Genomic DNA, 42343 nt, shown 5'->3' on the forward strand with positions numbered 1-42343 from the left:
GTTGGGGGATCTCCCCCTGTGAGAGTAGGACGTCGCCAAGCAAGCAGAAGACCAGCCGATTAGGCTGGTCTTTTTTTGCGCTTCCGAAGTTTCGCTTAAATCGACCGGGTTTTTGAGTGAATCAGCAATACTTTCGCTTAAATGGACGTGACTTTCGTTTAAATCAGAGAAATTATCGTTCAAATCAAACGAAGGCCTCCTGAATTGTAAAATCATCTTTACAGTTTAGCTGCCCATTTAGATGAAATATTTCTTCCTATGATATACTACAGGTATAATCAGCCAATTTTGGCTTGCGCGGGAGGATTTTACATGGGATTGACTGATCGTGAAGTACAGGTGTGGAACGAGATTAGCGAGTGGGAACAAAAGCTGTTTGAATATGAACCGACAGATTTTGTTTCGCTTTATGATAAGTGGCTGGAGCAGGGAGTTTCCTTGCTTCCTGAAGAGACACAAAAGGAATTTTTCGAAAAGCTGGATAACTTGTTATTTCATTTGCATGCAATGGTGCAAAGCTCTCAGATACAAATGGATGCTCGCGAGCGGATTTTAGGAACCGCGCGTGTTTTTCATCAGGATATTTCCGCCATTTCCGATCTGAAAGCATTGACGATTGATCAGTTGAATTATGTAGCCGAGCAACATATTGCGAGGCACAGGCTATATTCTTTTGCACAAGGAGGCGCGACCGGGTCAGGCGGTTATCTTCTGCTTGGCAGTGACCTCCCGGCAATTGCTGTTATTAATGTTAGAGTGGTACAGCTCATTGCGATGTCTTACGGTTATGAAGTGAATACCCCGTTCGAAATGATGATTGCTCTTAAGGTATTTAATATTGGCATGATGCCGAAACGACTGCAAGGAGCTGCGTGGGAAGAACTGATTAACGAAACAAAAAATGCGGAGGATGATTATTTTTACGAAGGAAGTGACGAACTGGTGAATATATCTTCGCTCGACCTGCCGCTAAAACAACTTTTAAAAGCTATGGCGATTACGGTTTTTCGTGAAAAACGTATTCAAGGTGTCCCGTTGATTTCTATGATCATTGGTGCCGGATCGAATTATCAATTGACAAGAAAAGTGAGCGAGTTTGCACAAAAATATTATCAATATCGATATTTGCATGACAAAAGAGAGGGACAGGAATGAGTGTAGCAGAGCATAAAAGAGAAGCGCCGAAGCGAATTCGCTGTATGGTTATTACCGTAAGTGATACACGAACAAAGCATACAGACAAAAGTGGAAAGCAAATGATGGATCTCTTAAGTAGTAACGGGCATGAATTGATTGAATATGAGATTGTAAAAGATGAACGTGAAGTAATCGAAAAGGCTATCCTTAAAGGAACTGAAAATCCTGAGGTTGATGTCATTTTGACCAATGGCGGAACGGGGATTGCCAAGCGAGATGTGACGATTGAGACGGTTAAAGGTCTTCTGGATAAAGAAATTTCTGGCTTCGGTGAGCTATTCCGCATGCTGAGCTATCAGGAGGATATCGGTTCAGCGGCGATTTTATCAAGGGCAATAGCAGGAGTGGTAAATAATAAAGCCATATTCTCCACCCCCGGGTCTACGGGTGCGGTACGGCTTGCAATGGACAAACTGATCTTGCCGGAAATAGGACATGTTGTAAGAGAACTGAATAAGGATGCATAACTAAAAGGCTTGGACATTTCCAAGCCTTTTAATTATGTATCTTCTCACTCATATTCTGATTAACGCGGTACCAGAGCCACAGGTCATTGATTGTGGATGCAAGTTCGGCGATTTCTGAATTGAGCAGGCAGGAAATTGAGAAATCATATTCATCGGAAAGCTGTGCCTGCTTTCTATTTATGAGTTGCTCCAATTCTTTAATCCGGTCCGGGATGCCGCCGCGAATGTTTTCCCATAACAGCAGCACGTCCTGTTGTTCAGACTCGCTGTATTCCTTCCATTCTTTCGTGAATAGCGGAACAGAGATTCCGAGCCGTTTATCGAATGAAAAAATGTTCTTCATAACGTTTCTCCTCACACTTACATAATAATGTTAATGTGCTCTATCTTTTTCTAGTACATTATTCATTATAGCAAACTTAAAAAAACATTAAAAATACCTTGCATTTCCATAGAAAAGCTGATAAAGTTTATAAATAATTAATTGAATAAAAATAATATAAGATGAATTTTTATTCATACAGAGAGGACGAACTAACATGGCAAATCAAAAGGTTGTTTTAGCTTATTCTGGAGGGTTAGATACTTCCGTTGCGATAAAGTGGTTGCAGGAAAAAGGGTATGATGTGGTAGCATGCTGCCTTGATGTGGGCGAAGGAAAGGATCTAGATTTTATTAAGGAAAAGGCTTTGAAGGTAGGCGCAATTAAATCCTATGTAATAGATGCAAAAGAAGAGTTCGCCAATGAATTTGCTTTGGCGGCCTTGCAAGCTCATGCGTTATATGAAGGAAAATATCCGCTTGTCTCTGCGCTATCCCGCCCGCTGATCGCTAAAAAGCTGGTTGAAGTAGCTGAGATGGAAAACGCGGTTGCCGTTGCTCACGGTTGTACGGGTAAAGGGAATGATCAGGTTCGTTTTGAAGTATCCATCCAGGCTCTAAACCCAGACTTAAAAGTGCTGGCCCCAGTCCGTGAGTGGAGCTGGTCGCGTGAGGATGAAATTCAATATGCGCTGGATAATGAAATTCCCATTCCTATTAATTTAGACAGCCCATATTCGATTGACCAGAACCTATGGGGACGTTCCAACGAATGCGGTATTCTGGAAGACCCATGGGCAGCACCGCCGGAGGAAGCTTATGAGCTAACTGTCAGTTTGGAAAAAACGCCGGATACACCAGATATCATTGAAATTGGCTTTGAAAATGGTGTTCCAGTGTCATTGAATAATACTTCTTATACACTATCTAACTTGATCCTTGAACTAAATCTGCTGGCTGGCAAGCATGGTGTAGGCCGGATTGACCATGTCGAAAACAGATTGGTCGGAATCAAATCCCGTGAGGTGTATGAGTGCCCGGGAGCGATAACGCTAATAAAAGCGCATAAAGAGCTTGAAGATATTACGCTAGTAAAAGAAGTTGCCCACTTCAAACCGGTCATTGAAAAGAAATTAACGGAACTCATTTATGAAGGGCTTTGGTTCTCCCCATTAAAGGGTGCATTACTTGCTTTCTTAAAGCAGACACAGCAGACTGTTACCGGAACAGTGCGAGTGAAGTTGTTCAAAGGCCACGCAATCGTGGAAGGAAGAAAATCGGAGTATTCTTTATATGATGAAAAGCTAGCCACATATACCGCTAGTGATGAATTTGATCATAGCGCTGCCGTCGGTTTCATTTCTCTTTGGGGACTACCGACGAAGGTATCCAGCATTGTAAATCAAAAGAAGGTGACTGTGTGAGCAAACTGTGGGGTGGTAGATTTACAAAGTCTGCCGAAGAGTGGGTAGATGAATTTGGAGCTTCCATATCTTTCGATCAGGAGCTTGTTATGGAGGATATCCAAGGAAGCCTCGCGCATGTAACGATGCTAAAGAAATGTGGAATCTTGCCGGCAAGTGATGCAGAACAAATTATCGAAGGATTGAACGTTTTAAAGGAAAAAGCATTAAATGGCGAGCTGTCTTTTTCGGTTGAGATGGAGGACATCCATCTCAACCTAGAGAGCATGCTGATTGCCGAAATCGGACCGGTGGGCGGAAAGCTGCATACCGGACGCAGCCGAAATGATCAGGTTGCAACCGATATGCATTTGTATTTACGTAGCCAAACGGAGGATGTGCTCCAATTAATAAATAATCTGCAGGAATCCATTCTGAATCAAGCGGAAAAACATGTAGAAACGCTTATTCCAGGGTATACTCATCTGCAACGGGCCCAGCCTATTTCGTTTGCGCATCATGTGATGGCCTATTTCTGGATGCTTGAGCGGGATAAAGAGCGATTTACGGAAGGCCTAAAAAGAATTAATATCTCCCCGCTTGGCGCAGGTGCGCTTGCCGGTACGACATTTCCCATTAACCGAGAGTATACGGCCGGACTGCTGGGCTTTGAAGGGATTTATGAAAATAGCCTTGATGCTGTAAGCGATCGGGATTTTATCCTTGAATTTTTAAGCAACAGCTCCACGCTCATGATGCATTTGTCGCGTTTCAGTGAAGAAATCATTCTTTGGTCAAGCCAGGAATTTCAATTCATCGAACTCGATGATGCATTCTCGACGGGAAGCAGCATTATGCCGCAAAAGAAAAATCCGGATATGGCCGAATTGATCCGCGGGAAAACAGGCCGCGTATATGGAAACCTAACTGGCATGCTAACCGTATTGAAGGGATTGCCGCTCGCCTATAATAAAGACATGCAAGAGGACAAGGAAGGCATGTTCGATACGGTAAAAACGGTGATAGGATCCTTGAAAATATTCGAAGGCATGATTTCGACCATGAAAGTTAGGACTGAAGTGATGGAAAGGGCTACAAAATCCGATTTTTCCAATGCGACGGAGCTTGCGGATTATCTTGCCGGCAAAGGCATGCCATTTAGAGAAGCTCATGAAGTAGTCGGGAAGCTTGTGCTCAATTGTGTACAGAAAAATTGTTATTTAGCTGATTTGCCGATGGAGCATTTTCAAGCCGCTTCGCACTTATTCGAGGATGATATTTATACAGCTTTAGATCCGTATCAAGCAGTGAAGCGGAGAAACAGCGCAGGCGGAACTGGTTTTGACCAGATTAAGCTAGCGATTGCGAAAGGGAAAAAACTTGTCGCAGAATACAAACAGCCCGCTCACCAATAAGGTGAATGGGCTGTTTTTTATTTCGGTTATTTTTCTGATCGGATGACCAATACGTCGCAGGCTGCGTGTCGTGTCACGTAATCGGACACGCTTCCGAGCATAAGGCGTTCAATTGCGTTAAGACCGGTAGCCCCACAGATGATTAAGTCTGTTTCGTGTTTTTTTGGCAAGTCTTTTGCAATTTTAACTTTGGGGTTTCCAAGTTCAATCTCCACTTTTAGATCTTCGAGGCCGGCTTCTGCTGCTTCCGCTTTGTACTTGTCCATCAACTCACCTGCAAAGCTTTCAGTCCGATCTCTTATTGTTAAGTCATACGCTTCGATGGTAGGAAAGTTTCGTGTATCAATCACATGTGCTAACACTATCTGCGAATCATTTCTTTTGGAGATTTCAAGAGCTTTTTTAAAAGCCCGATCCGCTTCTTGGGAGCCATCCACAGCTACAAGGATTTTTTTATAGGTTAGTGTCATCATACATCTCCTCCTTCTATAATAATTATACATTATTTTCTTGTTGAATTTTCGGGATACTTATAACAATTTAGTGAAGGTTAAAATTATATACCGGTTTATATGCACAAAAGATTGGAGATAGCATAATAGTAGGAGAAGCAAATATCGTGGAGCGGATTCGGAGGTAAAGGTGATGAGAATTGGAATTCCGAGAGAAATCAAAAACAATGAGAATCGAGTATCTTTGGCCCCGTCTGGAGTAGTGAATCTTGTTAATTCAGGGCATAAGGTCTTTATCGAAACTGGTGCCGGTTTAGGCTCGGGATTCACGGATCAGGACTATTCGGCAGCAGGGGCGGAAATGGTCGAGTCTGCCAAAGAGGCATGGTCACAGGATATGGTAATGAAGGTGAAGGAACCTGTACCAGAGGAATACGGTTATTTTGCGGATTGGCAAATTCTTTTTACTTATCTTCATCTTGCTCCTGAAGCCGCTTTGACAAGAGCGCTTGTCGAGAATAAAGTAACCGCTATTGCCTATGAAACGGTCCAGCTTCCGAACCGATCTCTACCGCTGTTGACACCAATGAGCGAAGTTGCTGGAAGGATGTCCCCACAAATCGGCGCCCAGTTTCTTGAAAAAGTTTATGGTGGAAAAGGCATTCTCCTTTCAGGGGTACCAGGTGTCCGCAGAGGGAAGGTTTCGATAATCGGCGGCGGAATCGCGGGAACGAATGCTGCCAAAATTGCAGTCGGCCTTGGGGCGGATGTGACGATACTCGATGTCAATCCAGACAGGCTGCGTCAGCTTGATGATATTTTCGGAAATGATCTTACGGTGATGATGTCCAATCCATATAATATTGCTGAATCTGTAAGAAACTCGGATTTGGTGATCGGCGCGGTTCTAATCCCCGGTGCCAAGGCGCCCAAGCTTGTAACTGAACAAATGATCAAGGACATGTCTCCAGGATCTGTCGTCGTTGATATTGCGATCGACCAGGGGGGTATTTTCGAAACGACTGATAAAATCACGACACATGATAACCCGACATATGAGAAACACGACGTCATTCATTATGCGGTGGCCAATATGCCAGGAGCTGTACCGAGAACGTCAACCATTGCCTTGACGAATGTTACTGTCCCTTATGCCCTTCAGATTGCAAATAAAGGAGTAAAACGGGCGTGCCTGGAAAACGAAGCTCTTTTACTGGGGTGCAATACGGCGGCCGGACATGTGACTTATAAAGCGGTTGCCGAAGCGCATGGCATGGAATATAAGGATGCGAGGCAAATAATTGAAGAAATGAGCGGGTAAAGCTGAAGGCAGCCACAGGGGTAGCTGCCTTTTTATTTAACTTATGATTTGAAGTGTTTTTGGATATTTCGTCAGCACTTCATAGCCATTTTCAGTGATGAATAAATCATCCTCAATCCGAACACCGGCAACATCAGGCACATAGATGCCGGGTTCGATCGTGAAAACCATCCCTGGCTGTAAAAGTAACGGATTTGTTTCAGTCAATGATGGATATTCATGGACACTGATTCCTAGTCCATGGCCAAGACGGTGAGGGAAATATTGACCATAGCCTTTATCAGTAATGATTTTCCTCGCAGTCAAATCGATGCTTGCGCAAGCGGTGCCGACAACACTTGCAGAAACTGCGGCTTCCTGTGCTTTTAACACCGTTTCATAAATATCATGCTGCTTTTCAGTGATATCTCCATAAGCTATCGTTCGTGTAATATCTGAGCAATAGCCTTCATAGACCACACCAAGGTCAAATAAAACCAAATCTCCGCGCTGTATCCTCGTCATCCCGGGTGTTCCATGGGGAGAAGCGGCGTTCTTCCCTGTCAGAACCATCGTCGAAAAAGACATTTGACTAATACCCGCTTTTTTTAATTCAAATTCAATGGCGGCGAGAATCTCCATTTCTGTTTTTCCTTCGCTGATTTCATTTGCGCCTACTTCGATGGCGAAATCAGCGAGACGGCAAGCTTCCCGAATCTTCGTCATTTCTTCATCTGTTTTGACCATGCGTAGCTGTCGCAGCTTTTCTTCCGCTGAAACAAATTCTGGGACTGAAAAAGTTTCATTCACTTTTTCATATCGTTCGACATTCATATGTTCTTTCTCAATAGCGATTCTTTTTATGGAGATGCCCCGGTTTGCCACCGAGCTCTTTATTTGTTCCCATGGGTCTTCGATGTCACTATAGCCTATGATTTCAGGATCCCAACCGGTTTTCTTCACTTCCTCAACCTCCATTTTCGGGACGACAAGGAATGGCTCGGCATCAGGGAAGACTGCCAACGCAAGCAATCTTTCATGGGGATCGCTTAAAAAACCGCTAAGATAGAACACATTTTCAGGAGCTGTGATCAGTGCGGCGTCAATCGTATTTAGTCTTAACCAATCTTTTAGTGTTTCGATTCGTTGATTCATATAGATACCTCCGCTTTTCAACTTCTAATTTGACGATAACAATAAGAAAATGGATTGTAAACTGTTAGATATTTTTGAAAAAGGGTAAACAAGAAGGTGAATCTGTTTTTTCAAAAGAATTACTGGCATTTACCTGGAAAAGATATATGGATACAAAATCGAAAGGAGAATGAATATGAAGGTTTCCTATCACGGACATGCCGTTATCAAGATTGAGACAAATGGCAAAACGATTTTATTTGATCCGTTTATTAATGGAAATGAATTAACCGATTTAAAGGTGGAAGATGTGAAGGCGGATGTCATTATTCTGACCCATGGACATGGTGATCATCTCGGTGACACATTGGAAATTGCAAAAAAGAATCATTCATTGGTAATCGGCACAGCTGAGATGGCAGCATACATAGGCTTTCAAGGTATAGAAAATACACATGGCATGCATATTGGGGGTTCGTATGAATTTGACTTCGGCAAGGTGAAGCTTACACCCGCCTTCCATGGCAGCGGGTTTATTACGGATGATAAGCAAATCATTTATTTAGGAATGCCTGCAGGTGTCCTCTTCACGGCAGAAGGAAAAACGGTTTATCACGCGGGTGATACCGCCCTTTATTCCGATATGAAGCTAATCGGGGAAAGGCATCCGATTGATCTTGCCTTTTTGCCAATCGGCGATAATTTTACAATGGGTCCTGAAGATGCGGCGCTCGCGGCAAAATTTTTGAACCCGAAACAGGTCGTCCCCATACACTATAATACCTTCCCGCCAATCAAGCAGGATCCTCATAAGTATGTCGAAATGCTTGGACGCGGCATCGGGAAAGTCTTGCAAGCAGGAGAATCCATTGATTTATAAAGAAAACGGACAGCCAGGTTCCTACAACTGGCTGTTTTTTTATTGTTTAGGAAATTATAAATTGATTTTTTGTGTGGATAACTAATTTAGATGATCTATATCCAGCTCCAGCGCCTAGCCCCTCTCTGGTCTAGCCAATCAACAGATGGGGAGACGACTACACCCCATACTGATGGTCGTCTTATGCTTGTCGGGGGCCCACAGGATGTGGGTCAGAACGACGAAGACATAACGATGTGGCGGTCTTAGTCGTTCTTCCTTACGTATAAGGCGCTTGCGCTTTTGTTCTGAAAAGCTTAATGACTGAGCGTGTCTTTTTTTCCCAAGACAAGCATAAAATATACCGCAGGATTATTAGTGATTGGGGGGACGATCATTGAAACAAAGGCTATTGCTTTGTTTGCTATTAATAGGCGTCATGCTTTATTACGCGGTGCCAAGGTTTACGCTAACAGGCTCAGGAATGGAAAGTATTTTTGCTGCAAGCTGGTTGCTTTTTGCCTTGTTTGCGGTTGCAGGCAACCTGACAGGAATGCTTTACGCTCCTAAAAAACGAAAGAGGGCTGAAACAGGAAAAGTGCAGCAAATACGCCAAAGAATGCGTGATTATCAATAGTTGATTTGAATAGCATCATCTTTCACTCTATAATGAAGAAAAAGGTAATCCGTGAAAAGGGTGAAGAGATTGGAAACGAAGCATGAACAAATTTTAAAATATATAGATGGGCTGCCAGTTGGCGAAAAAATATCCGTACGACAGATTGCAAAGGCCTTAACTGTGAGTGAAGGAACAGCATACCGCGCGATTAAGGATGCGGAGAATAAAGGATACGTTTCAACCATTGAAAGGGTAGGAACGATCAGGATTGAACAGAAGAAAAAAGAAAATATCGAAAAGCTCACGTTTGCCGAGGTTGTTAATATAGTGGACGGTCAGGTGTTAGGAGGACGTGCTGGCCTTCATAAAACGTTAAATAAATTTGTCATCGGAGCCATGAAGCTTGAGGCCATGATGAGATACACAGGGCCGGGAAATTTGTTGATAGTCGGGAACCGGACACAGGCCCATGAACAGGCATTAAAAGCCGGAGCCGCTGTTTTAATCACCGGCGGTTTCGATACGGAGGAGCAGGTAAAGAAGCTGGCCGATGAGCTTCAAATGCCGGTCATTTCCACCAGCTACGATACGTTTACCGTAGCAACCATGATCAACCGCGCAATTTACGATCAGTTGATTAAAAAAGAAATTTTGCTCGTGGAGGATATCCTGACACCGATACATGAAACGACCTTCCTGAAAACAACGGATCCTATCTCGGTCTATCTTGAATACAATAAGGAAACGAAACACAGCCGTTTCCCTGTCGTCGATGAGAACATGAAGATACAGGGGATGGTCACTTCCAAGGACATTATGGGACAGGATGAAAATATTCTCGTGGAAAAAGTGATGACAAAAAGCCCGATGACGGTAGGCGCTAAGACGAGTGTGGCATCAAGCGCGCATATGATGGTATGGGAGGGCATTGAGTTGATCCCGGTTGTTAATGACAATCATATGCTGCAAGGCATAATTAGCCGTCAGGATGTCTTAAAGGCGATGCAAATGAGCCAAAGACAGCCGCAGGTCGGGGAAACGATTGATGACATTATTACAGGCCAGCTTTCCAAGACTGAAGGCAATCCTAAAGGAGAAGAAACATACCGGTACGAAGTGACCCCACAGATGACCAATCATCTTGGTACCATCTCCTACGGTGTTTTCACGACGATTGTCACCGAAGCCGCTAATAGAGTGCTCAGAGGCTTCAAGCGCGGCGATCTCGTGGTTGAGAACACGACGATCTACTTTATTAAACCCGTACAGATCGATAGCATGCTTCAAATCGTTCCAAAGGTATTGGAAGTCGGCAGAAAGTTCGGAAAGGTCGATGTTGAGGTTTACAATCAAGGAAAGCTTGTCGGAAAAGCGATGATGACCTGTCAGCTCCTTGATCGCCCATAATAAGTAAAAAAGGATAATCATTCAGGAGCATTTCCTGAGTGATTATCCTTTTTGTTTTTTATTAGCTGTGTTAAACGTTGTTATTATGAGCCAAAAATCAACAGAAACATTTAGTAGGAGTTCTTTGCAACCTGGTCCGCTTCTTCAATGGCATGAGGCAGGTAGAACTTGTACGCTCTATAACCGCCATAAATGCTCAATCCACCGATTAAGAGAAAGATCACGGCAACAAAGTAAGTCATTTTAGACTGATATAAAAAAAGCTGGTTCACTCCGAATAGAGCCACAAAAAGACCTAAGGCAATGGAAGATTTCGCGGAGAGCCACTTTTTTTCCATCGGAAGACGGGTCCTGAAAAATCGCACTTTATAAAAAATATAGAACATCAACGAAATGACAATTAAAATAGTAAGGATTAACATGATGAATAGCCCCCATTATACGATAATACTATTTTATTGTAACGGGAATTTTGGCAGAAAGCCACCATTAAAGAAGGCAACCACTTTCCATTCTTTTCTTTTTTTGTTTAAATAGACTTATAAGATAGGTTGCGAAGGAGATAATTTGATGAAAGCTGAAATATTAAAAGAAATAGAGCGTTATGAAACGATTATTATCCATCGACACGTCCGTCCTGATCCGGATGCTTATGGCTCCCAATGCGGGCTCGGGGAAATCCTGAGAACCTCGTTTCCAGAGAAGAGCATTTATTTGGTTGGAAAAGAAGAGGAATCACTCAACTATTTAAAAAGGCTTGATACCATTTCGGATGATACATACAAAGGTGCATTGGTTATCGTTTGTGATACAGCCAATACAGAACGCGTTTGTGACCAGCGCTACAATTCAGGCGACAAATTGATTAAAATTGATCATCATCCAAATGAAGATCGATACGGAGATATGCTATGGGTGGATACGGATGCAAGTTCCACCAGCGAAATGATTTACGAATTTTACTTATTCGGAAAAGATAAGGGCTTGAAGTTGAGCGACGAAGCGGCGAGGTTATTGTTTGCAGGGATTGTCGGGGACACGGGGCGGTTTTTATTTGCGAGCACAACCGAAAAGACGTTCAGTTACGCCGGCGAGTTGATTCACTATAATTTCTCGCGGACGGAATTGTTTAATGATATGTATGACGTGAATGAAAACGTAACTCGTTTAAACGGATACGTTCTGCAAAATTTTGAAATACTCGAAAACGGTACAGGGAAAATGGTAATGACCAAGGACATTTTGCGTGAATTCGATACGACGCCAGCAGAGGCTTCTTTGCTTGTGAGCTCTTTGGGCGCGGTAAAAGGATTGAAAGCTTGGGCTTTCTTTATCGAGGAAGAAAAGGAAATCCGTGTCCGTCTCCGTTCGAAAGGCCCTGTCATTAACGGGATTGCCAGAAAGTATAATGGCGGCGGTCATCCGATGGCTGCCGGCGCGTCCATCCATTCATGGGAAACCGTGGATGAGGTATTAAAGGATTTAGCGGATGTGTGCCGTTAATAAAGAAAGGGTCTTGCGCTCCTGCGTCAGACCCTGATTTTTTAAACTGGACGGAAAATGTTTTTCTGTGAAATCTGAAATCGGCAAATCAAACGGATATTTCGCAACAAGAAATGAAACCGACCAAGGCGGCAACCAAGTAGGAATTTCTGCAACAAAAATGGAATTTCGGCAACAATAGTTCCTAATCCGGCAACAAAACCGGTCAAAGTGGCAACAAAATAGAAATTTTCCGCAACAAAACGAGTCAAACCGGCTGCAAAATGAATCGGGAACCCGCTGCGAAACTATAACCGGACTAGCCGGACTTCGATATACATGTTCGTATAGAAAAGGATTTCCGCGACCTCTAATTTGTAGCGTTTTTTATTGATTTCGACAATTTTATTTTCGATCGATTTCTTCAACAAGGATCTACCGTTATATATCGTTTCTACATCTTTAGTAAGCAGAGAAGCTAAATCATCATGGATGGCGTCCTCAGCTTCTGCTATGCTTAAATGGTCCAATTTAAACGTTTTTCCGTTTAAAATGGTAACTTCGATTTCCTGAATTTTCAGCTTTTTTTTCACTTCTTCGTTTAACTTCTGATAGTCTTTTTCCCAAATTGCATTCCTGTCCGTAAGATTTCCGATCAATTTCTGCTGGGCATTCATCCTTTCAAACTGGTTTTCCTGCTGTACCCCAAACATGTATAGAAAAATAACCCAGCTGATGATACAACCAATTGCGACTCCGGCAAAAAAACGCTGCCATCCGGGTTTTTGATGATAAGGAGGGACTCTCATTGGGAAATATGCTCCTGGGTCAGCCAATAAATCAGCAGTGCTCCGGTTTTAGCGCCTCCCAATGCCGCGAGAATCCACAAAAATTGCTTAATAATATCCTTGGTCTCTCCATTAAAGAGGCCGCGTTCAAACGAATAGACCGTGTCAAATGTACCGCCAATCGCAGCGATAATCGCCCATATTCTTAAGCTGTCTGATAATCTGTACATGATGGTAAGCGGTGCCTGTCCGGTAAAGAAGGCACCAAGCCCGCCTATAAGTGAACCGCCAAGCAGCACCCCGAGTGAAATGAAATAGGTGTTTATAAAAGCAGGGAAAAATGCTTCCTTCATTTCTATCATCCTTTTGTCTCCCAGAATAATTAGTCTATGGTTATGTATATGGACAATCCTCTGCTCATATGAGTATCAGAGAAAAATAGCCGGGGTTCTCAGGATGAGAACATATTTTCCTTTTTGGGGATAAGGCTCTATAATGAAAGCAAGAAAGCCTTGTAAAGGTGTGAAAAAAAGATGTTTACTCATTTACATATACAAAGCGCGTATAGCTTATTATCAAGTACCGTTAAAATAGACGAGCTGGTATCGCAAGCGAAGGCTGACGGGTTCTCCAGTCTTGCCTTAACCGACAGGAATGTCATGTATGGTTCAGTTTACTTTTATAAAGAATGTTTGAAGCAGGGGATCAAGCCGATTATCGGCTTGATTGCCGACGTACTGGATCATCAGGAAAATCCCTATCCGCTTATCTTATTGGCCAAGAATAATAAAGGCTATCAGAACCTTTTGAAAATCAGTAGCGCGATTCAGACAAAGTCCCGTACCGGGCTTCCTGTAAAGTGGCTTAAAGCTTATTCCGAAGGACTCATTTGCATTTCACCAGGGGCAGACGGCAGAATTGAAACATATCTGTCAGAAGGCCTTTTTGAGCAGGCCCAAGAAACGGCTCTTTTCTATCAAAGCATATTCGGAAAAGAATCTTTTTATCTATCGATGCAGAGCCTTGAAAAAGAAACAACAGAACTTGTAGGACAACTCTCCGAAGCAACGGGAATCCCTGCAGTCGCTACGAATCCTGTTTATTACTTAAACAAAGACGATGCGCTCGCCAGGGACGTGCTCACAGCAGTAAAACATGGGGAAAAATTAACCGATGAAAACCAAGTTAAGCCTTCTTCAGGTGAACATTACTTGAAAAGCGGCAAAGAAATGGGCGCAGCGTTTAGAGACTTGCCGGATCTTCTGGAAAACACGTTGAAAATAGCAGCGCAATGTGAAGTAGTGATTCCGTTTAATCAATCATTGCTGCCGAGGTATCCTGTTGAAGACAGCATGACAGCCGATGAAATGCTGACGGAAGTTTGCATGGAAGGGCTGAAAAAAAGATATCAGAATCCACCCAAGTCCCATGAGGAAAGACTGCATTACGAACTATCCATCATTAAGAAAATGAAGTTCAGTGATTATTTCCTTATCGTTTGGGATTTTATGAAATTTGCAAGGCAAAATCAAATCCTGACCGGACCGGGCCGGGGTTCCGCCGCGGGTTCCATGGTTGCATATGTCCTGCAGATTACGGATGTCGACCCGATTAAGCATCATCTGCTGTTTGAGCGATTTTTGAACCCTGAACGTATCAGCATGCCTGATATCGATATTGACTTCCCTGATAACCGCAGAGAGGAAGTCATTTCATATGTTGCCTCGAAATACGGGGAGCTTCATGTCGCCCAAATCATTACGTTCGGTACCTTCGCTGCCAAAGCAGCAATAAGGGATACCGGGCGGGTGTTTGGTTTAACCCCGTCGGAACAGGAAAGACTGTCAAAAATGATCCCATCGAAGCTGGGGACTACATTAAAAGATGCATACAAAGAATCGAAACCATTCAGAGATTTTATGAATGAAAGCGAAACGAATCAATTGCTGTTCGAAGTCGCATTGAAAATCGAAGGGCTGCCCCGGCATACATCGACGCATGCTGCCGGAGTCGTTATTAGCGATATGCCGCTGACGGATATCATCGCGATCCAGGAAGGGCATGAAGGGATTCATCTTACCCAATTTCCAATGGATCTTCTTGAAGAGCTCGGACTGCTGAAGATGGACTTTCTCGGTCTCCGAAACTTGACGCTATTAGACAATATGATCACAGCTATCCAAAAGAGCACCGGCCAAAAAATCGATATTACACGCATCCCTTACGACGATGAAAAAACGTTCAAGCTCTTAAGTAAAGGGGATACAACGGGAATATTCCAGCTGGAATCAGAGGGCATCAGGAAAGTGATTATGAAACTTACCCCAACTCGTTTTGAAGACATTGTCGCGGTCAATGCGTTATACCGTCCCGGTCCGATGGAAAACATCCCTCTTTTTATTGAACGTAAGCACGGAATTAAACCGATTGACTACGTGCACCCCGCGCTGCAGCCCATTCTTGAAGATACGTACGGGGTCATTGTCTATCAGGAGCAAATTATGCAAATCGCCTCCAAAATGGCAGGCTTCACGCTCGGTGAAGCGGACTTGCTTCGCCGCGCTGTTTCCAAGAAAAAGAAAGAAATCCTTGATGAGGAGAGAGCGCACTTCGTCGAGGGGGCAGTGAAGCAGGGATATGAAACGGAAATAGCACATGTTGTCTACGACAGCATCGTCCGTTTCGCAAATTATGGATTTAACCGCAGCCATGCGGTCGCATATAGTTTTATCGCCTACCAACTGGCCTATTTAAAAGCCCATTTTCCGAAGTCTTTCATGGCCGCTCTCATGACTTCTGTTATTGGAAATGAAGATAAGATTTCGCAGTATGTGAGGGAAGCAAAGACTAAGGGAATTCCTGTCCTGGCGCCCTCAATAAATAAAAGCGTATATTCGTTCCATGTTGAAAGTGAAGGCATCCGGTTCAGCCTTGGTGCGATAAAAGGGGTTGGCGGTACAGTCCTAAGAGAAATTTTTCAGGCAAGAAGGCAAAAGAAATTTGAGGATTTATTTGATTTCTGCCTGCGGGTTTCAGGAAAGATTGTAAACAGGAAAATTTTAGAGGTGCTTATTCATGCAGGAGCCTTTGATGATTTTGGCGAGGATCGGGCAACACTCGTTGCAAGTATTGATGTAGCCTTAAGCCACGCTGAACTGGTTAAGCCGGATGGCGAGAATCAATTTGATCTATTTGAAAGCAATGAATTTTCACTCAAACCTAAATATATGAAAGTAAAGCCGATGGATATGGAGAATAAGCTCTCCCAGGAGAAAAGTGTACTCGGCCTCTATTTATCGAATCATCCGGTTACTTCTTATCTGTCTATATTTCAGCATTTCGGTGCGGTTTCAATAGACAGCGCGCTTCTGACCAGTGAAAAAAAGGTCCTTTTGGGAGTGTATATCACTGCTTTTAAGAGCATCCGTACGAAGAAGGGCGAATTGATGGCTTTTATGGCAATCAGTGATGAAGGCGGTGATCTTGAGGCGGTCGTTTTTCCGAATGTCTATAAAAATCAGATGTCGCTCTTCCAAAAAGGAATGATCTTAATGCTTAAAGGCACCTTGGAGGAACGCGAAGGCAAAAAGCAATTGATTGTTCAGGAAGCATTTCCACCCGATGATCTAAAGAGAAGGATGGAAGAAGAGGGTTCTCCCCTGTTTATAAGAATAGAAAAGGAGAAGCAGACGGCTGCTGCTTTGCAAAGCATTAAACAGGTGCTGTCGCAGCATAATGGGACAACAAAAGTCATGCTTTATTATGAAAGTGAGGACCGGTATGTACAGCTTTCCATGTGGGACTGGATAACACCGTCAACTGCGCTTTTGCAAAAACTGAAGAAAATCGCGGGAGAGGAAAACGTCGTGTTAAAAGAAGAATAGCTGTTTACAACATGGGAGTTATGTTATATTGTAAGAAGGTCTTTGTGGTCTGACCACTTTTTTCGCTATATAATTTTATACACGAACCTTTTGCCATAAAGTTTAGGGAGTGAAGGAATTGTCATTAAGGGAAGAAGCATTACATATGCACCGAATGAATAGTGGAAAACTTGAGACTGTTTCGAAGGTTCCTGTCCGGAATGCGGAAGATTTAAGCTTGGCCTATTCACCGGGAGTGGCTGAGCCTTGTAAGGAAATCTATGATAAACCGGAAACGGTTTATGATTATACAATGAAGGGCAATACTGTTGCGGTGGTTTCCGACGGAACAGCTGTACTCGGACTCGGAAACATAGGTCCTGAAGCGGCGCTGCCGGTTATGGAAGGAAAAGCTGTCCTATTTAAAAGCTTTGCGGGTGTAGATGCTTTCCCAATCTGCCTGAAGACGACGGATGTCGAAAAGATTATTGAAACAGTTAAGCTGCTGGAACCTACATTCGGCGGGATAAACCTGGAGGACATTGCGGCTCCGAACTGCTTCGTTATTGAAGAACGGTTAAAAAAGGAAACCAATATCCCTGTTTTCCATGATGATCAGCATGGGACAGCGATCGTTACGGTTGCAGGTCTTGTTAATGCCCTGCGGATCGTCGGCAAGTCGATGTCCGAAATCAAAGTGGTTGCCAGCGGTGCAGGCGCTGCAGGTATTGCGATCATTAAGCTTCTCTACAATTACGGAGTAAGAGATATTATTATGTGCGATTCTAAGGGGGCAATCTTTGAAGGGCGCACATATGGCATGAATGAAATTAAAGACCAAATCGCAAAGGTTACGAACAGGGACAATCTGGAAGGAAGCCTTAAGGATGTCATTAAGAGAGCGGATGTGTTTGTCGGTGTATCGGTCGCCGGAGCATTGACAAAAGAAATGGTAGCATCGATGAATGTCGATCCAATTATTTTCGCAATGGCCAATCCCGATCCGGAAATCATGCCGGAGGATGCAAAGGCTGCAGGCGCGAAAGTAGTTGGAACAGGTCGATCCGACTTCCCGAATCAGGTGAACAATGTGCTTGCCTTTCCCGGGATTTTCCGGGGCGCGCTGGATGTGCGTGCGACTCATATCAATGAAAAGATGAAGGTGGCCGCAGTCAAAGCGATTGCACGCTTAATAACAGAGGATGAGCTTCACGCGGACTATGTCATTCCTGCTCCATTCGATGAAAGAGTGGCCCCTGAGGTTGCGGCTGCAGTAGCCAAGGCAGCAATGGAAACCGGCGTTGCGAGATTGAAGGTCGATCCTGAAGATGTAAAAGAGAAGACAAGAAAGCTAGCGATTATCGGGAAAAGCGAGTGATGGATATTTGAACAGTGCGAATCCATCATCCAAAATTTATTTAGATATTGTCGAGAAACTCCGGAAAATGATTGAAGAAGACGGCCTTCTCCCCGGAGATAAAATATCGTCCGAACGGGAATTGTCGGAACGTCTGAACGTCGGGCGTTCTTCTGTCCGGGAAGCGCTGCGTGCCTTGGAACTGTTGGGCCTTATTGAAACCCGCAGAGGTGAAGGTACATTTATCAAAGACTTTCAAGAGCATAGGCTTGTGGAACTGCTGGGAACTTTTTTTCTGCAAAATCCGAAAATAATAGCCGATCTTAATGAAACGAAGCAGCTTATTGAAATAGATTGCTTGAAGATTATCATTCAGTCTTCACCGCAAGCTCACTTGGAGGAACTGTTGCATTGGGCAGAGCAGAACAAGTTCGATGATGATCTACTCTTCGAAAAAATCGCGGAATTGAACCGCAACAAGCTGATTGAAAGAATTTGGCGCATTGTCAATAGTTATTCAAGAGCCTCACTCAATGACAGGCAGGAAGCTGGACGTGAAACATACATTCATTTAATCAAGTCGATACTTGAGCGGAATGAACCAAAAACAATCCAAATCTATTTACAGGATATTAGAAGAATGTCGAAAGAAAATTGACAGAGTTTTACACGATTTTTATCAGCTTTCTGTTACAGTCAAGGACAAGCGTTAACAGAAATGAGAATGAGCGGCAAAGGGAGGACCCATCTTGCTTAAAGAGCTGTTTACAAAGTCGAAAAAGAAAAAATACGCAACCATTCCGACAGATCGGGATAAACAAGATGTACCCGAAGGAATCATGACCAAATGTCCGAATTGCAAAAAGATCATGTTTACAAAGGAATTGGTGAAGAATGAAAAAGTCTGCTTGCATTGCGGCCATCATCTCACCATGACTGCTTATGAAAGAATAGAGAGCCTTTTTGAACTTGGAAGCTTTACCGAATTAGACAAAGATCTTCTTACTGCAAATCCGCTCGATTTTCCAGAATACATGGACAAAATCGAAAAGGACCGGGAAAAATCCGATCTAAATGAAGCGGTAGTGACCGGTGTGGGGAAGATAAACGAGCATGAAGTGGCAGCTGCCATCATGGATTCCCGTTTCCGGATGGGAAGCATGGGCTCAGTAGTCGGTGAGAAAATAACCCGAGCCATTGAGAAGGCAGGAGAATTAGGGATTCCGTTTCTTATTTTTACCGCCTCTGGAGGTGCCCGGATGCAGGAAGGTGTCTTAAGCCTCATGCAGATGGCCAAGACCAGTGCTGCCCTGAAAATGTTCAGTGATGACGGAGGTCTGATTATTTCGATTATGACTCATCCTACCACAGGCGGAGTATCAGCGAGCTTTGCGTCATTGGGTGACATTAACTTAGCCGAGCCGGGGGCGTTAATTGGTTTTGCCGGAAGAAGAATTATTGAACAAACGATAAGGGAAGAGCTGCCAGATGATTTTCAAACAGCTGAATTCCTAATGAAGCACGGCCAATTGGATGCGGTTGTCTCCAGATTGGAAATGAAAGAAAAACTGGAAAATATATTATCGATTCATGCTCCGGGTGGTGAATGGAAATGATCGGAGAATTAGAATTTGAACGTCCGATTACAGATCTTCGTAAAAAAATCGATGAATTACGAGAAATCACGGAAGAGGCTGATGTCGATTTATCAGCTGAAATAGAAAAACTCGAAAAGCGCTTAGGAAAGCTTGAACGGGACATCTATGAAAATATGAAGCCGTGGGACCGAGTACAGGTAGCAAGACACCCGGCGCGTCCGACCACCCTTGACTATATCTCAAATCTATTCACTGATTTCTTCGAGCTGCACGGTGATCGGTATTATGGAGATGACGAGGCCATTGTTGGCGGCATTGCAAAGTTTGAAGGCTATCCGGTAACAATTATCGGCCATCAAAGAGGCAAGGATACAAAAGAAAATCTGCGGCGGAACTTTGGAATGCCTCATCCTGAAGGATATAGAAAAGCATTGCGCTTGATGAAGCAGGCGGAAAAATTTCATCGCCCGATTATTTGTTTTATTGACACAAAAGGGGCCTATCCCGGAAAAGCCGCAGAAGAGCGTGGACAAAGTGAAGCAATCGCGAAAAACTTATTCGAAATGGCGGGGCTTAAGGTACCGGTTATTTGCATTGTCATTGGTGAAGGCGGTAGCGGGGGTGCCCTCGCGCTTGGAGTCGGCGACCGGATCCATATGCTTGAGAACTCCACGTATTCAGTCATTTCACCTGAAGGGGCTGCTGCTTTACTATGGAAAGATGCCTCACAGGCGAAGCGTGCTGCGGAAACGATGAAAATCACAGCCCCTGATTTAAAAGAACTCGGCGTAGTCGATGAAATCATTCCTGAGGAAAAGGGCGGAGCTCATCGGAATGTGAAAAAACAGGCTGACGCCATACGTGCCGTTCTTAAACAGTCCATGACCGAGCTGCTTTCCCTGGACGAAGTGGAGCTTATCAATAAAAGGTATTTAAAATACAAACAAATCGGGAAATACTCGTTAAATAAAGAAATCTTAGGGGTAAAGTAAAACGTGTTGCCGATAGGCGCGCGTTTTTTTCTTAAAAAACCTCTATAAAAATATTTAGAAAAGATAGTTTCTTTACAAATTTGTGATGAAAACGCTTAATTGGGAAATTTCATGATAATTGACGGGTAAATAGGTTTACGAATGTAAGCAACTATTCTAGAATTAAAGCGCGAAGATAAAAAAATAACAGATAAGGCAAGCTAATAATGTAGGCAAAATATGGTTATATTAAAGGAAGTAAAAAAACGCAGAATTACAAACGATATAAGTTGAACTAAAGAATTACACATTGGGAAAATAATATGGTTGATTTTTGGCTCATTTAGGCTTCAGCTGCATAGGAAGAGGAGCAACCTTTCAGCTTTGCTGAAAGGCGTGTGAAACCACGGTTTCACACGAATGAGCTAAAAAATGGGCCAACACTTTACATTCATAAATTCAACTTATATAAGTAAAAACGTAAAAATATACTGCTGTTGCATGTTATGATGAGGTGATTTTTTAATGAAAAGAATAGGTGTACTTACAAGCGGAGGGGATTCACCGGGAATGAATGCGGCGATCCGTGCTGTAGTCCGTAAGGCGATCTTCCATGAAATTGAAGTATATGGAATCTACCACGGTTACCAGGGATTGATCGAGGGAGAAATCAAGAAACTTGAACTCGGTTCAGTCGGTGACATTATTCACAGAGGCGGGACCATGCTTTATTCTGCCCGTTGTCTGGAATTCAAAACAGAAGAAGGTCAACTGAAGGGAATCGAACAATTAAACAAGCATGGAATTGAAGGGCTGGTCATTATTGGTGGAGACGGTTCTTATCGCGGTGCGAAAGCTCTGACGGAGAGAGGATATCCATGCGTCGGCGTACCGGGAACCATCGATAACGACATTCCGGGTACTGAATTTACCATCGGCTTTGATACAGCGTTAAATACTGTTATCGACGCGATTGACAAAATTCGCGATACTGCAACATCACATGAAAGAACCTATTTAATAGAGGTTATGGGGCGTAACGCTGGCGATATCGCCCTTTGGGCCGGACTTGCCGGCGGTGCTGAAACCATTCTCGTTCCGGAATACAATTCCAGCATGGATGAAATTGTAACCAAGTTAAGACGGGGACATGAACGAGGGAAAAAACATAGTATCATCATCGTAGCTGAGGGAGTGGGCAGCGCAGTTGATTTTTCTAAGAAAATAGAAAAAGCAACCGGGTTTGAAACTCGTGTTACAGTGCTTGGACATGTGCAACGCGGGGGATCTCCTACTGCTTCCGACCGTGTTCTTGCCAGCAGATTAGGTGCGCTTGCGGTGGAGCTATTAATCGAAGGCAAAGGTGGCAGGGCGGTTGGAATCGAAAAAAACCGGCTGGTTGATTATGATATTATTGAAGCTCTTGCCATGCCTCATAATATCGATAAAAAAATGTATGACCTTTCCTCGGAATTGTCTATCTAAATAAATAAGAGAATAGTCTTTAGAGAAATATCAGGAGGTAATAGAACATGCGCAAGACAAAAATCGTATGTACGATTGGCCCTGCAAGTGAAAGCATGGACAAATTGACGCAACTAATCGAAGCAGGAATGAATGTTTCCAGATTGAATTTTTCACATGGCAGTCATGAAGAACATGGAAAAAGGATCGTCTCCATTCGTGAAGCAGTGGAAAAAACCAGAAAGCAGGTCGCTATCCTATTGGATACAAAAGGTCCTGAAATCCGTACGAATGATATGGAAAATGGTGCGATTGAGCTTAGTACGGGTGCGAATGTCGCAGTATCCATGACCGAAGTTCTTGGGACTTCTGAGAAGTTTTCGATCACATATGGAGAACTGATTGATGATGTTCATATCGGCTCAAAAATTTTATTGGACGACGGGTTGATTGGGCTTGAAGTAACAGGCATCGATAAAAACCGTAAAGAAATCATGACAAAAGTGCTAAATAGCGGGACACTTAAAAATAAAAAAGGCGTCAATGTTCCGGGAGTATCGGTCAAGCTGCCGGGAATCACTGAAAAAGACGCGCAGGATATTGTTTTTGGCATCGAACAAGGGGTTGATTTCATTGCCGCCTCTTTCGTACGCCGTGCATCTGACGTGCTGGAAATCCGCGAGCTTCTTGATAACCATAATGCGGCACATATCCAAATCATTCCGAAGATCGAAAACCAGGAGGGTGTCGACAATATTGATGAAATCCTCGAAGTATCCGACGGCCTGATGGTGGCACGTGGTGATTTAGGGGTGGAAATTCCCGCTGAGGAAGTACCGCTCGTACAAAAACAATTGATTAAAAAATGCAATACGCTTGGAAAGCCCGTTATTACGGCTACTCAAATGCTTGATTCTATGCAACGGAACCCCCGCCCTACCCGGGCTGAGGCAAGTGATGTAGCCAATGCTATTTTCGATGGAACAGATGCAATCATGTTATCCGGTGAAACAGCGGCGGGGTCTTATCCGGTTGAGGCTGTTAAAACGATGCATAACATCGCTTCTCGCGCTGAGAGCGCTTTGAACCATAAAGATATCTTAGCCATAAGAAGCAAAGATAATGAACATAATGTGACAAACGCAATAGGTCAATCGGTTGCCCATACCGCTTTAGATCTTGATGTTGCGGCGATCATCACTCCAACAGAGAGCGGCCATACCGCGCGAATGATTTCAAAGTACCGGCCTGAAGCTCCAATCATCGCTGTTACTTCCAAGGAACATGTATCGCGACGTCTTGCATTGGTCTGGGGAGTATATCCCCAAATCGGACAACAAGCCAAGTCAACGGATGAAATGCTTCAATCGGCCATCGATACAAGCTTAAACTCGGATCTTGTTAAACATGGGGATCTTGTGGTAATCACTGCGGGCGTTCCAATCGGGGAAGCGGGGACAACGAACATTATGAAAATCCATTTGCTTGGCGATATTCTTTTAAAAGCACAGGGTGTAGGGAGAAAATCTGCTAAAGGACATGTTGTCGTTGCGAAGACAGCAGCTGAAGCAAATGAAAAAGTGACTGAAGGCTCAGTACTTGTCACAATTGCGTCTGACAGAGATATGATGCCTGCGATCGAAAAATGCTCGGCCCTTATTACAGAAGAAGGCGGGTTAACAAGTCACGCGGCTGTTGTCGGCATTAATTTAGGCATACCGGTAATCGTAGGTGCTGACGATGCAATTTCCACGTTAAAGGATGGACAAAATATTACCGTTGACGCGAGCCGGGGTATTATCTATAACGGACACACAAGCGTCTTGTAAAGCAAAATAAACAAATATTAAGGATGGTTCATAAAGACTCTTTCTCCGATAGCTTACAAAAGCTGTTAAGGATTCGGGTCTGAAGATGAGCCATCCTTTTTGGCAGTAGGAAAGTATAGACTTTCCTACTGCATAAGTGTAATATGCCTAATCTCCGCCTAAGGGATCGCCAATCGGCGAGACAGAGACCATAGCGAAAGTTAGATTGAAGACAGCGGATGCTGTATAATAATAACTACAGGCATTTACTAATTTTTGCTCTGTTGGAGGAATGTAGATGAAGTATTTTTTTCTTTTAATAATCGCAATGCCGGCTCTTGAAATAGCCGTGTTGCTATTATCTGGGCAAACGATCGGTGTTTGGCCTACCATCCTTCTTATTATCTTAACAGGGGTAATCGGGACTTATCTGGCAAAACAGCAAGGCCTGGAAACTATAAAAAAGGCCCAGGAGCAAATGAGATACGGCCAGCTCCCCGGAGATGCTCTGCTTGATGGAATATGCGTGCTTGTCGGAGGAACACTCCTGTTAACACCGGGATTTATTTCAGATCTTCTTGGACTCATCCTGCTTCTCCCACCTACCCGGAAAGTAATCAAGCCAATGATTTTGAAGATGATAAAAAACATGATCGATAAAAGGAAAATAACCATTATAAGATAGAGACCTGGCTAAATGAGAGCCAGGTTTTTTTATAAAAAGATAAACTAGGTTTCGATCTGCATACGCCTATCCCCGTCAATTTCAAAGAAAAATCCCAGCAGAAAATCCACTACAAAAATTAAAATTTCCCGCTGTAAATTCTGAACTGGCTACCAAATTGAAACTATCACTACGAGAGCTCCCCACTACAATCAGCAGAAAACCCGCTACAAAATTGAAATTCTCGCTAAAAATCTGATCGGTGGGTTTTCATTACGCTTTTTTCTAAACAGAACTGCAAATCCTTGAGATTAATACTAGTAAATAGTTCAAAAAAAATAATTATTTAAAATTGATAGAAAATTAGTGACAAACTTAAAAACGTTGTTATATAATACAAACAAGATATTTGAAATCTGTATTATAACAAATAAATATAAGGAGTGTGACTGCAGACTACCGGCGTTTGCGAGTTCTAAACAAAAACATAAAAACTGGAGGAAACAAATGATGAGACAAGAAAGAGCTAAAAGGTTAGAAGAGAATTGGAAAAGTGACGAACGCTGGAATGGCATTTCAAGACCATACAGTGCAGAGGATGTTATTCGCTTAAGAGGCTCTATCGATATTGAACATACATTAGCCCAGCGTGGTTCTGAAAAGCTATGGAACTTGATTCATACAGAAGATTTCGTCAATGCTCTTGGAGCGCTAACTGGAAATCAAGCGATGCAGCAGGTGAAAGCGGGGTTAAAAGCCATTTACTTAAGCGGCTGGCAGGTTGCGGCTGATGCCAACCTTTCAGGTCAAATGTATCCGGACCAAAGCTTATATCCGGCTAACAGTGTTCCTCAGGTCGTAAAACGCATTAACCAAGCCCTTCAACGCGCGGATCAGATTCATTACAGTGAAGGTAATGAAGAGATTGATTGGTTTGCTCCAATCGTTGCGGATGCTGAAGCCGGATTTGGCGGACAGCTGAATGTTTTTGAATTAATGAAAGGCATGATTGAAGCTGGAGCTGCAGGCGTTCACTTTGAAGATCAGCTTTCCTCAGAGAAAAAATGCGGTCATTTAGGTGGTAAGGTACTTCTTCCAACGCAAACAGCTGTAAAGAACTTAATTGCTGCTCGTTTTGCTGCTGATGTCATGGGAGTGCCTACAGTGTTGGTTGCGCGTACGGACGCGGATGCTGCAGATTTGATTACAAGTGATATTGACCCTGTAGACGCGCAGTTCATTACTGGAGAACGTACGACTGAAGGATTCTACAGAACAAAAGCAGGATTGGATCAAGCCATCGCCAGAGGTCTTGCTTATGCTCCATACGCAGATTTGATTTGGTGTGAAACGTCTGAGCCAAATCTTGAACAAGCACGCCGTTTTGCTGAAGCTATCCATGAAAAATTCCCTGGCAAGCTGCTTGCTTATAACTGTTCTCCATCCTTCAACTGGAAGGCAAAGCTTGATGACGAAACGATTGCTAGTTTCCAAAGAGAGCTTGGCAAGCTAGGATACAAGTTCCAGTTCGTAACTCTTGCAGGATTCCATGCCCTTAACCACGGAATGTTTGAATTGGCGCGTAAATATAAAGATCACGGTATGGCTGCTTACTCTGAATTGCAGCAAGCAGAATTTGCGAGTGAAGAATTTGGCTACACCGCTACAAGACATCAACGCGAAGTTGGTACAGGCTACTTTGATGAAGTTGCCCAGGTGATAACTGGTGGAACATCTTCGACCACTGCCTTGAAAGGATCAACAGAAGCAGAACAATTCAACACTGTGAAATCATAATAAGAAAAGCGCAAGCGCCCTGCAAGTAAGGAAGAACGACTAAGACCGCCACATCGTTATGTCTTCGTCGTTTTGACCCACATCCTGTGGGCCTCCGACAAGCATAAGGCGCACCTCGTAGGAGGGCCAAGTAAGGACCCACAGCTAAAATCCGTCACGTCCTGTGACGAACGCTGACGTCACCACATCCTGTGGGGCAGGAAGAACACCTGCCTATTATGACCTCGAGGCCGACGTCCTGTGGCGACGTCGGCACTAGCACGTCCTGTGCGTCTGGGCTGGGCTGCTTACGCTAGACATCAATACATGTTGAAAGTTTTATACTCTCTTAATCTTTAATAAAAAAAAGGTGCAGGGCCATCCAGTTTCTGGATAGTTCCCGGCACCTTGTTCTATTGAACAGGATCTCTCTTCATTATAAAAGCCCATATATCTCTGAATACATTTGCGCGTTGTAATGTATTGATAATGACAAGCACGACCGGACCCACCATCAACCCAAGAAAGCCAATGAGTTTAAAGCCGACAAAAAGGGCGACAAGTGTGGCCAGCGGGTCAAGCCCTATACTGGAGGATAAGACTTTGGGCTCCAGTAATTGGCGCTGGACGATGACTATAACATATAATACCCCAAGGCCGATCGCCAGGCTCATATCTCCTGTAACCGCCGCATAGACAATCCAAGGCACAAACACGGCACCTGTCCCAAGATAGGGAAGGATGTCCACAAGGCCGAGAACTAATGCAATCGTAATCGCATAATCAACCCTTAGGATAAGCAAACCGATTAGAACGGTAATCATTGTAAGGGAAATCAGCGTGAATTGAGCCCGGATAAACCCGAATAAAGCCTTTTTCAAATCTTCAATCACACGTTTAGAGCTCAGGAATACCTTATCCGGTAGCAGTTTACCGCTTAACCTGGAAAGACGGTTCCAGTCCTTGCTGATAAAAAAGGTTGCAAGTAAAGAGAAAATGAGCACAGTTGCCGCGTTGGGAAACCAGCCAATGATAGCGGGTATATTCTGGAAGAAATCTTGAATAAAGCTGCTTGCTGTGGAACCAATTTGCTGGCCGACATTTTGAATATTCGTCATGATCGTATCCTGTTGCTGAACATCCAGGTTATTGAACAAAGTGGCAATCCTGTTATAAAAAGGCAGAATTTGTCCCGCGATAAATTCCTCGATGAAATCAATGAGCGTCTCAACCTGTTCAGGAACAACCTCGCCAAGATAATCAGCTCCTGAGACAATTTCTGCAACCAGCAGCGTTATTAACCCCGCAAAGACCGAGAGAATCAAAAGCAGGGAAACAAAAACAGCAAGTCCTCTTGGCATTTTCGTTTTGTTTTCTAAAAAGTTTACGAGTGGATTCATGAAAAAAGCGATGATGATGGCAATGATGAACGGGTATGTATACTTAGATAAATAGAAAAGGGTTACCAGACTAAGTATGATAATTCCTAAGACAAAAATAGATCGGAGAATCCGATTTATATACACAGGATTCAAAGCTTTCCCTCCCAAAGGGTGTTTTTTTAATTGTACCTACGCATGATAAAAAAGGAAAGTTTCATTTCCTAGTAAAAGATTATTCATTTGGGCTGTTTCATTTACTATTTTTGGTTCTTTTATTATGCTGATATAGAAAGTACAACATGTCAGGAGAATGTGAATGAGTGGATCAGTTCTTTTTTTACTTCTGTTGGGGATCATCGGATTAGTCGCAAAAAACACATCACTTATGATTGCGGCCGGTACGCTCCTGTTGCTTAGGTTCGTCGGGCTGGACACGAAGGTGTTTCCTTATTTAGGCTCTAAGGGTATTAATATCGGTGTAACGATTATAACGATTGCCGTGTTGGTTCCGATTGCAAACGGGTCTATCGGGTTTAAAGAATTAGGGGACGCGATTAAATCCCCCTATGCCTGGATTGCCCTCGCTTCCGGGATCGCGGTAGCTTTAATTGCAAAAAACGGATTATCATTACTTGCCTCAGACCCGCATATTACAACTGCTCTTGTTTTCGGTACGATTCTTGCGGTAGCCTTGTTTAAGGGTGTGGCGGTTGGGCCATTGATCGGAGCGGGTATCGCCTATTTGTGCATGCAACTGTTTAATTTTTTCAAATGACTGAAACCATGGTTGAAGGAACCGGACTTATTTTTTCTGTATTTTTCTAATAAAATAATAATTTTTTCACATATTTAAGAGCTTTTCATTCACAAAAATCAGATAATTGTTTATAATAGGCTTGTAACAATCCTGCGAAGATAAGTACCTTATTCATAGTCAATAGAGGTACAATCATCTTATTTACATTCAGGAAGTGAGACTGCGCAGGAGTTTTGGCAATATAACTTAAGGGTAAAAATGAGAGACGCAATAGCAGGCATATATGTTATAAAGTTTGTTGCTTAATCTTATATATCTCTATTGACAACGCTTTCATGTGAAAAGGATTTTTTTCTTTAATTACATAGTGGCCGGGTTGATTTTTAGGCCATCTTGGAAGCGCTCTATTTTTATAAGCAAAAGGGGAATATTTCAGAAAAGGAGAGGTTTTGTATGTCAGTAACAAAAGGACTAGAGGGTATTGTTGCAACAACTTCATCCATCAGCTCAATCATCGACGATACATTAACGTACGCGGGATACGATATTGATGATCTTGCTGAGAACGCAACATTTGAGGAAGTAATCTATTTATTATGGCACCGCACCCTTCCAAACCGGGGCCAGTTAGCAGAACTAACGAAACAGCTGGCTGAGAATGCAAGTCTTCCTGACGAAGTGCTTGAGCATTTTAAAACCTATCCAATCGGCAAAGTACATCCAATGGCAGCGCTTCGCTCAGCTATTTCGCTGCTCGGTCTGTACGATGACGAAGCGGATGAAATGAATGAAGAAGCTAACTATCGTAAGGCCATCCGTTTGCAAGCCAAGATTCCTTCAATCGTTACAGCGTTTGCGCGTGTGAGAAAAGGCCTTGAGCCAGTAGCCCCGCGCACGGATCTTAGCTTCGCTGCGAACTTCTTATACATGTTAAGTGGAAAAGAACCAACCGCGATCGAAGAAGAGGCATTCAATAAAGCTTTGGTTCTTCACGCAGATCATGAACTAAATGCTTCAACCTTTACGGCACGTGTTTGCGTCGCTACCTTATCCGATATTTATTCAGGTGTCACTGCAGCAATTGGAGCCTTGAAAGGGCCGTTGCATGGTGGTGCTAACGAAGCGGTTATGAAGATGCTTACAGAAATTGGTTCTCTGGAAAATGTAGATTTGTATATTACTAACAAACTAGACAACAAGGAAAAAATCATGGGCTTCGGTCATCGTGTTTACCGAAAAGGGGATCCGCGTGCGAAGCATTTAAAAGAAATGTCGAAGAAATTAACGGAGCTCACCGGTCAGCCACAGTATTATGACATGTCTGTGAAAATCGAGGACTTGGTAACTTCTCAAAAAAACCTTCCGCCAAATGTGGATTTCTACTCAGCATCTGTTTACCACAGCCTGGGCGTTGACCATGATCTATTCACGCCAATATTCGCTGTGAGCCGGACATCAGGCTGGTTGGCACACATTTTAGAACAATATGAAAATAATCGCTTAATCCGTCCACGTGCTGATTATACAGGGCCGGGAATGCAAAAATACGTTACAATAGAAAAAAGATAAAAGTTTTTGTTTTTTAATTTGGCGATTATATAGTAAATTTATAATTGTGAGATAAGAGGTTAGCTGACCCCCTTGGGCCACTAACCTTTGAATTTGAATTGGAGGTAACGTGATGACACAAGGTGAAAAAATTAGAGTAGAGAATGGTACTTTGAATGTACCTAATAATCCAGTCATTCCTTTCATTGAAGGGGACGGCATCGGTCCAGATATCTGGGCGGCAGCATCACGCGTTTTGGAAGCATCGGTAGACAAGGCTTACAACGGCGAAAAGAAAATCGTCTGGAAAGAAGTTCTTGCAGGAGAAAAGGCGTTTAAGCAAACTGGCGAATGGCTTCCGGCAGAAACTTTGGATGTTATCCGTGAGTACTTCATTGCGATCAAAGGCCCGCTTACAACACCAATCGGCGGCGGAATCCGTTCATTGAATGTGGCGCTGCGCCAAGAACTTGATCTATTTGTCTGTTTGCGTCCTGTACGCTATTTTGACGGGGTTCCTTCTCCGGTTAAGCGTCCTGAAGATACTGACATGGTGATCTTCCGTGAAAATACGGAAGACATTTATGCAGGTATTGAATATGCACAAGGATCTGATGAAGTGAAGAAGTTAATCAACTTCCTTCAAAACGAACTGGGCGTTAATAAAATCCGTTTCCCTGAAACTTCCGGTATCGGCATCAAGCCAGTCTCTGAAGAAGGTACACAACGCCTTGTTCGCGCGGCAATCAACTATGCAATCAAAGAAGGACGCAAATCAGTGACTCTGGTACATAAAGGCAATATCATGAAGTACACTGAAGGTGCCTTTAAGAACTGGGGCTATGAATTAGCGGAAAAAGAATTTGGGGATAAAGTATTTACTTGGGGTCAATACGACCGCATCAGTGAAGAACAAGGTGCTGAGGCTGCTAACAAAGCTCAGGCTAATGCTGAAGCTGAGGGCAAAATCATCATTAAGGATTCCATTGCGGATATCTTTTTACAGCAAATCCTTACACGTCCAAAAGAATTTGATGTAGTAGCAACAATGAATTTGAACGGCGACTACATTTCCGACGCTCTTGCTGCACAGGTTGGCGGTATTGGTATCGCTCCTGGAGCAAACATCAACTATGAGACTGGACATGCTATTTTTGAAGCAACCCATGGAACTGCTCCAAAATATGCAGGCCAGGATAAAGTAAACCCATCTTCTGTTCTTCTTTCAGGTGTATTAATGCTTGAGCACCTTGGCTGGACTGAAGCGGCGAAAATGATCATGAACTCAGTGGAGAAAACAATTTCTTCCAAGGTTGTAACGTATGACTTTGCGCGTCTGATGGAAGGCGCTAGAGAAGTTAAATGCTCTGAATTCGCTGATGAATTGATTAAGAATCTTTAAGTAATATCTGATCTCTATGAAAGCCGAACCTTATGCTTTCATAGGGATTTCTCTATTGATTATTGTTTGAATTTTCAAAATAAGAACTCAAGAGTTAAATCATTCTTACATAATCCGAGGAGGAACTGACATGTCCATGAAACGTAAAAAAATTTCTGTGATTGGTAGCGGATTTACTGGTGCGACAACTGCATTTTTATTAGCTCAAAAAGAACTTGGCGACGTGGTATTGGTCGATATTCCGCAAATGGAAAACCCGACGAAAGGTAAGGCGCTTGATATGCTTGAAGCCGGTCCTGTCCAAGGTTTTGACGCTAATATTACCGGTACGTCAAACTACGAAGATACAGCGGATTCAGATATCGTCATCATCACTGCCGGGATTGCCCGCAAACCAGGCATGAGCCGTGACGACCTGGTACAAACAAACCAAAAAGTCATGAAATCCGTTACACAACAAATCGTAAAATATTCACCAAACAGTTATATTATCGTTCTTACTAACCCGGTTGACGCAATGACCTTTACTGTATTTAAGGAATCCGGCTTTCCTAAAAACCGTGTAATCGGGCAATCCGGAGTTCTTGATACTGCTCGCTTCCGTACATTCGTAGCCCAGGAGCTAAACCTTTCAGTTAAGGATGTTACCGGTTTTGTGTTAGGCGGTCATGGCGATGACATGGTGCCGCTTGTGCGCTATTCTTACGCGGGAGGCATTCCATTGGAAACGCTTATTCCAAAGGATCGCCTGGATGCAATCGTTGAACGCACACGTAAAGGCGGCGGTGAAATCGTTAACCTTCTAGGAAACGGCAGTGCTTACTACGCTCCTGCTGCTTCACTAGTTGAAATGGCGGAAGCAATCCTTAAGGACCAGCGCCGCGTCATTCCTTCTATCGCTTACCTAGAAGGAGAATACGGTTATGATGGCATTTACCTTGGTGTCCCTGCGGTATTGGGTGCCGGCGGTATCGAACAAATCATCGTACTTGAATTGCAAGAAGATGAAAAAGCAGCACTTGCTAAATCTGCTGATTCAGTGAAAAGTGTCATGCAGGTACTTCAGTAATTGCTGAAATGCTTTAGCAAAATCCAAGACACATTGTAAAAATTTTATATTTCCCATCATTAAGAAGAGGATGTCCTTTGGGCACCCTCTTTTTTCCAAATTATTAATTAGCTGAATCAATTTCATAATTCCTTTTTGCAAAGAAACAACAGAATATTAGTTACTCAAAAATTTTCTTAGTTTGTACCTGCTGAATTTGGCTGTTGATTTCCGCTACAGGCGGGCGCTTTCCGCGGGCGGCCCGTGATCCTGCTCGTCGCTTCGCTCCTGCGGGGTCTCACCTGGCCACGCTTTTCCCGCAGGACGTTGAGTGATCATCCTCGAATAGCCACCGCACGAGGAAATGCGTAGCATTTTCAAGGAGTCGCCGCCTGCAGCGAAAAGCAACCGGTTTAGCAATCAGGAGTGAGTACTAACACAGCCTATATTTTGTGGATTTATCTGAGCATGGATACGATCAGCGGCTCATTTTGAAGCCTTATAAACGAACGTAACGATGTTAAAATGGACCTTGATGAAGAAGTGTCTCTTGAACTTCTTCCAAACATTTGATTCACTAATGATCGTAATCATTCTCGAATACGCAGCTTCTGATGGCACGGAATCGGATACGAAAAACCCGCAGTCAAGACAGAAGATCCTATCATTTTTTAAACGCTTTCCTACATCTTTCATAAATGGAATTCGTTCCGAAATTCGGGCCACTAAGGAGTAAATCATGGTCGCATCATTTAGCTCCACAGGTCTGCCAAAACGTGATTTCTTCGTTACTAAGCGAAGATGGATCGATGCAATATCCGAAAAAACAGTTTCAAATCGTTGGGTACGCTCTAAAATCATATCATTCTTGTAGATCAAACAGGCTTCGTCGTATAATAGGCATAGGGAGACTTCCTCCAGTCTTATAAGTTTGTGTGGTCCTTACTTATTTCGAAATGTTGGGGAGGTACTTCTTTTTTTCGTCTCAGAACAATTGGGGCTCTAAGGATGAAATTAATGAAATTGATTTAGTTGAAGCAATTTTTCGGAGGCGATTATTCATGCTCTTAAAAAAAAGAAAGCTCGGCAGGAAGATTGACGAAATGACTACCGGGGAAAAATTGACCCTCACTGAGAAAATGGAAGACAAAGATCTTTTACTATATCTTGGCTTGACTAATGACGCGAACCCTCTTTATATCCAGCATGACTATGCTTCCCAAACATCCTACAAAAAACCGATTGTTCCGAATATTATGCTGCTTGGAATTATCACATCCGCTGTTTCAAAGTATTTGCCAGGTCCGGGCAGCCATATTCTTTCACAAGCCATTGAATTTCCAAGACCGGTTTACCATTCAAGTACCGTGAAATTCCTTTTCGAGGTAATCGAAGTAAACGTAGAAAATGAGGTTATTGAAATCGAAGTATCCGGCATAAACGACGACAAAGAAATCGTTTTAAAAGGCATTATTAATGTTTGCCCGCCAAAACAGACTGTTTCGTTGGATGGCAGCATTCTCGATAATTTCTAACATCTAAACCCTGTTAAAAGATTTCCGACAGGGTTTTTCAACATGACCCCTCGGAGGACATTGTTTTAAAAAGTTTTCCTTATCCTTTTTTTTCATTATAATAAAAGTGGATGAAGGCTCAAATTGGTATTGGGGTACTATTTATTCAGGAGGAAGCCATGTCTAAAAAAATTCTCGTTGTAGATGATGAAAAATCAATCCTGACTTTGCTGCAATATAATTTGGAGCAAGCGGGCTATTCCGTTATAACCGCAATGGATGGGGAAGAAGGCAAAAACCTAGCGATAGAGAAGAACCCGGATTTAATCGTATTGGATTTGATGCTTCCAAAGCTGGACGGTATCGAGGTGTGCAAGCAGCTTCGCCAACAGAAAATGATGGTGCCGATCCTTATGCTGACCGCAAAAGATGACGAATTTGATAAAGTTCTCGGCCTTGAGCTTGGCGCAGATGATTATATGACGAAGCCATTCAGCCCTCGCGAAGTGGTCGCGCGCATTAAGGCGATTTTTAGACGTTCACAAATTCAGGCTGAAATAAAGGGAAGCGAGCTTGGTGACGGTGAATTGTTGAAGTTCGGCGGTTTAAGCATCTATCCGGATCGTTACGAGGCATATTTTGAAGATGACCTGCTTGAGTTGACGCCTAAGGAGTTCGAATTGCTGCTGTATCTTGCGAAACATAAGGGAAGAGTGTTGACGAGAGACCAGTTGTTAAGTGCCGTCTGGAACTATGACTTTGCCGGTGATACACGCATTGTTGATGTGCATATCTCCCACCTTCGTGAAAAAATTGAAAATAATTCAAAAAAACCGCTATACATCAAAACGATTCGCGGACTGGGCTATAAGCTTGAGGAGCCAAAAACGGAATGACAAAATTCAGGGCCAGGCTTCTTTTGGCTTTAATCAGCCTTATCACCGTCGTTCTGTTAGCAGCTGGCTTGCTATTGGGCCAACTATTTAAAAGCTATTATATAAACACATTTAATGAAAGAATCCAAAAAGAAACTGTCTTTATTTCTAATTACATAAAAGAACAAGGTGGAATTACTTCTTTTTTAAGAGACGGCCCAAAAGCTGGACTCAATGCGTTACTGGATTCCAATTTCACCATATTATCAGCTAACGGTAAAGTGCTTTATGATTCGAATGTTAATAAAAGGAACAATCCGGAAAGCCATTCAGCAATCCTGAATCAAATTATCGCGCACAAAGACTCCGACAGAGAAGGATATGAAGTGCTCGAGGGGCCCCCAGGATCCCCTGACCTGCATTATTATTGGAAATCAGTCGAAAGTGACAATGAAGTGGAAGGGTATGTTGTTCTTGGCAATGAAATAGATGTCATCAAACAGGTAAACCGGCAAATGTGGTGGATATTAGCCGCCAGCCTTGGTGCATCATTGATTGTCATCATCATGATCGGAAGCCGGATTGCCACAAGATATACTCGGCCGATCGAGGCTGCAACAACAACAGCGATCGAATTGGCAAAGGGAAACTATCGCGCGCGGACGTATGAGGAGCGTTCCCATGAAGCTGCAATGCTTAGCACATCACTCAACATTCTCGCAAGGAATCTCCAGGAAATGGAGATTGCCAGGGAAATGCAACAGGATCGGCTTGAAACATTGATAGAGAATATCGGGAGCAGTGTCCTGCTTATTGACAACAAAGGGTATGTGACACTGATCAATCGTGAATATAAGGAACTTTTTAACGTGGAAGCCTCTGATTTTCTTTACAGAGTGTATTATGAGGTGATTGAGCACAAGGAAATCATTCGCATAATAGAAGAGATCTTTATGACCGAAAAAAGCATGAAGCGTCAGCTGCTTATCCCGTTAGAGATCGATAGGAAGCATTTCGAAGTATACGGCGCACCCATTATCGGAAACCAGAATGAATGGAAAGGTATTCTCATCGTCTTTCACGACATAACAGAATTAAAGAAACTGGAGCAAATGCGAAAAGATTTTGTCGCGAATGTATCCCATGAGTTAAAAACCCCGATCACATCAATAAAAGGGTTCTCGGAGACATTACTTGATGGAGCGATGAAGGATGAGGAGGCGCTTCAGAATTTCTTGTCGATTATTTTAAAAGAAAGTGACCGTCTTCAGGCATTGATCCAAGAGCTATTGGATTTATCAAAGATCGAACAACAGGAGTTTGTCCTCAATCTCGAGTTGTTAAATTTGTGTCAATTGCTTCAAGAAACACATGCCATTCACCAGGGGAAGGCGGTTAAAAAAAATATTTCTCTTACCCTGCATGCGCCGGAACATCCTGTGATGATAAAAGGGGACGCTTCCCGGGTCAAGCAAATATTCATTAACTTAATTACGAACGCATTAAACTATACAGGGAATGGCGGAAAAGTAGACATTACAATAACGGAGGAAAAGCATGCGGTGAAGGTGGCTGTACAAGATAGCGGCATCGGCATCGAGAAACAGGAACTCCCCCGTATTTTTGAACGCTTTTATAGAGTGGATAAAGCAAGGAGTAGAAATTCGGGCGGAACAGGCCTTGGGCTTGCGATTGTAAAGCATATAGTTGAAGCCCATAAAGGGAAAATCACGGTGACCAGCAAGCCTGGAAAGGGTACGATCTTCACGGTAGTTTTTAATAAGAAACAAGCTTAAAATAGTAATATGTAACCTGGATGAAGAGGTTGGAGATAATTTACATTATTTTTACAAAACATTCAATTCTCCTTAATATCATAAGTTTACAATTACTTATGAAAACCCCTTCATCCAAGGAGTTGGAAAAGGTGAGGACAAGACCCCGTCCTCGCCTTTTTCCGTTTTTAAGGGAAAAGCGTAAGCGGCTTGCAAGAAAGGAAGAATGACTAAAACCTGAAACGTCCTTATGTCTTACGTCGAGGTCAGCACGTCCTTATGACTTCGTCAGCACTGGTACGTCCTGTACGGCGGAGCTGGACACCAGACCCCTACATTTAAAATTTTTAACGGGACAATATTTATAATTTCTTGATAGACAAGTAATAGCCGTTATTTTTCTTTCCGTACATTCTCATGGTAGAATGTAAAGAAGAAAATAACGGCTTTTTGTGTTGACATAGACACAAGTTTTGATCAGATGGCGAGGGGGATTTTGATTTGAGTAAGAAAATCGTTCTGATAGACGGGAATAGCATTGCATACCGTGCTTTTTTTGCGTTGCCGCTCCTTAATAATGATAAAGGCATCCACACGAATTCGGTATACGGTTTTACGATGATGCTTAACAGGATACTGGAAGAAGAGAAACCGACACATATGCTCGTAGCTTTTGACGCCGGGAAAACGACCTTCCGGCATGCTTCATTTAAAGAGTATAAAGGAGGCCGGCAAAAGACTCCGCCTGAACTGTCTGAACAGTTCCCGTTCATCCGGGAGTTATTAGATCATTTCGGCATTTCCCGGTATGAGCTGGAAAACTATGAGGCGGATGATATTATCGGTACCCTTTCGTTGCATGCGGAAAAAGAAGGCTATGAAGTCAAGGTTATTTCAGGTGATAAAGATTTGACCCAGCTCTCTTCGCCAACGACTACTGTGAACATCACCAAAAAAGGGATTACAGATATTGAAGAATATACGCCGGAGCATATTCAGGAGAAATACGGGATTGGCCCGCATCAGATTATCGATTTGAAAGGCCTAATGGGAGATGCCTCAGATAATATCCCCGGAATTCCTGGTGTCGGGGAGAAGACGGCACTGAAGCTTCTGCACCAATTTGGGACGGTCGAAAAGCTTTTGGAATCGATCGACGAAGTAAACGGCAATAAACTGAAAGAAAAAATAGAAGAGCATAAAGAGTCGGCAGTATTAAGCAAGCAGCTTGCGACGATTTCAAGGGAAGCCCCTTTGGAAATAACACTCGCCGACACGGTCTATCATGGTATGGATACAGAGAAGGTAGTTTCTTTTTACAAGGATCTCGGTTTCCGTTCTTTACTTGATAAGATGGATGAAGCAGGAGAACCTGTGGCAGAGATGGATCAGGAAGATATTTCGTTTGAGATAGTAAAAGAAGTGCCTTCCGGTCTGTTTGCGGATGAGAGTGCTTTATATATTGAGATATTGGAAGATAATTATTATCGTGCCGACATTATTGGCGTTGCCATTTCTAACGATCAAGGAAACTTTTATATTCCTGCAGACATGGCATTCGCCTCAGAGGAATTTAAAGAATGGGCCCGTGATGAAACGAAAAGGAAAGCGGTGTACGATGCTAAGCGTTCTATCGTTGCTTTGAGAAGAAAGGGAATCGATCTTCAGGGAATCGATTTTGATATTTTCCTCGCATCCTATATATTGAACCCCTCGGAATCCGTTGAAGATGTGGCAGCGATAACGAAAGCGCAGCGCGGGATACAGCTTCAGTCCGATGAGGCGTTTTATGGAAAGGGAGCCAAGCGTTCGGTTCCTGATGAGGCAAAGCTCGGTGAACATCTAGCAAGGAAATCGCTTGCTATCTTTAAGTTGAAAGAGCCGATGATTGAGGCGTTGGAGGAAAATGAACAGTACAAACTATTTACGGAATTGGAGATGCCGCTGGCGATTATTTTGGCAGAAATGGAGATTCAAGGGGTAAAAGTGGACGTTGGGCGCCTGAAGGATATGGGCTCAGAACTGGTGACGCGGCTTAAATTAATCGAAGAGAAGATTCATCAATTAGCGGGTGAGGCGTTCAATATTAATTCTCCAAAACAGCTCGGCGTTATTTTATTTGAAAAGCTAGGGCTTCCTCCCGTTAAGAAGACGAAGACAGGGTATTCAACCTCTGCTGACGTCCTTGAAAAGCTTGAAAGCGAGCATGAGATCGTAAGAGAAATTCTTCATTACCGCCAGCTCGGTAAACTGCAGTCCACCTACATTGAAGGCCTGCTGAAGGTGGTCGACGAAGAAACATGCAAGGTCCATACCCGGTTTAATCAAGCGCTCACGGCAACAGGACGATTAAGCTCCACCGACCCTAACCTGCAAAACATCCCAATCCGGCTTGAGGAAGGAAGGAAAATCAGACAGGCATTTATTCCTTCTGAAAAGGATTGGCTCATTTTTGCGGCTGATTATTCACAAATCGAGCTAAGAGTACTGGCTCATATTGCCAAGGACGAAGGATTGATCGAGGCTTTCAGGACAGATATGGACATTCATACGAAGACAGCTATGGATGTTTTCCATGTTTCGGCGGAAGAGGTTACTTCCAATATGCGCCGTCATGCGAAAGCGGTAAACTTCGGGATAGTATATGGCATAAGCGATTATGGTTTATCCCAAAGCCTGAACATTACAAGGAAAGAAGCAGGCGAATTTATCGATCAGTATTTAAAGAGCTTCCCCGGTGTCCAGGATTATATGAAAGACAGCATCCATGAAGCCAAGCAAAAAGGCTATTCGATGACGCTTCTGCAAAGACGGAGATACATTCCTGAGATAACGAGCCGCAATTTCAATTTGCGCAGCTTTGCGGAAAGAACCGCAATGAACACTCCGATTCAGGGAAGTGCTGCTGATATTATCAAGCTGGCGATGATTAATATGAGCGAGCGGCTGAAGGAAGAAAACATGAAAGCCCGGCTATTGCTTCAGGTTCATGACGAACTGATTTTCGAAGCGCCGCCCGAAGAGTTGGAAATGTTAATGAAAATTGTTCCGGAAGAAATGGAGAGAGCGCTTGAACTAGAGGTGCCATTAAAAGTAGAGTACGCATACGGCCCGACATGGTTTGACGCGAAATAGAAAAACGGATGCGCCTCGCAAACAAGGAACATCGACTAAAATCTGCCACGTCGTGTGGCAAACGTCGATGCCAGCCCTTCCTGGGCAAGTCCGACAAGCATAAGACTGGCCCTGCAAGAAGGTGCTTTTTACCTTCTGTAAGGGACAGACTTATGACCTCGAGGAGCTAGGCGCAGGAGTTAGACAATATAGAACGGCGACTAAATACGTCAAGTCGTGTGCAACGTCGCCATGACCCACATCGTTTGGGCCTAATATAGATTGGAGGTGGCATTATGCCTGAGCTGCCGGAAGTGGAAACGATAAGAAGAACGTTGGAACAACTAGTAATTGGAAAGTCGATACAAGAGGTTTCGGTATTTTGGCCTAAAATCATTAAGGCTCCTGAACAGGTAGAACAGTTTCAGGATGCCCTTAAGGGAGAGACGATCCGCGAAATCGGACGGCGCGGCAAGTTTTTAATTTTTTATCTTGATCATTACGCAATGGTTTCACACTTGCGGATGGAAGGGAAATATGGGGTATTTGCTCATGAGGAGCCTTATGATAAGCATACACATGTAATCTTTTCGTTTACCGATGGAACGGAGCTTCGTTACCGGGATGTCCGGAAATTCGGGACGATGCATTTATTTGCTAAGGGAGAGGAACAAACGAATCTCCCATTGCTGCACCTTGGACCTGAACCTATGTCAGAAGAATTTACCGTAAAACATTTGACGGAAAAGCTTTCAAAAACCAACCGCAAAATTAAACCTGTGCTGCTTGACCAAACGGTAGTGGTAGGAATCGGCAACATCTATGTGGATGAAGCTTTGTTTCGTTCCGGCATACATCCGGAGCGGATTGCCACTTCATTAACGTCTGCAGAAATTAAGAGTCTGCACAAAGAAATAATAGATACCTTATCGGAAGCGGTTGAAAAAGGTGGCAGCACCATCCGATCCTATGTAAATTCCCAGGGGCAGATCGGCATGTTTCAGCTTGAACTGCTTGTATACGGACGCAAGGGAGAGGAATGCAAACGCTGCGGCACTCCGCTTGAGAAGCAAGTTGTCGGCGGAAGAGGGACGACCTTTTGCCCTTCCTGCCAACGCATTAATAAATAAAAGCTAGACGGTCCGTTTCGGGCACCGGCACATAGGATCTGCTCCTTCCATATACTATCCTAGCGATTCGGAATGATGGGGAGGACTTTAAGATGTGGTTACAGCTTTTGTTTCTGGCTTTTGCCGTCAGCTTTGATGGGTTCAGTGTCGGTTTGACATTCGGAATGAGAAAAATGAGGATTCCCTTTAAATCGATCGCCGTAATTGCATGCTGCTCTGCTTTGAGTTTAGGAATCGCGATGATGATTGGGGAATTTATCGGGCAATTTGTCTCCACTGCCGCTGCGGAAAAAACCGGCGGAATCATTTTAATCATTTTAGGTTTTTGGGTGTTACTTCAGTATTTTAGGAAAGATTTTCCGACGGAGGATCAATTTGCTGAAAAAACGATCTTTAACTATGAAATAAAGTCACTCGGTGTAGTCATTAACATCCTTCAGAAGCCGTTAACTGCCGATTTTGATAAATCGGGTACGATCAATGGAGTAGAAGCACTCGTATTAGGTTTTGCGCTGTCACTCGACGCTTTCGGAGCCGGTATAGGCGCGGTGATGATGGGAATTTCATCTTTCGTTTTATCAATATGCATCGCCATCATGAGTTCATTATTTATTTTTGCGGGACTTCAGAGCGGAAAAATTTTATCCTCGAGCAAAATCGTTCAAAGATTATCATTTCTTCCAGGACTTTTATTGATTGTCATTGGCCTTATGAAATTTTGAAGAAGATGGAGAAAACCAGTTATGAGACAGGTAATCGGGATAACCGGAGGTATTGCGAGCGGAAAAAGCAGTGTCAGCCAGTTCATCAGAGATGAACTGGGATTCACGATCATTGATGCTGATATTGCGTCAAGAGAAGTGGTGGAACCGGGTGAAGAAGCGTACAAACAAATTGTTGAATCATTCGGTCCGCAGCTTTTGCATGAAAATCAGACGATCGACCGCGCGAAATTGGGGGCGATCATCTTTAACGACACAGAGAAAAGACTCCTGTTAAATAGTATCGTGCATCCGGCGGTGCGAAAAAAAATGATTGCCGGCAAGGATGCAGCCTTCGAACGGGGAGAGAATACCGTATTCATGGATATCCCTCTGTTATTCGAAAGCAAACTGACCTCGATGGTCGACAAAACGCTGTTAATTTATGTGGATGAGCATGTACAATTACAGCGGTTGATGAGAAGAAATGATTATTCTGAAGCAGAGGCGCTGGCAAGGATTACATCACAAATGCCACTTGCGGATAAGAAGCCGTTAGCGGACGCCGTCATCGATAACAACGGAAGCTTAGAGGAAACAAAGTGGCAGGTAAGGCAAATACTGCGTAGCTGGAATGTGAAAATAAAAGAGGACTGAAGGGAGAAGCATTTTTGTTTCTTCCTTTTTCTTTTATAATGGCTCTGTTAAACGATAATGTTGTTTTTGGGAAGGGAATCTGCGAGACTCCTCGA

37 protein-coding genes and 1 pseudogene are annotated in these 42343 nt (G+C 43.3%); 29 read left to right on the plus strand and 9 right to left on the minus strand.

Annotation, left to right across the window (positions count from 1 at the left end):
• A partial coding sequence (locus D0463_RS19670; RefSeq protein ID WP_216824887.1) for a hypothetical protein occupies nucleotides 1-183 on the minus strand: 183 nt, incomplete at its 3' end.
• A gap of 129 nt (nucleotides 184-312) precedes the next feature.
• Between D0463_RS19670 and D0463_RS06905 the strand changes: the two genes are divergently transcribed.
• A complete protein-coding gene (locus D0463_RS06905) occupies nucleotides 313-1155 on the plus strand; it encodes an EcsC family protein (RefSeq protein ID WP_117306540.1) in 843 nt (280 codons plus the stop codon).
• Nucleotides 1152-1664, plus strand: coding sequence for a MogA/MoaB family molybdenum cofactor biosynthesis protein (locus D0463_RS06910; RefSeq protein ID WP_117306542.1), 513 nt, complete (start codon nucleotides 1152-1154; stop codon nucleotides 1662-1664). Before D0463_RS06905 ends, D0463_RS06910 begins: the two co-directional genes overlap by 4 nt.
• A gap of 28 nt (nucleotides 1665-1692) precedes the next feature.
• Here D0463_RS06910 and D0463_RS06915 read toward each other — a convergent pair whose 3' ends face one another.
• Nucleotides 1693-2007, minus strand: a complete 315-nt coding sequence (locus D0463_RS06915) for a hypothetical protein (RefSeq protein ID WP_117306544.1) — start codon at nucleotides 2005-2007, stop codon at nucleotides 1693-1695.
• Nucleotides 2008-2203: 196 nt separating this feature from the next.
• On the opposite strand from D0463_RS06915, the gene D0463_RS06920 reads away from it, so the two are divergent.
• Nucleotides 2204-3409 carry an argininosuccinate synthase gene (locus D0463_RS06920; RefSeq protein WP_117306546.1) on the plus strand — a complete coding sequence of 402 codons (1206 nt, stop codon included), beginning with the start codon at nucleotides 2204-2206 and terminating at the stop codon, nucleotides 3407-3409.
• Complete coding sequence (gene argH / locus D0463_RS06925; protein ID WP_117306548.1) at nucleotides 3406-4803, plus strand: argininosuccinate lyase; 1398 nt, start codon at nucleotides 3406-3408, stop codon at nucleotides 4801-4803. The genes D0463_RS06920 and argH overlap by 4 nt, the downstream gene beginning before the upstream one ends.
• A 26-nt stretch (nucleotides 4804-4829) precedes the next feature.
• Here the strand turns inward: argH and D0463_RS06930 are convergent, their stop codons facing one another.
• Nucleotides 4830-5273 (minus strand): universal stress protein, encoded by a 444-nt coding sequence (locus tag D0463_RS06930; protein WP_117306611.1) that lies wholly within the window; start codon nucleotides 5271-5273, stop codon nucleotides 4830-4832.
• 175 nt (nucleotides 5274-5448) lie between these two features.
• On the opposite strand from D0463_RS06930, the gene ald reads away from it, so the two are divergent.
• Nucleotides 5449-6576, plus strand: coding sequence for an alanine dehydrogenase (ald, locus tag D0463_RS06935; protein WP_117306550.1), 1128 nt, complete (start codon nucleotides 5449-5451; stop codon nucleotides 6574-6576).
• Between the two features lie 36 nt (nucleotides 6577-6612).
• Here ald and D0463_RS06940 read toward each other — a convergent pair whose 3' ends face one another.
• Nucleotides 6613-7710, minus strand: a complete 1098-nt coding sequence (locus D0463_RS06940) for a M24 family metallopeptidase (protein WP_117306552.1) — start codon at nucleotides 7708-7710, stop codon at nucleotides 6613-6615.
• A 175-nt stretch (nucleotides 7711-7885) separates the two neighbouring features.
• On the opposite strand from D0463_RS06940, the gene D0463_RS06945 reads away from it, so the two are divergent.
• From D0463_RS06945 to D0463_RS06955, 3 genes are all read left to right on the plus strand, one after another.
• Nucleotides 7886-8569, plus strand: coding sequence for a metal-dependent hydrolase (locus D0463_RS06945; protein ID WP_117306554.1), 684 nt, complete (start codon nucleotides 7886-7888; stop codon nucleotides 8567-8569).
• A 376-nt stretch (nucleotides 8570-8945) separates the two neighbouring features.
• The gene (locus D0463_RS06950; RefSeq protein ID WP_254052733.1) at nucleotides 8946-9185 is read left to right on the plus strand and encodes a hypothetical protein; all 240 of its coding nucleotides are present in this window, start codon (nucleotides 8946-8948) and stop codon (nucleotides 9183-9185) included.
• A gap of 69 nt (nucleotides 9186-9254) precedes the next feature.
• A complete protein-coding gene (locus tag D0463_RS06955) occupies nucleotides 9255-10574 on the plus strand; it encodes a CBS domain-containing protein (RefSeq protein WP_117306556.1) in 1320 nt (439 codons plus the stop codon).
• Between the two features lie 110 nt (nucleotides 10575-10684).
• Here the strand turns inward: D0463_RS06955 and D0463_RS06960 are convergent, their stop codons facing one another.
• Entirely contained in the window at nucleotides 10685-10996 is a 312-nt protein-coding gene (locus D0463_RS06960; RefSeq protein WP_117306558.1) for a YtpI family protein, read from the minus strand.
• Nucleotides 10997-11144: 148 nt separating this feature from the next.
• On the opposite strand from D0463_RS06960, the gene D0463_RS06965 reads away from it, so the two are divergent.
• Complete coding sequence (locus tag D0463_RS06965; RefSeq protein ID WP_117306560.1) at nucleotides 11145-12077, plus strand: DHH family phosphoesterase; 933 nt, start codon at nucleotides 11145-11147, stop codon at nucleotides 12075-12077.
• 287 nt (nucleotides 12078-12364) lie between these two features.
• On the opposite strand, the gene ytrI is transcribed toward D0463_RS06965, so the two are convergent.
• A complete protein-coding gene (gene ytrI / locus D0463_RS06970; RefSeq protein WP_117306562.1) occupies nucleotides 12365-12865 on the minus strand; it encodes a sporulation membrane protein YtrI in 501 nt (166 codons plus the stop codon).
• Complete coding sequence (gene ytrH, locus D0463_RS06975) at nucleotides 12862-13203, minus strand: sporulation membrane protein YtrH (protein WP_483295723.1); 342 nt, start codon at nucleotides 13201-13203, stop codon at nucleotides 12862-12864. Before ytrH ends, ytrI begins: the two co-directional genes overlap by 4 nt.
• 174 nt (nucleotides 13204-13377) lie before the next feature.
• Here ytrH and dnaE point away from each other — a divergent pair, with 174 nt between their 5' ends.
• The 9 genes from dnaE to aceA all read left to right on the plus strand — a co-directional run bounded on the left by dnaE (nucleotide 13378) and on the right by aceA (nucleotide 26366).
• The gene (gene dnaE / locus D0463_RS06980) at nucleotides 13378-16728 is read left to right on the plus strand and encodes a DNA polymerase III subunit alpha (protein WP_117306564.1); all 3351 of its coding nucleotides are present in this window, start codon (nucleotides 13378-13380) and stop codon (nucleotides 16726-16728) included.
• A 118-nt stretch (nucleotides 16729-16846) separates the two neighbouring features.
• Entirely contained in the window at nucleotides 16847-18085 is a 1239-nt protein-coding gene (gene ystJ, locus D0463_RS06985; protein ID WP_117306566.1) for an NADP-dependent malic enzyme, read from the plus strand.
• 7 nt (nucleotides 18086-18092) lie between these two features.
• A complete protein-coding gene (locus D0463_RS06990; RefSeq protein WP_254052734.1) occupies nucleotides 18093-18722 on the plus strand; it encodes a FadR/GntR family transcriptional regulator in 630 nt (209 codons plus the stop codon).
• A 91-nt stretch (nucleotides 18723-18813) separates the two neighbouring features.
• Entirely contained in the window at nucleotides 18814-19680 is an 867-nt protein-coding gene (accD, locus tag D0463_RS06995) for an acetyl-CoA carboxylase, carboxyltransferase subunit beta (RefSeq protein ID WP_117306568.1), read from the plus strand.
• On the plus strand, nucleotides 19677-20654 hold the full coding sequence (accA, locus tag D0463_RS07000) for an acetyl-CoA carboxylase carboxyl transferase subunit alpha (RefSeq protein WP_117306571.1): 978 nt from the start codon (nucleotides 19677-19679) through the stop codon (nucleotides 20652-20654). Before accD ends, accA begins: the two co-directional genes overlap by 4 nt.
• A gap of 504 nt (nucleotides 20655-21158) precedes the next feature.
• A complete protein-coding gene (gene pfkA / locus D0463_RS07005) occupies nucleotides 21159-22118 on the plus strand; it encodes a 6-phosphofructokinase (RefSeq protein WP_117306573.1) in 960 nt (319 codons plus the stop codon).
• A gap of 47 nt (nucleotides 22119-22165) precedes the next feature.
• Nucleotides 22166-23926 carry a pyruvate kinase gene (gene pyk / locus D0463_RS07010; protein ID WP_117306575.1) on the plus strand — a complete coding sequence of 587 codons (1761 nt, stop codon included), beginning with the start codon at nucleotides 22166-22168 and terminating at the stop codon, nucleotides 23924-23926.
• A gap of 277 nt (nucleotides 23927-24203) precedes the next feature.
• Nucleotides 24204-24590, plus strand: a complete 387-nt coding sequence (locus D0463_RS07015; RefSeq protein WP_117306577.1) for an FxsA family protein — start codon at nucleotides 24204-24206, stop codon at nucleotides 24588-24590.
• 489 nt (nucleotides 24591-25079) lie between these two features.
• Nucleotides 25080-26366: an isocitrate lyase gene (gene aceA / locus D0463_RS07020; RefSeq protein WP_117306579.1), complete on the plus strand. Its 1287-nt coding sequence runs from the start codon at nucleotides 25080-25082 to the stop codon at nucleotides 26364-26366.
• A gap of 392 nt (nucleotides 26367-26758) precedes the next feature.
• Here the strand turns inward: aceA and ytvI are convergent, their stop codons facing one another.
• A complete protein-coding gene (gene ytvI / locus D0463_RS07025; RefSeq protein WP_117306581.1) occupies nucleotides 26759-27880 on the minus strand; it encodes a sporulation integral membrane protein YtvI in 1122 nt (373 codons plus the stop codon).
• Nucleotides 27881-28043: 163 nt separating this feature from the next.
• Between ytvI and D0463_RS07030 the strand changes: the two genes are divergently transcribed.
• The 4 genes from D0463_RS07030 (at nucleotide 28044) to mdh (ending at nucleotide 32503) form a co-directional block, all read left to right on the plus strand.
• Nucleotides 28044-28502, plus strand: a complete 459-nt coding sequence (locus tag D0463_RS07030) for a DUF441 domain-containing protein (RefSeq protein WP_117306583.1) — start codon at nucleotides 28044-28046, stop codon at nucleotides 28500-28502.
• Between the two features lie 435 nt (nucleotides 28503-28937).
• Nucleotides 28938-30053 carry a citrate synthase gene (gene citZ, locus D0463_RS07035; RefSeq protein ID WP_117306585.1) on the plus strand — a complete coding sequence of 372 codons (1116 nt, stop codon included), beginning with the start codon at nucleotides 28938-28940 and terminating at the stop codon, nucleotides 30051-30053.
• A gap of 112 nt (nucleotides 30054-30165) precedes the next feature.
• A complete protein-coding gene (icd, locus tag D0463_RS07040) occupies nucleotides 30166-31434 on the plus strand; it encodes an NADP-dependent isocitrate dehydrogenase (RefSeq protein ID WP_117306587.1) in 1269 nt (422 codons plus the stop codon).
• Nucleotides 31435-31564: 130 nt separating this feature from the next.
• On the plus strand, nucleotides 31565-32503 hold the full coding sequence (gene mdh / locus D0463_RS07045; protein WP_117306589.1) for a malate dehydrogenase: 939 nt from the start codon (nucleotides 31565-31567) through the stop codon (nucleotides 32501-32503).
• Nucleotides 32504-33014: 511 nt separating this feature from the next.
• Here mdh and D0463_RS07050 read toward each other — a convergent pair.
• Nucleotides 33015-33386, minus strand: a pseudogene (locus tag D0463_RS07050) (IS5/IS1182 family transposase); the annotation flags it as partial.
• Nucleotides 33387-33543: 157 nt separating this feature from the next.
• On the opposite strand from D0463_RS07050, the gene D0463_RS07055 reads away from it, so the two are divergent.
• From D0463_RS07055 to coaE, 7 genes are all read left to right on the plus strand, one after another.
• The gene (locus tag D0463_RS07055; protein ID WP_117306592.1) at nucleotides 33544-34017 is read left to right on the plus strand and encodes a MaoC/PaaZ C-terminal domain-containing protein; all 474 of its coding nucleotides are present in this window, start codon (nucleotides 33544-33546) and stop codon (nucleotides 34015-34017) included.
• 158 nt (nucleotides 34018-34175) lie between these two features.
• Nucleotides 34176-34892, plus strand: coding sequence for a response regulator transcription factor (locus D0463_RS07060; RefSeq protein WP_117306594.1), 717 nt, complete (start codon nucleotides 34176-34178; stop codon nucleotides 34890-34892).
• Entirely contained in the window at nucleotides 34889-36667 is a 1779-nt protein-coding gene (pnpS, locus tag D0463_RS07065) for a two-component system histidine kinase PnpS (RefSeq protein ID WP_117306597.1), read from the plus strand. Before D0463_RS07060 ends, pnpS begins: the two co-directional genes overlap by 4 nt.
• 480 nt (nucleotides 36668-37147) lie before the next feature.
• Nucleotides 37148-39781 (plus strand): DNA polymerase I, encoded by a 2634-nt coding sequence (gene polA, locus D0463_RS07075; protein ID WP_117306601.1) that lies wholly within the window; start codon nucleotides 37148-37150, stop codon nucleotides 39779-39781.
• Nucleotides 39782-40056: 275 nt separating this feature from the next.
• Entirely contained in the window at nucleotides 40057-40890 is an 834-nt protein-coding gene (mutM, locus tag D0463_RS07080) for a DNA-formamidopyrimidine glycosylase (RefSeq protein WP_117306604.1), read from the plus strand.
• Nucleotides 40891-40982: 92 nt separating this feature from the next.
• Nucleotides 40983-41612: a sporulation membrane protein YtaF gene (ytaF, locus tag D0463_RS07085; RefSeq protein WP_117306606.1), complete on the plus strand. Its 630-nt coding sequence runs from the start codon at nucleotides 40983-40985 to the stop codon at nucleotides 41610-41612.
• Between the two features lie 21 nt (nucleotides 41613-41633).
• Entirely contained in the window at nucleotides 41634-42248 is a 615-nt protein-coding gene (gene coaE / locus D0463_RS07090) for a dephospho-CoA kinase (protein WP_117306609.1), read from the plus strand.
• Nucleotides 42249-42343: the final 95 nt, after the last annotated feature.

Source organism: Bacillus sp. V59.32b (assembly GCF_003429085.1).
Classification (GTDB): Bacteria; Bacillota; Bacilli; order Bacillales; family DSM-1321; genus Peribacillus.

Excerpts from the sequence above, each read along its gene's own strand:
- D0463_RS06945 (WP_117306554.1), top strand. The coding sequence starts at position 7,886 with ATGAAGGTTTCCTATCACGGACATGCCGTTATCAAGATTGAGACAAAT.
- accA (WP_117306571.1), top strand. The coding sequence starts at position 19,677 with ATGATCGGAGAATTAGAATTTGAACGTCCGATTACAGATCTTCGTAAA.
- ald (WP_117306550.1), top strand. The coding sequence starts at position 5,449 with ATGAGAATTGGAATTCCGAGAGAAATCAAAAACAATGAGAATCGAGTA.
- icd (WP_117306587.1), top strand. The coding sequence starts at position 30,166 with ATGACACAAGGTGAAAAAATTAGAGTAGAGAATGGTACTTTGAATGTA.
- ytrI (WP_117306562.1), bottom strand. The coding sequence starts at position 12,865 with ATGAGAGTCCCTCCTTATCATCAAAAACCCGGATGGCAGCGTTTTTTT.
- mutM (WP_117306604.1), top strand. The coding sequence starts at position 40,057 with ATGCCTGAGCTGCCGGAAGTGGAAACGATAAGAAGAACGTTGGAACAA.
- D0463_RS06930 (WP_117306611.1), bottom strand. The coding sequence starts at position 5,273 with ATGACACTAACCTATAAAAAAATCCTTGTAGCTGTGGATGGCTCCCAA.
- D0463_RS06910 (WP_117306542.1), top strand. The coding sequence starts at position 1,152 with ATGAGTGTAGCAGAGCATAAAAGAGAAGCGCCGAAGCGAATTCGCTGT.
- pyk (WP_117306575.1), top strand. The coding sequence starts at position 22,166 with ATGCGCAAGACAAAAATCGTATGTACGATTGGCCCTGCAAGTGAAAGC.
- mdh (WP_117306589.1), top strand. The coding sequence starts at position 31,565 with ATGTCCATGAAACGTAAAAAAATTTCTGTGATTGGTAGCGGATTTACT.
- D0463_RS06915 (WP_117306544.1), bottom strand. The coding sequence starts at position 2,007 with ATGAAGAACATTTTTTCATTCGATAAACGGCTCGGAATCTCTGTTCCG.
- D0463_RS06965 (WP_117306560.1), top strand. The coding sequence starts at position 11,145 with ATGAAAGCTGAAATATTAAAAGAAATAGAGCGTTATGAAACGATTATT.
- dnaE (WP_117306564.1), top strand. The coding sequence starts at position 13,378 with ATGTTTACTCATTTACATATACAAAGCGCGTATAGCTTATTATCAAGT.
- D0463_RS07030 (WP_117306583.1), top strand. The coding sequence starts at position 28,044 with ATGAGTGGATCAGTTCTTTTTTTACTTCTGTTGGGGATCATCGGATTA.
- D0463_RS06920 (WP_117306546.1), top strand. The coding sequence starts at position 2,204 with ATGGCAAATCAAAAGGTTGTTTTAGCTTATTCTGGAGGGTTAGATACT.
- pnpS (WP_117306597.1), top strand. The coding sequence starts at position 34,889 with ATGACAAAATTCAGGGCCAGGCTTCTTTTGGCTTTAATCAGCCTTATC.
- D0463_RS06960 (WP_117306558.1), bottom strand. The coding sequence starts at position 10,996 with ATGTTAATCCTTACTATTTTAATTGTCATTTCGTTGATGTTCTATATT.
- D0463_RS06940 (WP_117306552.1), bottom strand. The coding sequence starts at position 7,710 with ATGAATCAACGAATCGAAACACTAAAAGATTGGTTAAGACTAAATACG.
- aceA (WP_117306579.1), top strand. The coding sequence starts at position 25,080 with ATGAGACAAGAAAGAGCTAAAAGGTTAGAAGAGAATTGGAAAAGTGAC.
- D0463_RS07055 (WP_117306592.1), top strand. The coding sequence starts at position 33,544 with ATGCTCTTAAAAAAAAGAAAGCTCGGCAGGAAGATTGACGAAATGACT.
- D0463_RS07060 (WP_117306594.1), top strand. The coding sequence starts at position 34,176 with ATGTCTAAAAAAATTCTCGTTGTAGATGATGAAAAATCAATCCTGACT.
- citZ (WP_117306585.1), top strand. The coding sequence starts at position 28,938 with ATGTCAGTAACAAAAGGACTAGAGGGTATTGTTGCAACAACTTCATCC.
- ytaF (WP_117306606.1), top strand. The coding sequence starts at position 40,983 with ATGTGGTTACAGCTTTTGTTTCTGGCTTTTGCCGTCAGCTTTGATGGG.
- D0463_RS06905 (WP_117306540.1), top strand. The coding sequence starts at position 313 with ATGGGATTGACTGATCGTGAAGTACAGGTGTGGAACGAGATTAGCGAG.
- D0463_RS07015 (WP_117306577.1), top strand. The coding sequence starts at position 24,204 with ATGAAGTATTTTTTTCTTTTAATAATCGCAATGCCGGCTCTTGAAATA.
- coaE (WP_117306609.1), top strand. The coding sequence starts at position 41,634 with ATGAGACAGGTAATCGGGATAACCGGAGGTATTGCGAGCGGAAAAAGC.
- pfkA (WP_117306573.1), top strand. The coding sequence starts at position 21,159 with ATGAAAAGAATAGGTGTACTTACAAGCGGAGGGGATTCACCGGGAATG.